Below are 56279 nucleotides of genomic sequence, written 5' to 3' on the forward strand. Positions count from 1 at the left end.
CCTGGTCAAGATCGGGGCGGTTGCGGTGCCGCTGAACTACCGGCTGTCGCCGGCCGAGATCGCGACGCTGCTGCGGGCCGCCGAGGCTTCGTGGATCTTCGTCGGCGACCGGTACGTGCCCGACGTGCTGCGCCTGCAGCCGGATCTGCCGTACCTGCAGCACCTGGTCGGCTTCGACGGCACCCCGGGCACCACCGGGTTCGCCGACGTGTTGGCGTCGGGCGAGGACGGCGACCTGCGCGAGGCGTACGTCGCCGACGAGGACATCCTGGTGCTCGCCTTCACCAGCGGGACGACCGGCCTGCCCAAGGGCGTGATGCAGTCCCACCGGATGTGGAAGAACATGTGCTCCAACGCGGTGCTGGAGTACAGCTTCCGCCCCGACGAGCTGCGCTACTCCGCCTCCCCGCTGTACCACGTCGCCGGGCTCGGGCTGGTGCTCGACGCGATCAGCCGGAACGCGACCTCGCTGCTCGTCCCGCAGTGGGACCCGGCCGTGCTGCTCCCCTGGTTCCGCAAGGGCCTGACCGGTGTCTTCCTGGTCCCCACGATGATCAGCGCACTGCTGCAGCAGCCCGGCGTGGCGCGCGAGGACTTCGCGACGCTGCGCTCGGTCTTCTACGGTGCCGCGCCGATGTCACCGGACCTGCTGCGCAGCGCGATGGACATGATGAACTGCGACTTCTACAACGGCTTCGGCGCCGGCACCGAGGCCGGGATGCAGACCGTGCTGCGCCCCGAGGACCACGTCCGGGCCCTGGCCGGGCACCCGCACCTGCTGGGCTCGGTCGGCCGTCCCGGCTTCAACATCGATCTGCAGATCTGGGACGACGACAACAAGGAAGTGCCGATCGGTACGGTCGGCGAGATCGTCACCCGCAGTGACATGGTGATGAGCGGCTACTTCGGGCAGCCCGAGAAGACCGCCGAGGTGATCGTCGACGGCTGGTTCAAGGGCGGCGACCTCGGCTACCTCGACGAGGAGGGCTACCTGTACCTGGCCGGGCGCAAGGACGACATGATCATCCGCGGGGGCGAGAACGTCTACCCGATCGAGATCGAGTCCGTGCTGGCCGCCTACCCGGGCGTCGCCGAGTGCGCCGTGGTCGGTGCCCCGGACCCGTTCTGGGGCGAGATCGTGCGCGCCCACGTCGCCCTGGCCGACGGGGCCCAGGCGACGCCGGACGACATCCAGCGGTTCTGCCGCGAGCGCCTGGCCAAGTACAAGGTGCCCGACCAGATCCGGATCCATGACGAGGCCCTGCCCAAGAACGCCACCGGCAAGGTCCTGCGCCGACTGCTGCGGGAGCACAAATGAGCACGAACACCCCCGGAACCGATCCCGCTGAGGAGGAGTTCCGCCGGTCCGTGGTGGCGTTCCTCGACGCGCACGCGAAGCCCTTCACCGAGCGCTCGGTGAGCTGGGGCACCGGCCCGGACGAGCTCAGCATGGGCGCCGAGCCGAGCCGCGACGAGGAGCTGCGCGCGGTCGAGGCGGCCCGGGCCTTCCGGCGGGACCTGTTCGACGCCGGCTTCGGGTGGCTCACCGGCCCGGCCGAGCTCGGCGGCGGCGGCAAGGACCCGCGCTACCAGGAACTGTTCGACGAGATCGCGCAGGCCTACGAGCTGCCGTCCGAGACCTGCTTCGTGGTCAGCCATCACATCGTCGCGCCGACGCTGCTCGCCTGGGGCAGCCCGGAGGTCCAGCAGCGCTACCTGCGCGGGCTGTACCGGGCCGACGTGATCGCCTGCCAGCTGTTCTCCGAGCCGGAGGCCGGCTCGGACCTGGCCGGCGTCAAGTCCCGGGGGGTCCGCGTGGACGGCGGCTGGCGGGTCTCCGGCCAGAAGGTGTGGACGTCGGGCGGTCACTACAGCGACATCGGCGAGATGCTGGTGCGCACCGACCCGGCCGCCGCCAAGCACGCCGGCCTGACCATGCTGGTCGTCGACATGCACGACCCGGGCGTCCAGGTGCGCCCGCTGCGCCAGATGACCGGCGGCGAGGCGTTCAACGAGGTGTTCGTCGACGACGTGTTCGTCCCCGACAGTCACGTGCTCGGCCGGCCCGGCGACGGCTGGCGGGTCGCCATGACGACGCTCGGCAACGAGCGGGTGTCCATGGGAGACCGTCCGGCGCCCGCCGCGGCCGACCCGATCGAGCGCCTGCTGGCCCTGATCCAGCACTTCGGCCTGAACGACGACCCGGCGATCCGGCTGGAGTTCGCGCGGATCGCGATCCGGCGCAGCGTCGTTCGCTGGACCGCCGCCCGCGCGGCGGCGGCGCTGGCGGCCGGCGGCGAGCCCGGGGCCGAGGCGTCGATCATCAAGCTGATGGAGTCGGAGAACCTGCGCGCCGCCGGCACGCTCGCCGGTCGGATCCTCGGCCCGCGGATGACCGCCGACACCGGCGAGTGGGGCACCTACGTGTGGGCCGAGCTCGTGCTCAGCACGCCGTCCCTGCGCCTGGCCGGCGGCACCGACGAGATCATGCGCAACATCATGGCCGAGCGCATCCTGGGCCTGCCCCGCGAGGCGGCCCCCAACCGCTGACCGAATCGAACCCGACTGTTCCCATCGTCGCGCAACCCTAGGAGAACCACAGCAATGGTTGACCGCACGCCCGTGATCGCCGGCATCGGCCTGAGCGACTATCCAAAGACGCCGCATCTGGACTCGGTCGGGCACCATGTGCTGGCCACCCAACGGGCCCTGGCCGACTGTGGCATGAAGAAGAGCGACATCGACGGGTTCATGTGTGCCCAGGGCGACTTCGCGCAGCCCGACAACGCCGGCACGATGGCCGAGTACCTGGGCATCAACCCGCGGTACTTCGACGGCACCGCGGTGGGTGGCTCCAGCTTCGAGCTGCACATCCAGCACGCGATGGCGGCGATCCAGGCCGGCCTGTGCACCAACGTCCTCATCGTCTACGGATCGGACCTGTACACGCAGTCAGGCACCAACCCCGGCTTCGGCGCCCGGGAAGCGGGGGCAAAGGTGCCGGGTGCGCTGCAGTTCGAGGCGCCCTGGGGCAACTCCCTCATCGGCGCCTACGCGATGGCGGCCCAGCGGCACATGTACGAGTACGGCACGACGTCCGAGCAGCTCGCCGCCATCGCCGTGGCCTGCCGGACGCACGCCGGCCTCAACCCCAACGCCCAGTACCGCAAGCCGTTGACGGTCGCCGACGTGGTGAACTCCCGGATGATCGCCGACCCGCTGCACATGCTCGACTGCTGCGTGGTGTCCGACGGCGGCGGCGCGATCATCGTCACCACCGCGGAGCGGGCCCGCGACCTCAAGCAGCCGGCCGTGCGCATCCTCGGCGCGGCGTCGGCCCAGACCCACTGGAACATCAGCCAGATGCCCGACTACACCCGGACCGCGGCCGAACGCAGCGGCCAGGAGGCCTTCGCCCAGGCCGGCCTCACGCCGGAGGACATCGACACCGTCCAGCTCTACGACAGCTTCACCATCACGGCGCTGCTGATGCTCGAGGACCTCGGGTTCTGCAAGAAGGGCGAGGGCGGGCCGTTCGCGGCCTCGGGCGCGCTGCAGCTCGGCGGCAGCCTGCCGATGAACACCGACGGTGGCGCGCTGAGCTCCTGCCACCCCGGCATGCGCGGCATCTTCCTGCTGATCGAGGCGGTCCGGCAGCTGCGCGGCCAGGCCGGCGAGGCGCAGGTGAAGGACGCCGAGTACGCGCTGGCCTGCGGCTCAGGCGGCTGGCTCTCGGCCATGGGCACCGTGATTCTTGGAAAGGACAAGGGATGAGCGACCTGAACACCCCGGCTGTTGAAGGCCGTCCGGTGCCGCTGCTGGACGCGGCCACCCGGCCGTACTGGGAGGCCACCCAGCGCGGCGAGCTGCTGGTGCAGGAGTGTGGCACCTGCGGTCACCGGCAGTTCTACCCCCGCTCGATCTGTGTCGAGTGCGGCGCGACACCCGGCTGGCTGACCACCGCCGGCCGGGGCACGGTCCACACCTTCTCGGTGGTGCGGCAGTCCGGCGCGTTCCCGTTCAACCAGTGGACGCCGTACGCGGTGGCCATCGTGGAACTCGATGAGGGCCCCCGCATCATGGGCAACGTGGTCGGCTGCGACGTCGACGACGTCCACATCGGACAGCGGGTCGAGGTGGAGTTCGTCGCGTTGAACGACGAGGCGTCGCTGCCCTTCTGGCGCCCGGCCGGCGAGTAGCCCCGAACAGACGAAGAGGCCGGGCCCATGCGGGCCCGGCCTCTTCGTGCGCCGGTGGTCAGCCGGCGCGCAGCGAGCCCTCCGGCACGCCGCTGGCCATCAGCAGCGCCAGCGCCAGCCAGTCGGCGATCAGGTCGAGCGCCGGGCCCGGCGCGTCGGTCTGGATGTGCTCCGCGCCGCCCTCGGCGGCGGTGAACACCCGCAGCTGCTTGTCGGTCGAGCCGGCGGCCGCGAACGCCCGGCGCGCGTCCTCGACCGGGATCTGCCGGTCGTTCTCGCCGTGCACGATCAGCAGCGGCTGGGTCACCTTCGGCCAGACGTCCACCAGGCTCCACTGCTTGACCCGGACCAGCGCCTCCTCCATCGAGGCGGTGCCCATCACCCAGGGCAGGATGAACCACGCCCCCGGGTCGCTGGTGGTCCGCTGGTCCCAGCGGCGCTGCCAGACCTCGCCACAGTCCCAGTTGCCGCCCCACGCGGCGCAGGCCGAGACCCGCGGCTCGAAGGCCGCGGCCCGCGCGGCGTAGTAGCCGCCCAGGCTGATCCCCAGCACGGCGACGCGGCGAGCGTCCACGTTGTGCCGGGTCTGCAGGTGGTCGATGATCGCCGCGGTCGGCACCTCGTAGTCCGGACGCGACGGGATCCCGCGAAGACGCAGCGGCTCCCCCACCCCGGGGGTGTCGATGACCAGACAGGTGATGCCCCGGCGGGCGAAGGTCGTGCCGACGATCGCGCAGACCAGTTCCTTGGTCAGGTCGAGACCGCCGTACACGATGACCACCGGCTGCGGCTTGGCCGCGTCCGGCGCGATGAGATAGCCGGGCAGCGTGCCGTCCGGGGAGTCGACGTGGATGCGCTCCAGCGAGAAGGGCGCGCAGTCCACCGCGTTGCCGAACGCCTGCAGCACCGCGGCGTACCCCTCCGACTTCGCCGGCCCCGGCGGGAGCTGGCGCTGGCCGGTGGCGTGGTACACCGACGCCCGCAGGTAACGCGCCCCTGCGCTCGCCAGGTACCCGGCCTTGACGTCCTCGGCGGCGAGCAGCTCCTGCTGGTGCGCCATCGCCGCCCAGGCCGAGGCCCAGGCGTCCAGGTCAGGTTCGTCCGCTGCACGCAACGGTTGCAGCCAACGGTGGATGTCGCCCAGTGAGCCACCGGCCATCAGTGCCAGGTTCACGGCCGATGACCAGGCGTAGTTGCCTGGGAAGTACTCGAACACGGTGGCTCCTCGCTCCACGGTGCAACCAGGGGGCGCGAACCCCGAGGCCCGCGCCCGTCATTCCTGGTCATGGTTCGTTACTGCCGGCGTTACTCGACCCCGCCGTCGTTACCCGACGCCAAGATCACTTCGTGGCCCACTGCGCCCGCGGACGCTCCTCGGGGCCGGACAGGCCGCCGATCTCCGGGTACACCTTGGTCGCCATCAGCTCCATCTCCCGGATGAGGTCGTCGGTGGGCTGCTGCGCCCAGTGCCAGATCAGCACGGAGTACTCGTAGGGGACCTGCTCCCACTCGGCCGCGAACTGGGCCTTCGCCTGGTCCACGGTGCCGCCCAGGAACAGGCCGGAGTCCTTGATGCCCTGGAGCACGTTCGAACCGACCGGCATCTTCTTCTTGAAGAACTTGGAATAGAAATTCTCGAATATGTCTGCATCGTAGTCCATCAGCGCCTTGTCGTAGGCCGCGGCCGAGTCGTTGATGTGCGGCCAGCGCACGGGCGCCTGGTTGGCACCGAGCGGGAGCGGGTGGCCGACCTTGGCCGCCTCGTCGGCGTAGATCCTCGCGAACTCCTCGGTGCGCGCGGCGGGCGAGAAGTTGCACACGACGAAGCCGTTACGGGCGCAGTAACGGATGGACTCCTCCGAGCTGGACGACGCCACGAACACCGGCGGGTGCGGCCGCTGGTAGGGGGCCGGCGTGACCGAGACCTTGCGGATGGCACCGTGCTCGTCGACCTCGTCCAGCGCGCCCATCAGCGCGGTGGTGTCGGCGGCCGGGTAGCCGGTCACGCCGGTCTCGTACGGGAACGGCACCTGCACCCGGGAGCCCTTGAAGTCGAACGAGTCCTCGGTCCAAGCCTTGAGCATCAGCTCGACCTGCTCCTCGAAGAGGGCCCGGTTGGCCAGGTCCGCGGCGCCACCGTCGGACAGCGTGGCCTGGGCGCCCAGGTGCTGACCGAGCACGTCGGTCCAGCGGGACTGGTAACCGCGGCTGACCCCGGCCCAGAACCGGCCTTCGAGCATGTGGTCGAGGACCGCGCACTCCTCCGCCACCCGGATCGCGTCCTGCGTGCCGATCACGTAGCCGTTGGTGCCGACGTTGATCCGGCTCGTGTGCGCGGCCAGCCACGCGTTGATCACACCGGGCGACGGGGAGACCTCGTAGCCCTCGGAGTGGAAGTGGTGCTCAATGCCGGCGATGCCCCAGTACCCGAGGTCCTCGGCCGCCTTGGCGATCTTCGCCCAGTCCCGCATGATCTTCTGAAACTCGCCCCGGTCACGCCCGAGCGGTCGTCGGGCAGCACGCCCCGCGGCTCCACCTTCGACCGGGAAGACTGGATACAACTGAACGATCGCCTTCACACTCACGCTTCACTCCTCAACCAGGTGCCTAGCCGGTCTTGCCTTACCATCTGCCCATCAAACGACCGCGCAGTTACCCGGCCGTTCCCGCCGGGCATTAACGACGAAGTAACGGCCCGCGCCATAGAACGCAGTGGTCCCCACCACGGAGGTTCTGATGAGGGTCTGCCGCTTCACGCCCCACGCCTGGCCGGAGGCCGAGGTGCGCGTCGGCGCCGCGACCGGGCCGCTCGACGCGCCGATCGTCGTCGACCTGGCCGCGCTGCTGGCCTCGGAGATCCTGGCGGACGGGGGCGAAGCGGACCGGGCCGCGGCGCTGGCCCGGGCCGTGTTCCCGGCGAGCACGGTGGCGCTGCTGGGATCCGGTGGCCGCGCCCTGGCCGAGGCGCGGCGGCTGCTCGACCGGCTGGGCCCGCCCGAGGCCGCCCTGGACACGGCCGGCCGGCTCGGCCGCCACGCCTACCGGCGCGACGAGGTGCGGCTGCTCGCGCCGATCGACCGGCCGCCGACGGTGCGCGACTTCTTCGCCTTCGAGGACCACATGGTCACGTCGCTGAAGAACCTGGGCCGGGAGGTGCCGGCCGAGTGGTACGAGGCGCCGTCGCACTACATCACGCGCAGCGCCTCGGTCTTCGGCCCGGACGAGGTGGGCCAGTGGCCCAGCTACACCGAGAAGCTCGACTACGAGCTGGAGTTCGGGATCGTCATCGGCAAACGGGGCCGTGACATCGCGCCCGAGGCGGCCTGGGACCACATCGCCGGCCTGACCATCTTCAACGACCTGTCCTGCCGGGACACCCAGCGCCGCGAGATGGGCACCCGGGTGGGGCCGGCCAAGACCAAGGGGTTCGATCACGCCTGCGCGACCGGGCCGTACCTGGTCACCACCGACGAGATCGTGCGGCCGTTCGCCGCCGGGATGCGGGCCTACGTCAACGGCGAGCTGTGGTCGCAGGGCTCGGCCGGGTCGATCTACTGGCCGATCGAGGCCCTGGTCGCGCACGCGTCGGCCGGCGAAACGCTGCTGCCGGGCGACCTGATCGGCTCCGGCACGGTCGGCACCGGCGCCGGCATCGAGATCGACCGCTGGATCCGGCCGGGTGACGTGATCCGGCTGGAGATCGACGGCCTGGGCGCGCTGGACACCCGGGTCGAGCGGCCGGTCGCGTCCTGATGCGGCCGCCCATCCTGCGCGAGCGCGACCTGGCGGTCCCGCTCGGCGACGGCGGCGACGTGCTGCGCGCTGACGTCTACCGTGACCCGGCGCCCGGGCGCCGGCCGACGCTGCTCCAGCTCACCGCGTACGACAAGGCCAACTGGGCCTCGGTCAACGGCGTGATCAATCCCGAACGCGCGGTGGACCAGGGATTCGCCGTCGTCGTCGTGGACGCCCGCGGCCGGTACCGCTCCGGCGGTGCCGAGCCGTTCCGGCCCTTCGCCGGCTCCGGCGTCGAGGCCGCCGCGTGCGTCGCATGGGCCGCGGCGCAGCCGTGGTCCAACGGCTCGGTCGGGATGTACGGCGCCTCGAACAACGGCGTCCCCCAGTGGCAGGCGCTGCGCTTCCGCCCGGCCGCGCTGCGCACGATCGTGCCCCACTTCACCGCGTCCGAGTTCGACCGGGGCTGGGTCTGGCGGGGCGGGGCGTTCCAGCTCGGCTTCAACCTCTGGTGGAGCCTGGCCAACCTCGCCCCCGACCAGCTGCGCCGGGCGCTCGCCCGCGACCGCGTTCCGGACTCCGCCGCCGCGCTGGCCCAGGCGCTGCGCGACCCGGACGCCGCCCTGCGCCGGCTGCCGCTGGCCGACGTGCCGGCCCTGGACGGCATCGCGCCGCACTACCAGGAGTGGCTGGACCACCCGGCCGGGGACCCCTACTGGCAGGAGCTGAACGCGGGTCCGGCGGTGGCCGGCACCGACCTGCCGGTGCTGCACGTGGCCGGCTGGTACAACGTGCACCTGGACGGAAACCTCGCCAACTACGCGGCGATCCGGGCCGCGGGCGGGCCGGCCGCGGCCCGGCAGCGCCTCATCATCGGCCCGTGGACGCAGTGGTCACCGGCGCTGTTCGGCGACACCTGCGGGCCGGAGCGGCGGTTCCCCTCCACCATCGACATGGAAGGGTTGCAGCTCGCCTGGTTCGACCAGCACCTGGCCGGCGGCCCGGGGCCGGACCTGCCCCCGGTGCGGCTCTTCGTGATGGGCATCGACGAGTGGCGTGACGAGCAGGAGTGGCCCCTCGCCCGCGCGGTCACCGTCCCGTGGTTCCTGCGCAGCGATGGCGCGGCCAACTCGCGGTACGGCGACGGCCGGCTCACCCCCGAGGAACCGCCCGGCGCCGAGCCGCCCGACACCTTCCGGTACGACCCGAGGGACCCGGTGCCGACCCGTGGCGGCGCGACCTACCTGCCTAACCCGGCCGGCAACTCCGGGCCGATGGATCAGCGGGTGGTCGAGGACCGCAACGACGTCCTCGTCTACACCAGCGAGCCGCTGGCCGAGCCGGTCGAGGTGACCGGCCCCGTCCACGCCGTGCTCTACCTGCGCACGAGCGCCCCGGCCACCGACCTGACCGCCAAGCTCGTGGACGTGCACCCCGACGGCCGGGCGGAGCTGCTCTGCGACGGCATCCGGCGGATCACCGCCGCCGAGCTGTCGGCCGTCACGGGCGCTCCGCTGCGGGTCGAGGTGGACCTGATCGCCACCAGCAACGTGTTCCGGCGCGGGCACCGGATCCGCCTCGAGGTCGCCAGCAGTTCGTTCCCCAAGTACGACCGGCACAGCAACCGGGCCCACCACCCGGTGTCCACTGAGGACGAGTTCCACGTCGCCCAGCAGACGATCATGCACGACGAGCAGTATCCGTCGGCGCTGATGTTGCCCGTCGTCCCCGCCTGAACCATCCACAGCAGACAGGAGCACCGCCATGCCGACCGGCGATCCGCAGGGTCTGATTCCGATGCTCTCGGTCGAGGCGAGCGCCGAGATCGCCGTCGCGGCCGGGCTGCGCGAGGAGATGTCGCGCATCCACTTCTACCGGTTGCTGATGAACTCACCGCAGTCGGCCCGGGTCGAGAACGAGATCAACGACCGCATCCTCTGGGAGGGACGGCTGACCGTCCGCCCGGAGGCGACCCGGCTGCGCGAGCTGGCCATCATGCGGGTGGCCTGGGTGACCGGGTCGGAGTACCTGTGGGCGCACCACTACGCGCCGACCGTGGACGTCGACCTGCCCGGCAAGCGACCGGCCGACGTGCTGGCGGTGCGCGAGGGCGCGGCGCACCAGTCGTTCGGCCCGGCCGAGCGAGCCGTGATGCGCGCGGTGGACGAGATGGTCCGCGACGACCGGATCTCCGAGCCGGTCGTGCACGAGCTGAGATCGTTGCTGGCCGACGACGGCGAGGTCGTCGAGCTCTGCTACGTGATCGCGATCTGGCGGGCGCTGACCACCTTGATGGCCACGTTCCAGGTGCCCCTCGAGCCGGGCTACCAACCGTGGGCACCGGACGGACTGGCGCCCGCAACCAGCCGGAGCGCCGCATGAGCGGCCCGCAGCGGAGCGGAGGGCTGCGAATCATGGGCGCAGGGTGGAGCTCAGGCCGGCGCCGGAGCGCAGCGGAGGTGACGGCATGAGCCACACTGCCCCGGACGGTGCGCTGGACCTCGACGGCCACACCTGCGTCGTCACCGGTGCCGCGCAGGGCATCGGCGCCGCCGAGGCCCGGCTGCTCGCGCGGCGCGGCGCGGCCGTGCTCTGTGTGGACCGCACCGACACCGGTGCGCTGGCCGACGCGATCCGCGCCGACGGCGGTGTCGCCGCGTCCTGCGCGGCGGACGTCACCGAACCGGGCGCGGCCGAACACATCCTCGCCGCGGCCGAAGGGCTCGGCCGCCCGGTCTCCATCCTGGTCAACAACGCCGGCATCATCCGGGACCGGATGGTCTTCAACCTCAGCGACGAGGACTGGGACGCGGTCATCGCGGTCAACCTGACCGCACCGTTCCGGCTGAGCCGCGCGTTCGCCCGGCACTGGCGGGCGCAACCACGGCAGCCCGGCCGACGGATCATCAACACCAGCAGCGAATCCGGCCTGTACGGCAACGCGGGACAGAGCAACTACGCGGCCGCCAAGGCCGGCCTGGCGGCGATGACCCTGACGCTGGCCGCCGAGTTGGCCCGGTACGACGTCTGCGTCAACGCGATCGCGCCGCGGGCGCGGACCCCGATGAGCGAGGCCGCGTTCGGCGCGGCGCCGGCCGCCGGCGGCGACCCGTTGCCGGCCGAGCGGGTCGCCGCGCTGGTCGCCTGGCTCGCCGCGCCCAGCGGCGAGGACATCACCGGGCAGGTCTTCGTGGTGTTCGGCCAGACCGTGCAGCGGATGCAGACCTGGGCCCCGCGGCACACGGCCCGCCAGCCCGACGACTGGTCGGCGGCCTCGGCCCTGCAGTTGCGCGCGGATCTCTTCCAGGGCGACGGTACCCGGCACGAGCCGGCCCCGATCGGAGACCTGTTCAGCGGGTGACCCGTGACGGCGGCCGGGGCCGGAGCGGATGCCAGGCGACTGCTGGTATCCGCTCCGGCCCCGGCGCCGTCCGTTCAGCTGGACAGCGACAGCGCCGCGAGCGCGGCGTTGACGATCGCGCCGGGCGCGAGGTCATGCACCCGGTACAGCTCCTGCACCGAGCCCGACTGGCCGAACGAGTCCACGCCCATCGGCACGCAGGCGACGCCGAGCGCGGAGCCCAGCCACGCCATCGCGTGCGAGGAGGCGTCGTGCACCGTCACGACCGGCACGCCGGCGGGGAACGCCGTGCGCAGGACGCCGGGCTGAGCGGGCGGCCGGGCCGAGCGCACTCCGTCCCGGATGGCCCCGCGCCACCCGTGATAGACGCGATCCAGCGAGGTCACGTCGACGACGTGCGCGGCGACGCCCTCCTCCGCCAGTTCCGCCGCGGCGGCGAGCGTCTCCGGCAGCACCGCGCCGGTCGCGGCGAGCGTCACCACGGGCGCTCCGGTCGCGGCCAGCTCGCTCGCGTCGACCAGCCGGTAGGCGCCGGCGAGCACCTGCTGGCGCAGCACCGCGTCGCCGAGCCGCTCCCGGGCCGCCTCGAACGGCGCCTGATCCAGCGGCCGGGTGCTCAGCCGCAGGTAGTAGGCGCCGGGCTCCTGCCGGGCGATGCGCCCCAGCGCGTCGCACAGCTGCCAGTCGAGCGCGGTCACGTAGGCCGGCTCGAGCAGCTCGACGCCGGGCAGCTCCAGCCCGATCGACGGGGTGATCGTGGACTGGTGCGCACCACCCTCGGGCGCGAGCGTGATGCCCGACGGGGTGCCCGCCACGACGAACCGGGAGCCCGAGTAGGTGGCGTAGATGAACGCGTCCAGCCCGCGGCAGACGAACGGATCGTAGACCGTGCCGATCGGCAGCAGTGGCTGGTCGGACAGGTCCCAGGCCAGGCCGAGCTGACCGAGCAGGAGGAACACGTTCATCTCGGCGATGCCGAGCTCGATGTGCTGGCCGGACGGGCTCTCGGTCCAGCGCAGCACCGCGTCGTCGGTCCAGGACTGCCGCGGTTGCGGCGAGAACACCCCGGCACGGTTCACGAAGCCGGCCAGGTTGGTCGACGTCGCCACGTCCGGCGCGGTGGTCACCAGCAGCGGCGCGACCTCCGGTACGCGGCTCAGGTTCACCAGCACCCGGCCGAACGCCTCCTGGGTGGACAGCGGGCGGCTCGACCGCAGCCCGGTGCCGGCCGGCACGGTGACCGGATCTGCCTGGCGACGGGCCGGGCGGGTCAGCTCCGCGCGCCGGCGCTCCACCAGCGCCCCGGCCGGCGTGGCCGGGTCGAGGCGGTCCCACTCGGTGGCCTCGGTCAGCCCGTTGGCGGCCCGCAGCGTGGCGATCTGTTCGGTCGTGAGCAGGGCGGAGTGGTTGCGCGCGTTGCCCGCGATCGGCAGGCCCCAGCCCTTCACGGTGTACAGGAAGATGACGCTCGGCCGGTCGGTGACCGCGTCGGCGGCCCGCAGCGCCTCCAGGATGCTCGCCGGGTCATGCCCGGCAAGGTCGGTGAGGAGCGGGAGCAGCTCCGCGTCCGGCACCGCACGCAGCAGTTCGACGACCTCGTCCGGCGCGCCCTCGCAGAACTGTGCCCGTGCCACGCTGGGGCTCATCCCGAACAGGGCCTGGTAGCGCTCGTTCGGCATCGCGTCCAGCCAGGCCCGCAGTGCGTCTCCGCCGGGCCGGGCGAAGGCGCTCTGCAGCCGGCGTCCGTACTTGACCTCGACGGTGTGCCAGCCGGCCGCCTGGAACAGCCCGTCCCACTGCCCGATCCGGACGCCGGGCACGATCCGGTCCAGCGACTGCCGGTTGAGGTCGACGATCCAGGTGACGTTGCCGAGGCCGGCGGTGGCGGTGTCGGCGACCGCCTCCCACACGTTGCCCTCGTCCAGTTCGGCGTCGCCGAGCAGGGCGATGAAGCGGCTGTGCGGCCGGGCCCCGAAGTGCGCGTCGACGTAACGGCGCACGGCGGCGGCGAACAGGGGCGCTGCGGCGCCCAGCCCGACCGAGCCGGTGGAGAAGTCGACCTGATCCGGGTCCTTGGTGCGGCTGGGGTAGGACTGGAGCCCGCCCAGGGCCCGCAGCCGGGTGAGGTACGACCGGTCCAGCCGGCCGAGCAGGTACTCGATGGCATGGAAGACCGGTGACGCGTGCGGCTTGACGCTGACCCGGTCGGCCGCGTCGAGGTGCGCGAAGTAGAGCGTGGTCAGCACCGACACCATCGACGCCGACGACGCCTGGTGCCCACCGACCTTCACCCCGTCCGCGGTGTCCCGGTCATGGTTGGCGCTGTCCACCATGCGGGTGGCGAGCCACAGCACCCGGCGCGAGATCTCCTCGAGCAGCGGGACCGCCCGATCCACCGGCGGCGTCTGATCGACGCCGGTGCCCTGTGCTGCCTCGATCACGACCGTACCTCCCGAATGCCTCGTTCTATGACGGTGTTGAACGCCAAAATCAACAGGTCCGGCACCGCCACGGCGGCGGTCAGCCGTCCGCTGACGGCGACGTAGGACAGCCCGTGCCGGCGGGCCGCCTCGACGACCGCGACGTGGGCCGCGGCGATCTGCGGATGCGCCAGCTCGCCCGGGATGCCCAGGGCGTAGCTCAGGTCCCGCTCACCCACGAGCAGTGCGTCGATGCCGGGGACGCCGGCGATCTGTTCCAGCTCTGCAAGGCCACGGCCGGTCTCGATCTGCGCGCACACCCACGGCGGGCCGAGCACCTCGGCCCGCCGGCCGTATCTGGTGGCCCGGGTCGCCCCGACGCCACGATGTCCCCGCGGCGGCGGCGAGACGGCCGCGACCCACGCCCTTGCCGTGTCCGTGTCGTCGACCCGCGCCGCGATCACGCCGTCGCCGCCGGCGTCGAGGAACCGCGCCGCCCGGGCCGGCTCCGAGACCGCGACGCGGATCGCGATGCGTGCCCCGTTCGCGTGCGCGACGACCGCCGCGGTCCCGGCATCGGCGTCGGCGATCGCGCCGTGCTCCAGGTCGAGGATGACGGCGTCGACGTCGCGCGCCAGCAGCTCCACCACGACCGGATCGGCCGTCGGGGTGAGCACCGCCGTGCCGAGGAAGCCCGCCCCGCGCCTTCGCTGATCGCCCCCTCCGCTACGCTCCGGCCCGCTCACGCAGTTACCTCCGTGCCGCCGCGCAGCGCCTCACGAACCTGCCGCTTGATGGTCAGGAAGGTCTCCTCCATCTCCACCTCCGAGGTACGCGGCCGGGGAAGGTCGACGATGAGGTCCAGCACCACGCGGCCGGGGCGCCTGCTGAGCACGACCACCCGGTCGCCCAGCAGGATCGCCTCGTCCACGTCGTGGGTCACGAACAGCACCGTGCCCCGGTACGACTCCCGTACCCGCAGCAGCAGGTCCTGCAACGTGAGCCGGGTCTGCGCGTCCAGTGCGCCGAACGGCTCGTCCATCAGCAGCAGGCGCGGCTCGTTCGCCAGTGACCGGGCGATCGCGACCCGCTGGCGCATGCCGCCGGAGAGCTGGCGCGGATAGTGGCTCTCGAATCCCGACAGGCCCACCGCGGCGAGCACCTCGCGGGCCTTGGCGGTGGCTTCCTTCTTGCCCATGCCACGCACGGTGGGGCCGTAGCAGACGTTCTCCAGCGCGGTCAGCCAGGGAAACACCGCGCCGTCCTGGAACACCATGCCGCGGCTGTGGTGCGGACCCGTCACGGCCTCGCCGTCGAACCACACCTTGCCGGTGGTCGGCGGCTCGATGCCCGCCGCGGCCGACAACAACGTGGACTTGCCGCAGCCGCTCGGACCGACCACGCAGACGAACTGCGACTCCGCGATGCCCAGGTCCAGCCGGTCCAACGCCTTGGTGACGTTCTTGGACCGGGCGTCGGTGAACTCCTTGCTGACCCCGTCGAAACGGACCAGATCACTCATCGCACGTCCGTCCTGAACACTCGACGCAGCAGCCACTGCACCGGCGCGTCACTGAGCACGCCCAGCAGGCCGATGAGGACCATCAGGGAGATGATGATGTCGGGGCGCAGGCTTTCCCGGGCCAGCAGCAACGACGCACCGAGCCCCTCGTTCACGCCGGTGAACTCCCCCAGGATCATGTAGATCCAGGAGTAGGCCAGACCGAGCCGGAGTCCGTTGAGCACGGAGGGGATCGAGGCCGGCAGCGCCACCGTCCGGACGGCCTGCAGCGTGCTGGCGCCCAGCGTACGGGCGGCGCGGATCAGGTTGGGCTCGATGAACCGCACGCCCTGGATGGTGGACAGCGCGATCGGGAAGAACGAGCCGAGCGAGATCAGGAACACCGCGGACGGCGTGCCGAACCCGAACCAGATCAGCGCCAGCGGCAACCAGCAGATGCCCGGGACGCTGCGCAGCAGGCCGATCATGGGCTCGAGGAGCGCCGCAGCCATCCGGGAGAAGCCGACCGCGAGGCCCACCGGCACGCCGACCAGGGCACCGACGAGGAACCCGCCGATCACGCGCTGCAGGCTGGCCCACAGGTCTGTGACGAACGTACCGGAGTACTGCACGCCGTTACGCGGCCCGAAGATGTAGGTGTTGGCGCCCTCCACCACCTTGGCCGGGCTGGGCAGCTGGAAGGAGGTGAAGACGTGCGGTGCCCAGAACTGCCACAGCAGCAGGATGATCAGCGGCAGCACCGCCCCCACGGCGATGCGGGTGAACCGGCTCCCGCCGATCCCCCACCGCACCGCCGCGGAGCGCGGCTGGCGCTGCGGCGGGTCAAGAGCCGCCACTGCCCACTGCCTTGCTGTACGTGTCGTTGACGATCGGTTTGACGTCCACGTCCTTGGTCACCAGGCCGATCGCCTTGAGCTGGACGGCCAGTTCCTGGTAGTTCTTGACGAAGGTGTCGTCGATCTTCCAGGCGAAGGCGAGATTCTCCAGCGACTTCTCGGTGGCGGCGCGGTCCGCGCCCCACGCCTCGGCGACCGTGGGCACCAGGCCGGGGTTGGCGACGATCTCGTCAACCGCCTTGGCCTGCGCCGCCACCACGTTCTGGACCAGGTTCGACTTCTTGTCGATGACGTCCTGGCTGGTCAGAATGCCGGCGTTGATGGTGCCGATCGGGGTGTCGTACGGCGCGACCAGGGATCGCCCGCAACCCTTGATGATGGCGACCGAGGCGTTCGGCTCGTTGCCGACGAAGGCGTCGACCTGCTTGTCGCACAGTGCGGTCGGCATGTCGGCGAGGCCGACCTTGACCAGCTTCACGTCCGTGCCGGGGTTCATACCCGCGCCCACGAGCAGCTGGCGGGCGACCACGTCGTGGATCGAGTTCGGCGCGTAGCCGATGGTCTTGCCGCGCAGGTCGGCGACGGAGTTGATGCCACTGTTGGTGCCGACGATGACGCCGGTGCCCTTGGTGGCGGTCTGGGCGATGACCCTGATCGGCTGGGTCTGCGCGTTGGCCACGATCGCGATGGTCAGGCCGGTGCAGGCCACGTCGATGCTGCCGGCGAGCAGCGCGGTGACCTGGTCGGCCGGTGCGGTGTAGTAGGTCGTGGTGACCTTGGAACCCTTGGGAAGGTGCTTCTCCCAGAGGGTGGTCGGGGCGCATGCCGACGCCTTGATGATGCCCACACGGATGTTGACGGGATCGGTGGCGGCGGCGGAGGAACCAGAGCCGGATTCGGAGCCGGAATCGCTGCTACAGCCGGCGACGGCGAGGACGGTGGCCGCACCTAAAGCGGTGGCCAGCTGGACGATGCGTGATCTCATGTGCCGTAACTCCCAACTGAGGGGGCTGATGCTGGTTTCGGGGCAATCAGTCGGCGTCGGCCGGCTTCGGCGAGAGCGCGAGCTCCCAGATGTTGGTGCGGTAACGCCGCTCGTCCGCGACGAGCTGTGCCGACTCGTACAGCTCGCCACCCTTGATGACCTGGCGGACCCGCTCCAGCGCGTAGGGGTCGGCCAGCGGGTCGCCGTCGACGATGGCGATGTCGGCGCGCAGGCCCGGCGCGATCGTCCCGTGCCGGTCGGCCATGCGGAACGCCTCGGCCGGCCACCTGGTGCAGGCCAGCAACGAGTCGTGCGGGTCCACGCCCGCCTCGCGCAACAGCGCGACCTCCTCGGCGTAGCAGCCGACCGTGTCCGTGCCCACCAGCATCTTCACCCCGGCGTCGACGGCGGCCCGGACGGCGGACTTGTGCGGCGGGATCAGCGGCGCGTGCCGGTCGGCCCAGTCCTTGCCGCGGTCGAACCTGGGGTGCGCGGTCTGCACGTCGTACGAACTGATGGTCGGCGTCAGGTACACCCCGTCGGCGGCCATCCGGCGCGCCAACTCGTCCGTGAGATAGTGGCCGTGATCGATGATGTCGGCGCCGTTGTCGAGGACCGTACGGATCGCCTCCTCGCCCATCACGTGGCAGCAGGCGAGCGCGCCGTGCCGGCGTACCTCGGCGTAGGCGGCGGCGACCTCCTCGGGCGAGAAGCCGGGCAGGGTGTGCGTGCCGTCCGGCGCGACCACCGGGTCGTCGCTCGCCATGAGCTTGATGAAGTCGGCACCGGCCTTGAACTGGTGCCGCACCGCGGCGATCATCTCGTCCGGGCCGTCCGCCTCCGCGCACACCGACCAGGCGTGCCGGCCGGAGGCCACCAGCGGGCTGCCGCAGGCGATGACCGTCGGGCCGAGAAGCCGGCCGTCCTTGATGATGTCGCGCACGGCGAGGTGGATGCCGCGCGGGCCGGCCATGTCCCGGGCCAGTGTGATGCCCTGGGCCAGCAGGACCTTGGCGACACGGAACGCGTGGGCGTAGAGGTCGGCGTCGGCGCGGGTGAGCACCTTGCTGACGTCACCGGTCATGTACATGAACGACAGGTGCACGTGCGCATTGGTCAGTCCCGGCAGCACCGTGGCGCCGGACGCGTCGATCGTGACGTCCCCGGCCGGGACGGGCCCGTCGTCGAGAACCTCGGCGATGAGACCGTCCTCGAGCACCACCGTCGCCGGGCGCGAACCACGGGCGATGCCGTCGAAGACGGCTCCGCCGTGAATCACTGTGCGTGTCATGAGTTGTCGCCCAGCAGCCAGTTCGAGCCGCCGAGGTTCTCGGCCTGCCCGGTCTGGAAGCCCGCCCGCTCGACGCCGGTCTGGAAGTAGATCACGCGAGCGTCGTTGAAGCCCGAGTTGCGCAGCCCGTGGTTGGTGCCGCGAGGAATCCACACCCAGTCCATCTCGCCGAGGTGCTGGTCCTTGCCGTCCGGGCCGATCGCCGCGACGCGACCGGAGACCACGACGTAGATCTCGTCGAAGTCGTTGTGGACGTGCAGGCCGGGCGAGGAGACGCCCGACGGCAGGACGATGAGCCCTCCGGTGCACGACTCGGTGGTGACCGCGCCGGGATCGTCGCGGTTCATGTGCAGGTAGCCCTCGGGTCCGCCGACCGGCGTGACGATCCAACGTCCGTGGCCGGGGACGCCGGCGTTGGTGCTGCCCCAGAAGGGCTTCAGGTCAGCCTGTCGTATCACCTGGATGCCCATGCATCTACTCCTTGTCTCGCAGTCCGACCAGATCTGGTCGTAACGGGCTGTGCATCTCGACCACCCACGCCTCTTCCGGCGCGTGAGTGGAGTGGTAGACCCCGACCGGGTGGTGCCAGACGTCGCCAGGGCCGAGCTCGATGTCGTCGTCGTCGCCGATCCGCATGCGCACCCGGCCCCGCACCACGACACCCATCGACTCGTGCTCCGGATGGTTGTGCCAGGGGTGGTCGAAGCCTGCGGGCAGCACCAGCTTCACGGCCATCAGCTGTGTTCCCACGATCAGGTTCAGCCGCGGGGGCGTGGCGATCTGCACGCCGCCGGCGGTATTGAGGCAGATTGCCGGTTCGGTGAGAAACGGACGTGGCTCAGCCATCGCTCTCCTTCGGTTGGCGCTGTGCGGCCGCTGCCTTCCGCGGTCGCGCGGTGCTGTTGCCGGCGCTGCGCCGGCGTGGTGCGACGGTGTCCATGGGGATCGCGAGGCCGACGCTGCGGGCGAACGAGCCGATGTGCTCCCGCATCGCCGAGCCGGCCGCCGCCGAGTCGCGGGCGTGGATCGCGTCGAGGATCGTGCGGTGCTCATCGAGCACCATGGGGCGCCGGGACTGCTCGACCAGGCTCTCCTGCCGGGTCTCGCTGAGCGTGACCAGCAGCGGCGTGACCGCGAGCACGAAGTATCCGTTGCCGGTGCACCGGGCCAGCTGCTCGTGGAAGGCGATGTCGTAACGGAGGAACTCCGCGTCGGTCTCCGCCTCGCTCATGAAGAGGTACAGCCGCTGGAGCTCGGCCAGATCCTCGACGCTGCGCCGCTGCGCGGCGAGCGACGCCACCGGCGGCTCGATCACGAGGCGGCTCTCCAGCAGTTGGTCGTGCGTCAGCTCGCCGAACTGCAGCTGCAGGCCGAGCGCCTGGACGAGCTGTTTCGTGCCGGTCTGCACCACCCAGGCGGAGCCGTGGTTGGCGACGATGCCCCCCTGGTCGGCGAGGCCGCGCAGCGCTTCACGCACGGTGGAGCGGCTCACGGAGAACCGGGTGGCCAGGGCCCGCTCGCTGGGCAGTTTCACCTCACCCGCGGCATGCGTCTCGGCGAGAAGGGCCAGGATCTGGTCCCGCACAGCCTCTACGGCAGACACAAGCAACTCCTCGATCCGGTCCGACCTGTTGGAAATTGGTCCGTCCAATATCGCAGGAGCCCCTAGCATCATGTCAAGAGCCGAAATCCAGTATTTACGCAGTTCAGGACCCATACAGGTGGGTCGATGCGCCAGCGGGGGGGGCCGCCGCGGGCGAGGAGAGCAGCGCGCATCGATGGCGCGCTCGACCTGCAGGACCACCCTGAGCGCGCACCAGTCAGCCACCCGATGGATGCCTTCTGGGACCGGCGATGCCGTCGCCAAACGCCACACCGGCGGCGAGGGCGAGGCCACTCGTTGCGGCAAGCGTCAAGGTGAGCATGCCGTCGACCATGTGCTGGGTGGCCAACTGGTAGAAGCCGCGGTAGATGGCGAAACCCGGCAGCAGCGGGATGATGCCGGACAGGAGCATGACCTGCGGGTGCATCTTCGGGCTGCGGCGGGCGATGCCAGCCGCGACGCCGACCACCGCGCCCGCAGTGCCCGTCGCCAGGACCGGCCCGAAGTGCGCGAACGCGGTGAGCGCTGCGAAGACCGCCCAGCCGACCCCGCCGACGGCTCCGGCCGTCACGATGACGGCGGTCAGCCCGATCAGCGGGGATCCGCCGAGCATGAGCGCCCCGGGCGGCGGCCAGTCCGGCCCATCCGGCGGTGGCCACCCAGCGCGATACGGGTGGCCGGCGGTGATCGCGGCGGTCAGCGTGGCGGCAGCGTCCGCCACAGACAATCTGCCGCCCGCCACCTGGTCGACGATGCGGGTGACGACGGTGAGCCGGGTGAGATCTGTCGTCCTGTACTGCGCGACCCGCATCGTGGTGACCGGCGTGGCATCCGGCCCACGCCGGCAGCACACGGTGATCGCGTCGAAGGTGACGTCCACGTCCACTGTGGACAGCCGTAGGCCGCGGCGAGCCGGGTCATCGCCGAGGAGACCTCCGCCACGGGCTCGCCGCTGGACAGCAACACCTCGCCGACCCCCATGCCCGGGTCGAGCACCTGCACCACATGAGCATCCGATGGCACCGCTGCCTGGCTCGCAGGCAGTCGCTCATCGGCGGGCAGTTCGGCGCGAACCACGGCACGCGCTTCGCGGCGCAGTCTGCCCCGCACCCGGCGCAGGATGTGTGTCATAAGAGATCCTTGTGGATGCGGCGGTACCGGGATCTGGTCCTCGGACCCCCGGCGTCGAGGGCCCATCGGCGCGGCAGCGAAGCACGCAGATCGCGGGGAGCGAATAGGTCGTTCGATCGATGCCGAACCGTCGGAGCGGAGTCGTTCTTGACACCACCCCGAGGAACTGTGCAATATATTGCATGCCGATTCCTGCGCGCTCTGGCATCGTTGCCCGCTCGCTGCTGCGCGACGACGCCTTCCGGATGATCCGGGACGCGATCGTCGACGGCACCCTGGGCCCCGGCGAGCGGCTCAACGATCTGGAACTCGCGCAGTGGCTCGGCGTCAGCCGCACCCCGGTGCGCGAGGCGCTGGCCCGGCTCGAAGAGGCCGGCCTGGTGCGCACCAAACCCGGCCGCTACACCATGGTCAGTCCGCTGGACCTGCGGGCGCTGCGCGGCGCCCAGTCGGTGACCACCGCGATGCACGAGCTGGCCGTGCGCGAGGCGCTGCCCAACCTGTCCGCCGCCGAGCTGGATGCGATGCGCCAGGCCAACGCCCGGTTCGCCGAGGCGCTGCGGGCCAACGACGTCACCGCGGCCCTCGCCGCCGACGACGAATTCCACGGGATCACGGTCGCCGCCTCGGCCAACGCGGCGCTGCAGTCGGTGCTGGAGCAGTTCACGCCCGCGCTGCGACGGCTGGAGCGGCTGCGGTTCTCGTCGCTGACCGGCCGCGGCTCGATCGCCCAGCACGAGCGCATCATCGCGCTGTGCGAGGCCGGCGACGTCGAGGGCGCGGTCGCCGCGACCCGCATCAACTGGCAGACCCTGGCGCCTCTGCTGGAAGCAGAGTTCGACGAGGACGAGCACGGATCCGGCGAGCGCTGACAGGCCTGACAGCGCGAGGTCACGCCCGCTGCGCCGGCGCCGAGACGCTCAGGCCGCGCTCGGTGCGGTAGGCCCGGATCCGCCGCCCGCCGCCAGCCTCGCGCCGGCCTCGCGCCGGTCGGCCCGTCGCGCGGCTACCCGGCGAGGTCCAGGGCGGCGCCCACCACGGCGTCGGTGTCGATGCCGTGATGGCGGTACACCTCCTCCAGCGCCCCGGACTGTCCGAAGCGGCTGACGCCGAGCGTGATGACCGGGACGTTGTTGACGGTGGCCAGGAACGCCAGGGTGTGCGGGCGAGCAGCGTGACCAGCGGGGCGGCCCGCTCGGCGGGGAAGACCTGGCCGAGAATCCAGGCGGGGCATCCGCTCGCCCGCGGCGGCTCTGCAGCGCCCGGAAGAGCAGGTCCGGGCTGGTCACGCAGATCACGTCGGCATCGAGGTCGAGCTCGGCCAGCCGGTCGGCCGCGGCGAGGGCCTGCGGGACCGTGGCGCCCATGGCGGCGATGGTGACGGCCGGTCGCCGCGCGCCGCAGGGCGTAGGCGCCGGCGACGACCTGTCGCCGCCGCCGCTCGCGGGCGGCGGTGCCGGACGGCACCGCGGCCAGCGACTGGTTGACGGGCCGCGGCTGGGTCACCGGAACACGCCGCTGTACGCGTTGAGCGCGGGCTGGCCGCCGAGGTGCACGTACAGCACGTTGGAGCCCTTCGGCAGGTCTCCGCGCCGGACGAGGTCGATGAGCCCGGCCATGGACTTGCCCTCGTAGACCGGGTCGATGACCATGCCCTCGAGCCGCCCGGTGAGCCGGATCGCGTCGATCGTGGACTGCACGGGCACGCCGTACAGGTCGCCGGCCCAGCCTTCCAGGATCGTGATCTCATCGTCGCGCAGGTCCCGGCCGAGGCCGATGCGTTCGGCGGTGTCGCGGGCGATCTTCTCGACCTGCGCGCGGGTCTCGGCGATCTTCGCGGAGGCGTCGATGCCCAGCACGCGACGGGGCAGGTCCTGGCCCGCGAACCCGGCGATCATGCCGGCCTGGGTGCTGCCGGTGACGCTGCAGACGATGATCGTGTCGAAGAAGACGCCGAGCTCGCGCTCCTGCTGCTGGACCTCGTAGGCCCAGTTGGCGAAGCCGAGGCCGCCGAGCGGGTGGTCGGAGGCGCCGGCCGGGATCGCGTACGGCGTGCCGCCGCCCGCACGGACGTCTTCCAGGGCCTGGTGCCAGCTGTCCTTGAAGCCGATGCCGAAGCCGGCCTGGACCAGCCGGACGTCGGCGCCCATGATGCGCGACAGCAGGATGTTGCCGACCTTGTCGTTGACCGCGTCCGGCCAGTCGACCCAGCTCTCCTGGACCAGGACGGCCTTCAGGCCCGCCCGGGCGGCCACCGCGGCCACCTGGCGGGTGTGGTTGGACTGGACGCCGCCGATGCTGACCAGGGTGTCGGCTCCCTGCGCGAGCGCGTCGGGGATCAGGTACTCCAGCTTGCGGGTCTTGTTGCCGCCGAAGGCGAGCCCGCTGTTGCAGTCCTCCCGTTTGGCCCAGATGCGGGGTCCGCCGAGGTGTTCGCTGAGCCGGTCCAGCGGGTGGACCGGGCTCGGACCGAACAGCAGCGGGTAGCGCTCGAATGATTCGAGGGGCATGTGGGCCTCCTTGGAAGCCGCAGCAGTGTGCTGCGTGCAATATATTGCACGCAGCACACGTTGAATCTGTCAAGCAAACCGGCCGGCGGTGTCAGCTCGAGCCGGTACGCCGGCTGTGGTGATCCAGCAGCCTGGCCAGCAGCTCGGTGAACCGCTGCCGCTCCTCGGGTGACAGCGGAGCCAGCAGCTCGTCCTGGGTCTCGGCCAGCCGCTTCTCCAGCCGCCGCAGTTGCCGCCGGCCCGCGGCTGACCGCCACCGCGGCCTCCTCGGCACGGCTGTCCCGCGAGACGCCCCGGCGGACCGAGCCGTGCCCGGTGCCCGTGGGCGTGGCGGTGCTCCCGCACGACATCACGCAGCCGGTGCGGCAGCTGGCCGAGCGGTTGTACGACATCACGCACTGGTCGGACTTCGACCGCGGCGGCCACTTCGCCGCGATGGGGTGCCGGAACTGCTCGCCCAGGACATCCGTGACTTCTTCCTCCACCTCACCTGACCCGGACGCCGACCGGTCAACGGGTCGTTGCGGGTGACCCGCAGGGCCGGGATGCGCATGGAGAGGCGGTCGAAGGCGATGGCGCCACCGAGCTGGACCCGGTCGTCGAACGAGGCGGTGCTCGACTCACCGGCTTTGACCTTCGCGTGGAAGTCCAGCAGCCGGTCTCCCGCGTTGATCCAGAATCCGGCCGCGCCGCAGACGCCGGCGGCGTCGATCATGCAGACCACGGTGGCGATCCGAGCATCGGGTCGTACTCGCGGGCGCCGGGGACGAGTCCGGCCCGTGCTGTCGACGGAAGCCGAACCGCGTTGGTTGTGGCACGAGCGCGACCGGTCAGCACAACCCGGTGGATCCCTGTTCGCCGGCGAACAGGGATCCACCGGGTTCCAGCGATCCACCGGGTTGTACCCGTGATCCAGACTGCGTGCACGCGCTGATGCGGAAGCGGCATTGACCAAGGACGAAATAGCGAGGAAGTTCCAGCAGCCGGAACAGCTCAGCAGCCCTCCGATACGCCTAATCGTCGCTCTCCTGACCGGCAATCAAGCGATCGAGCAGAGTTGGTAGCCCACGCTCCAGACGTCCTTCGGGATCTGCCGGATACAGCGCCGCACCGCACTCAACGACAGACCCAGGATTGTCATGTCATGTCGTACTCGTCGACGTCCAGGACCGCTCTGGTGGCCTGGAGGAACCGGCACCGCCGTTGCGGCGCGGGGCGGGCCCGCGCCGCTGCCCGTGCGACGGTCAGGTCTGGTTCCAGTGGGGTCGGCAGCTGTTGTCGTACTCGTCCCACTCGTCGATGACGTGCCGCGGGTCGACGGTCGTCGACCAGCCCTCGGCCTGGACGTGCCCAGCGTGATCCAGTAGCGGTGCATCTGCGACTGGCCCGGGTTCAGTGACGGTTGCAGGTAGGTGTACTGGGCGGAGTTTCCCACCCCAGGGACGTAGACGCCGCGGGCGTACACCTCGAAGTCTGCCTCGACGTCCTCGAGCGCCTCGACCGTCGCCGACCTCGGCTGCCCGTCGAGGGCCGACACGTCGCCGATGAGGGCCCCTGGCCCGCAGACGCCGAGCACGACGTCCGCCCTGTCCGGCGTGGACGCGGACACCTTCACGTGCCCGGCGTGCAGCGCCGCTACCCAGTCCGGTGGGTCGCCCTGGCAGCACAGCGGTGCACCGCGGCGCCACCGCCGCCGGAAGCTGCCGCCGGTGAACGCCTGCCGCTCGGTCGCGGTCAGCTCGGCCCAGAAGTTCGTCACGCGCAGCCTCCTGATATGGCTGTACAGCGGTGTTCAGCGAATCATCGGACCGCGGGCGCCGGGCGTCAACCCATTTGAATGAACGCTGCCGTTCTTCCAATAGCCAGCCGTGAGGGTCTGCGGATCAGTGCGGCTGCGGGCTGGTCGCGTGGTCGAGGACCCGGGCGACGGTGTGCAGGAGCTGGTGGGCGCTGACCGGTTTGGTGAGCAGGGTCGCGCCCGCCGGGATGGTGCTGCGGGTGGCCAGGATCGTCTCGGTGTACCCGGACAGGTAGACAACCGGGAGCCCGGGGTGGGCGGCGGCGAGCGCGGGACCGTGCGTGTCGGGCAGGATCACGTCGGTGAGCAGCAGCGCGATCCCGGGGTGGGCCGCCGCGAGGTCCCGGGCGGCGGCGACCGTGGCGGCGGACAGGACGGTGTAGCCGGCCTGCTGCAGGATGCGCCCGGTGACGGCGCGCAGGCTGTCGTCGTCCTCGACGAGCAGGATCGTCTCGCCGGCGCCCGGCCGGCGCTCCGCCGCGGGTGTGGTGTCCGGTTCGGCGTGGTCGTCGGTGGCGGGCAGCAGTGCGGTGACGGTAGTGCCGTGGCCGAGCTCGGAGTAGATCTGGGCGTGGCCGCCGGCCTGGGTGATGATGCCGTAGATGGTGGCCAGGCCGAGGCCGGTACCGTGGCCTTTGGGTTTGGTGGTGAAGAACGGTTCGAAGGCCCGCTCCAGGGTCGCCTTGCTCATGCCGGTGCCGGTGTCGCTGACCCGTAGCCGCATGTAGCGGCCGGTGCGGACGCCGGGGTGCTGGGCGGTGTAGTGCTCGTCGACGGTGACCGGTGCGGTCTCGATGGTGAGGGTGCCGCCGCCGGGCATGGCGTCACGGGCGTTGACCGCCAGGTTGACCAGGACCTGCTCGAGGCGGCCGGGGTCAGCGCGGATCGGCCATGGCCGTTTCGCGAGGTCCGCGACGAGGGTGATGTCTTCGCCGAGGGCGCGGCGCAGCAGCGTGTCGAGGTCGGCGATGACGGTGTTGAGGTCCAGGGTACGGGTTTCGGGTGCCGGGTCGGCACGGGCGAAGGACAGCAGTTGCCGGGTGAGGGCGGTCGCGCGGTCTCCGGCGGCGACGACCTCGGTGAGGTCGGCGTGCAGGGTCCGCAGGGCCGGGTTCGCCGCGGCGACCGGCGCGAGGTCGGCGGCGGCCATGGCGGCGTAGCCGTTGATGATGCCAAGAAGGTTGTTGAAGTCGTGCGCAATGCCGGCCGCGAGCTGGCCGAGGCTTTCCAGCCGGTCCGACTGGCGCAGCCGTCGTTGCAGGTGTTCGCGTTCGGTGACGTCGGTGATGACGGCGCAGCGGACCTTCCGGCCGGCGAAGGACGTCAGGTACATGGTGACGCTCACCTCGGTGATCGTGCCGTCGGCCTTGATGTGGCGCTGCGGCCGGTCGCGTTCGACGGGCCCGGCCGGCGCTTCCCAGGCGGCCGCCCCGCCGTTCTCCTCCGGCGCGAGCAGCTCGGTGTAGGCCATGGTGAGCAGCGTGTCGCCGGGCCGGTCGTAGTACGCCGCGGCGGCGGGGTTGGCGGCGACGATGTCCAGGGTGTCGGCGTCGAACAGCACGACCGGGTTCGGGCTGGCGTCGAACATCTGCCGGTAGTTGCGCTCGTGCTCCCGGGCGGCGTCCTCCGCGCGGCGACGTTCCTGCAGCTCCCGGCCGACGGTGGCGAGCAGCCCGGTGAACTCCTCACCGAGCTCGGCGACCTCCCGCGGCCCGGCGACCGCGACGGTCGTGTCCAGGTTGCCGGATGCGGTGGCGGTGTGGACCGCGGCGCGCAGCCGGCCGATCGGGGCGGTGACGCGACGCTGCACGACCATCGTGGCCAGCAGCCCCGCGAGCAGGCCGAGCGCCACGATCAGGGCCTGGCGGCGGGCGAGCCGGTCGGCGGCGGCCAGCGCGGCCGAGCGGTCCGCGCCGGCGAGGACCTGCCAGCCTGCGCCCTCGACGGCCGCGCGCCCGTAGAGGCGGGGCAGCCCGGTCACGTCGGTGCCGGCACCGGCCACCCGGAGGCGGGTGTCGCGGACCGGGGTACCCGCCCATCGCAGCCCGTCGGGCCACCGCGTCAGCACGGTCGCGGAGTCCGCGGTGGTGATCAGGAACTCGAGGTGGCGGGCCCCGCCGAAGAGCTTGCCCGCCGCCGCGCCGAGGGCGGTCAGGTCGACGAACGCGGCCACCAGCCCCAGCCCCGGGATCACGGCGGTGACCAGGAACGCGGGCCGTCCTGTGCGCTCGTCGCGGACCGGCGCCAGGGCCTGCGACGCGCGCACCGCGCCGGGTAGCCAGGCAGCCGCGGCGTAGACGTCCGCGCGCTCGCCGCCGGCCAGCGGTCTGGACGAGCAGGCGACGGTACCGTCGGGACGCAGCACGTCCAGGTGCCCGTCGTCGGCGCCGCCGAGGGAGAACGCCAGCCGGCAGGCGGCCGGGTCGGCGAACACCTGGGCCGCGCCCGGGCTGGACGCGACGGACTCGACCGTGCCGCGCATGACCGCCAGGCTTTCGCCGATCTGCCGGGCGGCCAGGTTCGCGCCCACCGCCGCGTCGGCCCGCGCGGCGGACACGGCGTCGCGGCGCGCCTGCACCCAGCCCGCATAGATGCCGGCCCCGGCGGTTGCCACGAACAGCACCAGCAGCCCGATCAGGTACGACCGCAACGGCCACCGCCGCCGCTCGCGCCCCAGCGGTCCGCCGGGCGCCGCTGCCGTGCCGGGCTTTCGCATGCTCATGTGCAGGCCACCTTCCCGGCACGCCACGCCGACCGCCGCTGACCGGTGGGACCACGGCAGACGCACAGCAGGCGCCTGTCCGCACCGCGGACGAGTGACCCTCTCTGACGGTACGCCGACGACCCGCCCGGCACGCCCAAATCAGCCGCGTCCCGGGCATACGGCCGCCGGCTACGGTTTCGGCGGTTGGCCGAAGTCGACCCGTACCGTTTCGAAGCCTTTGAACCGCTGCCCGGCTGCGAACGCCGTGTAGATCCGCCGGTCGGCCTCGGTCAGGTCGGCGGCGTCGGTGAACGGGGCGAGCAGCGCCCGTGGCCACAGCCGGTAGGTCGCGATCATGTTGAGCTCGGCGCACAGCATCAGTACGAGCGCCTGCAGGTAGATCCAGGCGAGCGCGGCGAGCACGAGCCCGAACGTGCCGTAGAGCGCGCTCGCGTGGCTGAGCCGGGTGCCGACGTACCGGGCGCCGGCCGTCTGCAGGACCATCCAGAAGGCCGCGGCGATCAACCCGCCGGCGATGACCTGGCGCAGCCGCAGCGTCCGGGCGGTCAGCAGCTGCATCGCCGCGGTGAACAGGGCGGCATTGATGACGAACGTGAGCAGGTACCCGAGCAGTTGCAGGCCGGGGCCGGACCGGCCGGTGAGGTCGTGGGTGAAAGCCACGAACGCCGTCGCCGCGGCCGACAGCAGCACCGCGCTGCCGAGCATCAGCAAGAGCCCGAGGCTGCGCAGCCTGGACCGGATCGGATTGGGCTGTTCGTTGCGCGGGATGCCGTAGATGTGGTTGAACCCGGCCTGCGCGGCCTGCATGGCGCCGAGCCCGCCGTACAACGCGCCGATGATGCTGAGCACCAGCCGCGTACCGCTGCCGCGCAACCCACTGACGTTGCGCTCCAACTCCGGTCCGATGGCCGGCACATCCCCCACCGCCGACTGCACCAGTTGCTCGTGCAGGCCGGGGTTGGCCTCCAGGACGAAGCCCAGCGCGGTGAGGAACAGCAGGGTCAGCGGGAACAGCGAGATGAAGCCGTAGTAGGTCACCATCGAGGCGAGATACGGACCGCGGTCGTCGACGAACTTGTAGACCACCGCGAGCGGGAATCCCAGCCAGGCGTGCCGGCGCTGGTAACGGTCCAACCACGCGACCACCGCGGCCCCCTACCCCGTCGCCCCGGCATCACGCGCCGCCGCCGCGGGGGTCCGCGAGCGGTCTCAGGGTCGGGTCCGGGACGGCACCGGATGTGCCTCGGTGCCGCCGAGGGCGAGGCTGGGGCGATGCACAGCTTCGCCCTCGGCGGCTCACGACCAGGATGGTGGCGAGATGGCGGTAAGGACGCCGGCCAGGTCCGGCAGCTCCCGGGCCGACCTGTGGGTCATGGCCGGGTCGGGGATCGCCACCGTCCTGCTGACCCGGTGGTTCCTGGCCACGGCAGGCTACCCGAAGCTCGGCGGCGGCGGGCTGCACATCGCCCACGTGCTGTGGGGCGGGCTGCTGCTCGCCGTCGCGCTCGGCACCACGCTGGCGTTCCACGGCCGGCCGGCGCGGGTGACCGCGGCGGCGCTCGGCGGCGCCGGGTTCGGGCTGTTCATCGACGAGGTCGGCAAGTTCGTCACCGAACGCACCGACTACTTCTACCCTCCCGCCGCGGGCATCATCTACCTGACGTTCGCGGTGCTGGTCGTCATCGTCGTGCGGCTGCGCGCGCCGGGGCACCGCACCCAGGACGAACGCACCGCGGAGGCGTTGCGGATCGCCATTGACGGCGTCGGTACGGGCCTGACCGCCGAACAACGCGCCGCGGCGCTCCGCCTGGCGAACGGGCCGCCGGCAGACCCGGGGACCGCGGACCCGGCAGCGGACCCGGGGACGGGTCGGCGGGCGGTGGACGACGCGGTCGTGGCGCTGGTCGAGGCCCTGCCGCACCGCGACAGCCCGTGGGCGGCCCGCCGCCGGGCGCTCGCCGCACTGGCCCGCCGCCTGGTGACCCGCCCGGTCGCCGCGGTCGCGGTCGCCGGCGTGTACGTGCTGCAGGTGCCGCCGCTGGTCGGCGCTCCGATCGAGGCGCTCGCCGGCGACCTGCGGGCGACCCGGGAGCTCGGCGCCAGCCTCGCCATGGTGGCCGCCGCGGCCGTCGCCGCCGCCCTGGCCGTGCGCGCCGGGTTCCTGTTGCGCGCCGACCGGCACCGGGCGCTACGGCTGCTGCGCGCCTCGGTGCTGGTCGACCTGCTCGCCGGTCAGGTGTTCAAGTTCACCGCCCTGCAGTTCGACGCGACCGTCGGGCTCGGCCTGTCCGTGCTGCTGCTCGCCGTGCTGACGGTCGAGCTGCACCGCACACCCGGCGCCGCGCGGTGAAGCCCGGCGGGGACCGGCGCAAGCCGTGCAGCCAGATGAGGCCCGGCGCAAGCTGTGCAGCCCGGCGAGACCCGGCGCCGCGCGGTAGAGCCCGGCGCCGGGTCAGCAGCGCCGGTCAGGCGGCCGGCGCCCCGCGCAGCATGTCGCCCCAGCCGGCCTGGATCATGCTGGTGAAGCGCCACTCGCCGCCCGTCTTCGCCATCACGTCGACATACCGCATGTGCTGCACCTGCTCGCCGGTGGTGACCGTGCTGTCGGTGACGACGACGGCCAGGTCGGCGTTGAGGAACACCGGCCGGCGGTGGTTGTCCAGCCGTGGCCGCGGCTCGCTGACCGCCATGCCCATCGCCTGCACGAACGTGTCGCGGTCCCACTGCTGGGCCACGCACTCGCCGGCCGAGTCGTTCGTCGTCACCGTCAGCGGGAACAGCGCCACGTCGGCCATGCCCTCGACGTCACCGCGCTCGGCGAGCGCGTCGTAGGCGGCGAACCAGTCCAGCAGCCGCGTGACGTCCTGGTCGGCGGGCGTGTAGGCGGCGCTGGTGATCGGGCTCTGCTCGGACAACGTCACTCCCTCGGGTCATTTACTCTTTACGGCGTAGAGAGTAACCGGAGATCAGCCGTGCGGCAACTGCCACGCACGAGCGCCACCCGGGCCCGGATCAGGCCGGTCGATGCTGGTGCTGAGCGAGGGCGGCTCAGCAACGACGACGCTCACGGTCCGCACCCGGAACCGGGCCTGAGCCGGCGGGCCCGGACGCCGGCTGCTCTCCCGGCTCCCGCGCCGCGGGGATCTCGACGGCCAGCCGCGTGCCCTCGCCGTGCGGGCTGTCCAGGGTGATGCAGCCGCCGAGCGCCTCGACGCGGTCCTTGAGGCCGAGCAGGCCGGTGCCGCGGGTGAAGTCGGCTCCGCCGGCGCCGTCGTCGCGGACCGTGACGCGCAGGACGCTGCCGGCGATGTCCACGGTGACCGCGACGCTCGAGGCGCGCGCGTGTTTCGCGGCGTTGGTCAGTGCCTCGGCGACGATGTAGTACGTGCTGACCTCGATCTGCTCCGGCAGCCGCCCCACGTTGCGGATGCCGAGCTCGACCGGGATCGGTGAGCGGCGGGCGAGCCCGCGCAGGGCCGGACCGAGTCCGCCCTCGGTGAGGATCCCCGGGTGGATGCCGTGGGCGATCTCGCGGATCTCGTCCACGGCGCAGGTGGCCAGGGCGACGGCCTGGTCGAGCTGCTGGCCGAGCGCGTCGAGCTCCGGTGGCACGTCGGCCTGCGCGGCGCGCAGTTGCAGCGCCAGCGCGACCAGCCGTTGCTGGGCACCGTCGTGCAGGTCCCGTTCGATGCGCCGGCGCGTCTGGTCGGCGGTGGCGACGATCCGCGCCCTGGAGGTCGTGACCTCGGCCCGGCTCTCGGCGTTGGCGATGGCGGTGGCGGCGAGTTCGGTGAAGCCGGCCAGTCGCTGCTCGGCGTCCTCACCCAGCTGATCGCGGCGGGCGGTGGCGGCGACGGCACCCCAGAGGCGGCCCTCGACCAGGATCGGGCTGGCGATCACCGACTGGTGTTCGGTCGGGGCCGGGCCGGACGCCGGGTGGCAGCGCGCGGCGCGGCCGGTGGCCTGGACCGTCGCCATGGCCGAGCGGGGGTCGAGGACGGTCCGCGCGCCGACTTCGGCGGCGCCACGCCGTGGGCCGGTCGTCGAGGCCGATGTGTGCCCGGCGCCGAATCCTCCCATCACCGTCGCGGCACCGTCCGGCTCGAACCGTACGATGGCCGTGCTTTCGGCGTCGAAGAGCGCGCCGACCTCGTCCGCCACCGCGGCGAAGACAGGGTCAGGACCGGCGCCGCGGGCGACCAGCGTCGCCACCCGCCGCAGCGCCGCCTGCTCGTTGGCGATCCGCCGGAAGTCGGCGTAGAGGCGGGCGTTGTCGAGAGAGACGGCGAGCTGGCCGGCGATGAGCTTGACGGCGTCGAGTCGCTCGGGGCTGAAGGCGCCGCGGATGAGGCGGTTCTCCAGCAGCAGCACCGCCTTCAGCGTGCCGCGGTTGACGATCGGCACGGCCAGCAGCGAGCAGCAGCCGAGGTCGGCGAGGTACGGGTCGCGGGCGAACCGGTCGTCGCGGGTGGCGTCGCCCACGACCAGCGGCTCGCGCGACCGCTGGACGTACCGCAGCACGGACAGCGGCGCCGCGCGTTCGTGGCCGGTGACGCGGACCGTGTCGGTGCCGCTGCCGCCCGGTGCCAGCAGCAGCCAGTGCTGCCGGTCGTCGCTCCACAGCACCAGCTGTACCTGGGTGGCGCCGGTGATCGCACCGAGCACCCGGACCAGCTCGGCGTGCAGCCCCTCGACGCTGGTCTGCGAGCTCAGCGCCTGCGACGCGGACAGGATGCCGAGCAGGTCGATCGTCCCCGTCGTGACTGAGGACTGCCCGATGTGCGAGCCGCTGGGCTGGTCGGGTGGCGGCCGCAGGGTCGGGTAGGCCCAGTCGAGTTGGTGGACCTTCGCGGTCGCGCCCCACGCGAGGTACCGCTGGCGCGCGTCGAGCAGCAGGCGCCGGCCGGCATGCTCGACGCCGCGGGCCAGGCAGAAGCGCGCCGCATGCTCGGCGATCAGCGCCTCGTGCCACGGGCGGGCGCGCTGCATCGCCTCGTACCGGGCGGCGTCGAAGGCGAGGACGGCGGCGTGGAAGTCGCCGACCGCCCACGCCCGCTCGGCCTCGACCAGCCGCAGCAGATGCAGGAAGTTCGCCGGCGCATCCGCGGCACGGTCGGCCAGCCACCGGGTCACCTCGTCCAGTTCCGACAGCAGCCCGCCGCGGTCCTCACCGCGGCTGTTCCGGACCTGGTCGGCGAGGGTCAGCCCGCGCAGCAGATGGGCCAGCGCGGTCGGGTAGAGGCCCGGGGCGGCCGGCAGCAGCGGCATCGCCGCCGCGGTGTGCTGCGCGAGGCCGACCGGATCGCCGAGGACGGCGGCGGCGAGCGCCCGGTTGACGTGCGCGTGGAACAGCGCCAGCGGGTCGTCGGCGTACCGCTGCGGCGCTCCCTCGGGGGACGCCGGGGAGCACTCGCCGCGCAGCACGTCGGCCAGCCACCGGTACGTGTCCAGCCATCGGCCGGACTGCTCGCTGCCGGTGCGCCGCATGAAGGCCAGCCCGGCCTCCACCTCGGCGGCGCAGCTGTCCAGCAACGGCGCGCTGTCCAGCAGCCCCACGACGGTCGCGTAGTAGGTGAATGCGCCGTGGGTCAGGTCGCCGCCCGCGACGAGCCCCTCCCGGGCCTGCCGGCCGGCCTCGACGGTGTTCTCGAGCGGCTCGAACCAGCAGGACCGGAGTGCGGACAGGAAGCGCACTTGTGAGGTGCCGGGCTCGTAGCCGTGGAACTCGCCCAGCGCCAGCACCCGCCGCAGCACCCGGTATGCGGTGGCGTAGTCCCCGCGCAGCACTGCCACGGTGGCGGCGGCGCCGACCGGGCCGACGAGGGTGGGGGCGGGGCCGTGCTCGAGCCACATCCGCAGCGCCTCCAGGCTCAGCCGGCTGTACGTGTCGTAGTGCGCGGCGAGGTAGGCCGCCGTCAGCACCGCGGTCAGCAGGTGGGCCGCGGCGAGCAGCGCCGGGTCGGTGAACTCCGGTCGGGCCAGCTCGTCAGCGTCGCCGGTGCGATCCAGCCACCGGTACAGATCGTCGAGGCCGGCCGCGAGCGGGTCCGCCGCCGGGACGGTGACGCCGAGCTCGCGCAGCGAGCCGAGGCCGAGGTCGATCGCCTCCGCGAGCCGGCTGCGGTGGGTCAGGCTGCGGACCTGCACGCAGGTCGCGCCGGCACGGTCCATGACGCCCGTGGTCAGGTCCACGATCGCGCGGTACTCCTCGTCCGCCTCCTCCAGGCGCCCCAGGCCGTACAGCGCGGCGTGGCGGCCGATCCGCACCTCGACGAGCGTGGCGGTGTCACCCGGGTCGACCAGCCGCAGCGCCCCGCTCAGCAGCGCGTTCGCCAGCGCATGGTCCCCGATCGCCACCGCCTGGCCGGCGGACCGGCGCAGCAGGTCCACCACCCGGCGCCGCTCCGCGGGGTCGCCGACCGCGTCGACCACCGGCAGGTACTGCTCCGCCGCGACCGCGAACAGCTCCGCGACGGCCGCCAGCCGCCGCGCCATCGCCAGTTGCACCGAGCGTCGCCGCCGCGGACCCAGCCCGGCCAGCACCACCTCGTGGATCCGGTCGTGGCGGAACCGCACCGTCGGCTGTGCCCCGGGCTCCAGTACCAGCGGGCCGTCGTCGAGGGCGGGCGCCAGCCGCTGCTCCATCATGTCCTCCGGCACGCCGGTCGCCGTCCGCAGCACCCAGAGCTCGGCCCGGCCGCCCAGGCACGCCATCGCCTCCACCAGCCGCCGGGACGCCGGCGGCAGCGCGTCCACCCGCGCTGCGAGCAGCCCGCCGACCTCGGACCGGCCCAGGTGCGCGCGCACGGCCGCCGCGTCCCACTGCCACCCGGCGGCCGTGACGGTCAGCACCCCGTCGCGGCGCAGCGCGTTGAGCAGCTCCACCGTCTCGTACGGGTTGCCGGACGTGTACGGGTGGATCAGCTGGCCCAGGCCCGCCGCCCTGGCCGGGTCCACGTGCAGCATCTCGGCGACCATCGTGACCGTGCCGGACAGCGGCAGGTTGACCAGTCGCAGGTGCCGCACTCCCGGCAGCCCTCGCCACTGGGCCAGCGGCTCCGCGAGCGAACGGGCCGCGTCCATGTCGGCGTCGCGGTACGCGCACACCAGCAACAGGCCGTCGATCGGCTCCTCGTTCAGCAGCATGTCGACGGCGCCCAGCGGCGACGGTCCCGCCCATTGCAGGTCATCGATGAACACCACGACGGGCCGTTTCCGCGAGGCGACCGCGCGCAACGCATCCACCGTCACCCGCTGCGCCCGTACGTGCGCACTCAGCGGATCCCCCGGATCGGGCGGCACCCCCAGCAACGCCGCGAACTCAGGTGCCACCGCGGCCAGCAGGCCCGCGTTCGGCTGGACCGCCGCCAGCACCCGTTCACGGACCTGCGCGAGCTCGTCCTCCGGCTCGGCCAGCAACAACCGGCCCAACGCGCGGAACACCTGGCGGACCGCGTCGCACTCCAGATCCCGCCGGTACTGGTCGAACTTGCCCGTCACGAACCAGCCGTCGCCGCCGGTCACCACCGGCCGCAGCTCATTGACCAGCGCCGTCTTGCCCACCCCGGACGCCCCGCCGACCAGCACGCCGCGGCACCGGCCGGCCAGCGCCTCCTCGAACGCCTCGGCCAGCACGGCCACCTCCGCGTCGCGTCCCACCAACCGCGACGGTGGCAGCAGCCGCAGCGGGACGTCGTGCTCGCCGACCCGCAGCCCGGTCGCGGCCCTCGGGCCGCTGTCACGCAACCGCTGCAGGTCGTTGAGCAAGCCCTCGGCGGTCTGGTACCGGTTGTCCGGCTCCTTCTCCAGCAGGTGCATGATGATCCCGGACAGGGGCCCCGGCGGCGGCGCCGGCACCCGGGCCAGATGGTCGTGCGTGAGGCGCAACGGATCGCCGGCACCGAACGGTGGCGCACCCGTGGCCAGCTCGTACAGGGTCGCGCCGAGCGAGTACAGGTCGGCCCGGTGGTCGACCGACCGGCCGGTGCGCCCGGTCTGCTCCGGCGCCACGTACGGCAGCGTCCCCACGATCTCGGTGTGGTGCGTGAACCGCGGTCGCAGCTCGGCCAGGAACGAGGCCAGGTCGAAGTCCACCAGGCACGGCGCGCCGGTGCAGTCGACCACGATGTTCGTCGGCGCGATGTCCCGGTGCAGCACGCCCCGCCGGTGCATCCCCGCCACCGCCCGGGTCAACGCCACCGCCAGCTCGATCAGGTCGTCGACCGCCAGCGGCTTCGCCGCCCCGGCCAGGCTCTCGCCGCCCACGTCCGCCATCACGATCGACCCCGGCAGCTTCGGTGCATCCACCAGCTGCGCGACCCCTTCGACACCGCGCAGCCGCTCGAGGATCGCCACCTCGTGCTGCACCCGCCGCTGCGCATCCGGGCCCAGCGGCTCCTTGCGGATGACCGTGCCGCCCCCGGCCACGGGCACCCGGCTCACCCGCGCGCGTTCGCTCTCGTGCAGGGTGCCGACCTGCGCCGGCAGGCCCCACCACGCCAGCTTCCGCTCCGCCAGGCCGCCGCCCGGTCCCATCCGGCACCTCCGGTTCCGGTAGGTCTATGCCCCTGCTTACACCCATTTGCCCGCAGCGGCGAGCACCCCCGCGGGTGGGCCAGACCACCGTTGCCGGTGTTGCCGGCGTTGCCGGTGGCCATCCGTACGTCGGCGTCGTGGAGACCGGCGGATCGACTCGGGTAAGGCGTTCCGCCTGGCCACGCCGCTCGAACGGGCCGCTCGAACGGGCCGCTCGAACGGGCCTCCGGTGGGTACAGGGCCTCGGACGAACGCCGCCCGATAGAGGAGCCGAAACGATGATCACTCGTAGTGGCGCACAGCCGTCCACTCCGGGCCCTGCCGAGTCCTTCACCGGCGACGTGACGATCCAGCCGCTGTTCGGCGCCGAGGACGCCGCACCGTACACGGGCGCCGCCGTCACCTTCGCGCCCTGCGCCCGGACCGCCTGGCACACCCACCCCGGCGGGCAGCGGCTCGTGGTCACCGACGGCGCCGGCCGCACCCAGCAGTGGGGCGGCCCGGTCGAGGAGTTCCACGCCGGCGACGTGGTGTGGTGCCCGCCCGGCGTCAAGCACTGGCACGGCGCCGGGCCCGACGGCCCGATGACCCACCTCGCCCTCACCGGCGTGCGGGACGGGCAGGTCGTCGAGTGGCTCGAGCACGTCACCGACGAGGAGTACCGCGCGCTGTGAGCCGCGGTCACGGGTGAGGACAGGTCAGGCCGGCACGCCGGCAGCGGCGAGCACCCCGAGCGCCGGGGCGGCCGCGATCGCACGTTCGGTGACCGGACGGTCGACGCTGGGACACTGCGGCGCTTGCAAGCCGGCTTGCGGTGGTGCTTGAGGGGGGCGGCAAGCCGACCGCAAGTGCTCACCAAGTGCGTACCGGCAGAGTGCTCACCATGACGAACATGACCACGTTCTGGGCCGGCCCGACGTTCACCGCCGCCACCACCGACGCCTGACGTACCAAGGGTGGGTTCAGCCGGCGGAGAAGTCCAGCCGCAGGCGGGTGCCGCCGCTCGAGGTCCACTCCGCCGGGGTGCCCGAGCGCAGGGACGCGCCCATCGCGTGCCAGTCGCGCTCCGGCAGGCCGACGACGTAGCCGTCCTCCATCGCGTCGACGGTGACCGTGGCGCCGCCGCGGATGAACAGCAGGAAGTGCACCCCCGCCTGGTTCTGTGAGCGGGGACGTCCGGCGGTGACCTCGCACGGCGCCGGCTGGTCGGGCCACCACACCCGGACCCGGCCGGTCATCGTGGTGTACCAGGGCACCAGCGCGAACCTCGGCGGCATCTGCCGCCACAGCCCGGCCATCGTGGCGCGCCGCTCCCGGTCGACGATGACGGTCACGTCGCCGGGGCCCTCCACGACGAGGACGCTCTCGTTGATGAGGGTGTGGACGTCGTCGAGGACCGTGGCGCCGGCGTACGCGGCGGGATCCGCTCCAGCTCGCGCAGCGACGGCTCCCCCGCCAGTCGCCGCCAGTCGCGCAGCTGCGCGGCGAAGGCCGCCAGGGCGGTCGGTGTGGATACCGGAAAATCGTATGCCGCCGATGCGTGACCAGGCGTCCGGCAACTGTCCGGAGATCTGACGCCCACCCGCGGGCGGCGAACCGGCGGGCGGTCAGGACGGTGGGCAGACGGCGTGGGCGGCGGCCAGGATCTGCTCGGTGACCGGGGCCGGGTGGGAGACGAGGGTGAGGTGCGAGCCGCCCGGCACCTGCAGGACCTTCGCGTTGGCGCGGCGGGCCATCGCCTGCTGCGACTCCGGAGTGATGATCTTGTCGGCGGTACCGATGACGTACCAGGACGGGATCGTCTGCCATGCCGCGGCCTTCGAGGGGGTGGTGAACGCGCGCATCGTCGCCGGCCGTTGCCCCGCCCACAGGGTCGTCGCGACCGGCTTGGGCAGGTCCTGGCCGAACGACTGCAGGAACACCGGCTGCTTCAGGTACAGCTCGGCGTCGCCGGACGGCGCGCCCGGGTACAGGACCTGGTCGTACAGGGCGGCGGGCTGCGCGCCGAGGGCGGAGGTCGCGCCGCTGAGCTGGGCGGTGGTCTCGCCGATCGCGGGCGCGGCGGCGTCGACGTAGACCAGTTGCTTCACCGCCGGGTTGTTCGCGGCGGCGTTGGTGATGACCGAGCCGCCGTAGGAGTGCCCGACGAGCACGATCGGACCGTCGATCGTCTTGAGGAACGCGGCCAGGTCCGCGGCGTCGCCGGTGACCCCGCGCAGCGGGTTGGCGAAGGCGCGCACCACGTACCCCTCGCGCTGCAGCCGCTCGGTCACGCCGTTCCAGCTGGAGGTGCCCGCCCACGCGCCGTGGACCAGAACGACCGTCGGTTTCGCGGCGCAGGCCGCGGGTGCGGTGGCGGCCGTGGGCGCCGGTGCCGCCGCGGTCCGCGGTGGGGGGCCGCTCGCGCCGATGACACCGAGGCTGGCCACGGCCATGACCGTGGCGATCGAGGCCACTGCCGGGGTGCTGCGCAACGCCTTCATGTCGTGCCTCCCGCTTCAGGCGGCGATCCCCGCGTGGTGCAGCCGGTGCACGACGGCGGGGATGCCGAGGTCGTCGATCGCGAGGTCGGTGGTGGTGTGCGGGTGTACCGCGGCGGCGAGTGCGGTCAGGACGTGGCCGGGCGGCACCTGCACGGTGGCGGTGATGCCGAGCTCCGGCATGAGGCGGGCGATGTCGTGCCAGCGGACCGGCTGCCGCACCGAGCCGGCAAGGTCGTCCAGGACCGCGCCGGTGTCGTGCGTGAGGCGGGCGGCCGGTGGTGTCGGCGAAGTAGGCGCGCCGCTGCTCGCCGTGGGACTCGCGGGCGAGGGCCGCGGCGACGGCGCGGGCGGTGCCGGCCTGCAGCGGGCCGTGCGAGGCGACGGTGACGCCGAGGTCGGCGAGGTCACGGGCGCCCGCCGCCGGGGCGAGCCGGCGCAGCGCGTCCAGGGCGGCCCGGGCGCCGGCGACCACGATCTGGTCGGCGGCGTTGACGTTCACGATCCACAGTGGACTCTCCTCAGTGGACACCTCGATGGCGAGCCGCTGCACGGCGTTCGGGGCCCCGCCGAACCCGGACAACCGCCCTTGGTGACCGTGGACGAGTTCGCCCGCGCGTCCATCTGCAGCGTCGAGCCGATGAACATGTCGATCGCGTACTGCCCGGCGAGCTGGCACAGGACCAGGTTGCCGTGCCGGTCCGCGGCGGACGCGCACAGCAGCGCCACGTCCGGCCGCAGGTCGACCAGCATCCGCGCGTACAGCTCGACGTAGGTGTGGATCGCGTCGACCGTCACCGTGCCGTCGGCGGCCAGCTGCGCCATCCGCACGCTCTGCGGCCCCGCGTACGCCAGATCCAGCCTCGAAGCGATGCCCTGCTCGAACAGGTCGAGGTGCTCGGCGCGGGACACCGACCCGATCAGCATGTGCAGGTCGTGCAGCCGGCCCGGGTCGCACCCGGCCAGCGTCCTGGACAGGAAGTCCGCCTGCTTCTGGTTGTCACCCTCGAGGGCGACCGTGTCACCCGGGTGGATGACGGCCTCCAGCACCTGCCGCAGCTCTGCGGGCCGGATCAGCTTGCCGTCGGCGTGCCCCGCGGCCGCCGCAACCCGTCGCTGCTTGGCGGTGCGCCGGCTGTCCCACACGCGCTCGCGCGTCACCGTCTCGTTCATCGGCTTACCACCCATCAGGGGGTTCCGGTGCGTCGGTCTCCCACCGTACTGCGCGAATCCCGTTGCGCCACAAGGCTTCCACCACGTTTGTCCGCGGGCTGAGCGGGAACAGGTGGGCGCCGCCCAGCCGGCCGGCGTGAGAGTGGGCAGCGGCAGCGGCGGGTTTGCTCTAATCTGCCGGGCATGTCGACAGGGGCCAAGGTCATGCAGATCCTCTTCATCATCGCCGGGACGCTGTGTCTCGGGCTCGGTCTGCTGGGATCGATGGCCGAGGAGGACGGCAAGACCACCGCCGAGTGGACGTGCTACCCGCCGAACCAGACGACGCCGCAGCGGTGCGCCGGCTCCACCCGCGACAACGGCCGGCAGCTCCCGACCCAGTTCATCCTCGCCGGCATCGGCCTGCAGATCGCGGCGGCGGCGTGCGCCATCGGCGGCCGCCGGGACCACGGCGCGCCGCCGCCGGTGCCGTACGCGGTGCCGGGCCAGGCCGCGTTCCCGCCCCGGCCGGTCGTGCCGGGCAGCCCGGTGCCGCCGGCGACGGGGCAGCTGCCGCAGCCCGGCTGGCCGTCCTGAGGCGCACTGCGGCCACGCCGACCTCAAGCCGGACTGGGCCGAGCCACGCCGCCGGGGCCCAGCCTTGCCGAGCGACGCGGCCCGTGGTGCGGATGCGGGGTAGCGCTCCCCGGTGACGAGGAGATGACCGCGTGCCGGGCGGGCGGTGCTGATCACTGGCTATGCTTCCACGATGGGATTCGCATGGTGATCGCCGTCGCGGCGGCGAAGCACCGCTGCTGGTCGTTCGAGGACCAGCAGCAGTTCGAGGCGGCCGCCCAGGAGTTCCTCGCCGAGGGTCTGGCCGCCGGCGAGCGGATCTGGTTCTGCCGGGCCGGCGGCCCGGGCGGGATGGCCGCCTGGCTCGAGCAGGCCGCGCGGGCGCACCCCGGCGCCGTCGAGTACGTCCCGCTCGACACGGCCTACCCGACCGGCGGGTGGCTCGACCCGGCCGCCCAGGTCGCCAGGTACACGGCGGCGACCGACGCCGCGGTGACCGAGGGCTACACCGGGCTGCGGGTCGTCGCCGACGACACGCCGCTCGTGCGCACCCCTGACCAGCTGGCCGCCTTCGCCCGCTACGAGACGCTCGTCGACCGGTACATCGCGACCGCGCCGTTGCGTGCGGTGTGCGGATTCGACCGCGGGCGCGTCGGTGACCGCGCGATCGCCGAGCTGGCCTGCCTTCACCCGCACAGCGACCCGGCGAACGTGCACTTCGCGCTGCGGGCCGGGCCGCCCGGCGGGCCGGCGGCGATCCTGTCCGGGGAGCTGGACCCGGCCGCGGACGAGCTCCTGCCTGCCGCGCTGGCCCACGTGCGGCCCCAGCCGACCGGCGGCAGCATCGTGTTCGACGCGGCCGGCCTGCGGTTCGTCGACCATCGCGCGCTGCTGCACCTGCACCGCTACGCCGAGCAGGCGCAGGCCGAGGTGGTCCTGCGTACCTCGCTGGGCACGGTCGACAGGATCGTCGACCTCGTCGGCATCACCCGCGTCCGGACGGAGCCGGTCCGATGAGGACGGGAGCGGCGGCCGGGCACACCGGCTACTTCCACGAGGCAATCCGTTACGACTCCGACGAGCACCTCCTCGCGGTCGTGGTGCCGTTCCTGCTCGGCGGGGTCGCCGCCGGGGAGCCGGCCATGGTCGCGTTCGGCGCGCGCAACGCGGCGCTGGTGCGTGACGCGCTGCCGGCCGGCTGCCCGGTGACGTTCCTTCCCGGCGGCGACGTGTACGCCCGCCCCGCCGCGGCGATCCGCTCCTACCGCAAGCTGCTCGCCGAGCACGTCACCGCGGGCGCCGGGCAGATCCGCATCGTCGGGGAGCTGTTCCCGGAGCACTTCGGCGCCGTCTGGGACACATGGGCACGGTACGAGTCGGCGATCAACCACGCGTACGACGAGTTCCCGCTGTGGAGCATGTGCGCCTACGACGAGCGCACCACCCCGCCCGCCGTCCTCGCCGACGTCGACCGCACCCACCCCCGCACCGCCCGGCCTGGGGACCGGCACGAGCCGAACCCCGCGTACACGCCCCCGGAGGAGTTCCTGCTCGAGAACCGGCCGGTCGTCACGGACCCGATCCAGCACGGCGCGCCCGCCGCCGAGCTGCTCGACCCGTCACCCGCGCAGGCCCGCGACGCGGTCCGGGCCGCCGACGACGGCGGTACGCCCGCCGGGCAGGTCAAAGAGCTCATGCTGGCCGTCAGCGAGGCCGTCAGCAACGCCCACGTGCACGGGCAGCCGCCGGTGCGGATGCGCGTCTGGACGGGCGACGGCCGCATGGTCGTCACCGTCGAGGACCGCGGGCCGGGTCCGAAGGACCCGTTCGCCGGGATGCAGCCGGTCGCCAGCGCCACCTCCGCCGGGCTCGGGCTGTGGATCGCGCACCAGACCTGCAACCACGTCAGCCTGCACCGCGGCCCCGAGGGCTTCACGATCCGGCTGACGGCCGGTCCGCTGCCCGCCGGTCCACCGCTGCCCGCCGGTCCGCCGCCCGCCGGTCCGTTGCCCGACGGCTGAGCACGCCGGCGACGTTCAGAGCGGCGGGCCAGAGCAGCACGACGGTGAGCACCCGCAGCCACGCCTGCGCGTCCAGGTCACCCGACAGCAGGTGCCGGGCCGTCGCGTACGGGGTGAGCCACTCCCGCAGCCCGCCGGCGGCGCCGAGGGCGAGCCACAGCACCAGCGGCAGGAACGTGGCCACGAACGCCACCGGCACCGGCCGCAGCAGCAGGCCCAGCCCGGTGCCGACGAGCTGGGCGATCACCTGTACCAGCAGACCTCCCACGACGGCGGGCGCCGCATGCCGCCACGGGTGCGGCCCCGCGACCGCGACCGCGCAGGCCGCGGCCCCGAACAGGCCGACGGCGGCGGCCACCAGCACCGCCGCCAGCAGGGTCGGCCCGAGCGGTGCCCCGGCCGGCTCCCGGCGCACGTCGCGGACCAGCAGGATGCCCAGCAGCGGCAGCAGCGCCGACATCAGGCTCTGCACCGGGTCGCTGAGCGCGGCGAACGTCCGGTCCTGTGCTCCGTCACCGGCACCGGACGCGGCGGCCGCCGCCACACCCAGCAGCAGGGTCCCCGCGATCAGCCACCGCCGGGCGCGCGTCCCGGCGCACCGGCGCAGCGCGTCGTGCCATGTCGTTTCGTTGCCCACCAGGTCCACGGTGCGCGCCGGCCGCCGGCCGCGCATCGGCCGATGTGCGCGCCCCGGCCACGACTTTGGTAGGTCCCGCCCGCGGGCCGTACCTCGTAGGCTTCGGCGCATGTCGGCGCTGCTGTTCGAACTACTGGTGCCGCAGCCGGGCAGCCCCCGGTCGGCGCGGCGCGACCGGGTCGCCGATGCCGTCGCGGTCGCCGTGGCCGCCGCCTACGGCGCGGTGATGGTGCCGCTGGGCGACGCGACGCAGCCCGGCGCGGCGATCCCGTGGCAGGTCGACGTGGCGATCGGCGCGCTGTGCGTCCTCGGCCTGCTCGCCCGCCGGCGCCGGCCGCTCGGGGTCGCGCTGGCGCTGCTGCCGTTCGGGGCGGTGTCGGTCATGGCGACCGGCGCCGTCACCGTCGCGTTGTTCACCGTCGCCATCCGGTACGGGGGTGCGACCGTCGCCTGGCTCGGCGCCGCCAACGTGGCCACGGCCGCCGGGTACTTCCTGCTGCAGCACGACCCGCCGTTCCCGCTGTGGGTGGATCTGCTGCTGCGCTCCGTGGTCACCGTCGCGGCCGTCGGATGGGGACTGTTCGTGCAGGCGTACCGCCGGCTGACCCAGTCACTGCGCGATCATGCGGCACGGCTGGAGGCGGAGCAGCACCTGCGGGTCGAGCAGGCACGGCTCACCGAACGCACCCGCATCGCCCGGGAGATGCACGACGTCCTCGCCCACCGCCTGTCGCTGATCAGCCTGCACGCCGGCGCGCTGGAGGTCCGCACCGACGCCGGCCCGCAGGAGACCGCGGCGGCCGCCGGCGCGATCCGGTCCAGCGCGCACGCGGCGCTGCAGGAGCTGCGGGCCGTCGTCGGCGCCCTGCGGCAGGGCACGGCGAGCCGCCCCGAGCCGCCGCAGCCGGGCCTCGGCGACCTGCCGGAGCTGCTCGGCACCGCCCGCGCCGCCGGCATGACGGTCGGCTACACCTGCCACGTGCCGGTCGACGGCCCGGCCGTGCTGCTCGGGCGCACCGTGTACCGGTTCGTCCAGGAAGGCCTCACCAACGCCCGCAAGCACGCGCAGGGCGCCCCGGTCCAGGTGCTCATCGACGGCGGGCCCGGCGACGGCCTGCGGGTCACCGTCACCAACCCGTGCACGGGGGCCGGCCGGCCCGCCGTTGCGGGCGCGGGCCTCGGCCTGGTCGGGCTGCGCGAGCGGGTCGCCCTGGCCGGCGGCCGGGTCGAGCACGGCACCGACGGCGGCACCTTCCGGCTCCAGGCGTGGCTGCCGTGGCCGGCGTGACCCCGGACCGGCCGATCCGGCTGGCGATCGTCGACGACGACCCGCTGGTGCGCGCCGGGCTGCGGTTCCTCCTGGGCGGCTCGCCCGACATCGAGGTCGTCGCCGAGGCCGGCGACGGCGCGGAGGCCCTCACCGCCGCCGACGCCCACTGGCCCGACGTGATCCTCATGGACATCCGCATGCCGCGGCTGGACGGCCTGATCGCCACCCGGCGCATCCGCAGCCGCCCATCGGCACCGCAGGTGATCGTGCTGACCACGTTCGACACCGACGAGTACGTCCTGGAGGCGCTGCGCGGCGGCGCCAGCGGCTTCCTGCTCAAGGACACCCCGCCGCGCGACATCATCGCGGCGGTCCGCACCGTCGCCGCCGGCGCCGCCATCCTCTCCCCGACCGTCATCCGCCGCCTCATCGACCACGTCGCCGACCCGCACGCCGGCCCGCGGCGGGCCAGCGCCCGCGCCCGCCTGGCCACGCTCACCGAGCGGGAGCACGACGTGGCGCTCGCCCTCGGCCGCGGCCTGTCCAACGCGGAGATCGGCGCCGAGCTCGGCATGAGCGTGCCCACCGCGAAGGGTCACGTGTCGCGGCTGCTGGCCAAGCTGGAGCTGAACAACCGGGTGCAGGTGGCCCTGCTCGTCCACGACGCGGAGCTGTCCCGCTGACCGGAGGGTCGCCGTGTGCCGCAATCGCCAGCCGGTCGTGCGCATTCCCGAAAAATCGTGACGGAGTCGTGATGCGGTGCGCCACGGGGATGAGTGGTTGAAGCATCAAACGATGCTCACCTATACAAGCTGGGTGAGGACATCACTGCAACTTGCCGCCAAACCGATGATTAGCTACCAAACTGTAGCTGCGAGACGACCAATCGGGGCGGCGATTGATCGCCTCCACACCAGACACCAGCACGGACGTAGGTCCTACATAGACATTTGTCCATATTTTAAGTTCGAATTCCGTGCGGGCTGGACGACGGAACGCGGTTCGTTATAGTGACGCTTCATCAGCTTGGTCGCGCTCATACCTTCTTGCCCGGAGTGACGAGCGGGGCCACCTCAAGACACTTGGGAGTGTCATGCCATCAAACGGCTGCGATGGATCCGTCGCGCCCGAAGAAGACCGGCCTGCAGACGACTATCGCAAAGTGTTCGCACTGTTCAAGCACTACCACAGGGCGGCAGTCACACTGACCGTTCTCGGCCTCGCCCGGGCCGCCCTGACGGCCTTCGGACCCGACACCGTCACGGACGCATGGATCGACCGGGCCCACTTCGTCCTCGCCATCGCCGGCGGCTGCTACGTCGCGACCCCGTACACCCGGCGATTCCTCGAAATCCTCACGCTGGTTCGAGACCGTCACTGATCGGTGCGCGCCGGGCGCCCTGCCGGCGTCCGGCGCGCATCTGCGATGGATAACAACCGGAGTGGAGTCATTCATGGAGCACGACCCGAACGGCAGCGGTCCTTCACCGACCCAACCTTTAGCAGAGTTCTACCGGGAACAGTTCCCACTGGTTGTCTCGTACCTGCTCAAGCTCGGCGCGGACCGCGCCGAGGCGGAGGACGCAGTACAGAACGCGATGGAAATGCTGGTGCGGCACCCCGAAGGCATCCGATCCCGCGCGGCATGGGTCCGCGTCGTCGCCCGGAACAACTGGATCCGTGCGATGCGCCGGCACATGAAGGCGATGCCGGCCGGAGTCGCCTGCAACGACGTTGAACGGGAAGGGGGGCGCAGCCCGTCCAACACCGACCCCGCCGACGTCATTCGACAGATCACGGAGCAGGAGGACGCCGTCCGCATGATCCGGTCCCTGCCGCCGACCCAGCGCGAGATCCTCGCATTGGCGTTCGACGGATACCGGCCTGCCGAGATCGCTGAGATCACCGGCAGCAACTCGTCGGCGGTACGGGCCAACCTCGCCCACGCCCGGCGCCGGCTCGGCCGGCTGCTGACGGACCGGCAGGCCCTCCGGACCTTGGGAACCGCCGCATAGGAGCTGGGCCCGCCAACCCGACCTTCTCTTTGCCCGGAGCGCGGGAAGGCGGGCCCCCTCAAGACACGGCAACGCCATGCCTCGCTTCGACGTCACGCAACCTTCGGCGATGACGCATCACCAATGAGAAGGCTCCCCCCAACCCTAACGTTAAATTCTGTGAGGCAGGTCACATGCATTGCATCTGCACTCCGAGCCACTCCCAGCACGTGTCCGGATGGTGCCCGCGGTGAACGTGCCACCCATGAGCGACGACGAGTTCGCGGTGGTGAACCGGAGGAAACGTGACAATCCCAGTTGGCTCGCCGAGTCACCCGAGTACGACGAGTTCGTCATGGCGTGCCTTGAGCACTCGGTGCAGCTGTTGCGCGAGGTCGGCGCCGAAGCCAACGACGCCAATGGGACGGTCGACGACGCCCTGGTGGCCGTCTTGACGGCCAGCAAGGACGATCCGTCGCTCCCGTTCCCGGATGTCTTGTCGCGGGAGTTCCTCGAGGCGTTGTCGCTGACGTTCCTGCTGCTTCCCCGACTGCAGGTAGCCTCGTTTCAGCGGCAATGGCACGCCGCGGTGCCGACGGACGCCGCCCCTGCGCTGCTCGACACGGCCGACGCGCTTCGCGCGCTCGTCGCCGGCATGACCGACGAGCAGCAGGCCCGCGTGGTACTCACCTACCAGCGCCTGCCGCACGACCAGGTCGTGGCATTGTTCGAAGTCCCGAAACTGCAGATGTGCAGCAAACTGGCGCAGTGTTGGCGGCTCCCGCCCGTGCCCAGCGGTACACGACACGGTGTGAACGGCCATGACGCCGGCTGAGCCCTTCGGCCACTCGCCGGAGGTGGCGCGGATCGTCGAGCGGCTGCAGGCGGAGCGGGATCGTCATCCCCCCCGCCCGCACACCCCGACGCCGGAACTCCAGGCCAGGCTGGCCGCCATCAAGCGCGCCGCCCAACATGCCAGCTGGGAGAGTGCCACGTTGGGTGTCGCCGCGGACATCCTGCGCCGCGCCCGCCACGTCGCGGATCTCGAAGCGGCAGCGGCGTTGGAACGCGTTCGTCAACAGGCGGGTGAGAGCGCCCACACCTTCAACAGCCGGCACGTCCACCCGCCGGCGGGATCCGGCAATCGTTCCTCGGCCGGACACGGCACATGGAGGCCTGCGCACTCCTCCCGGCACAATGCCGACGGCCGGACCCCTCGCCACAACTTCGACCGCACCGTGCAACGGGCCGCGGCCGAGCAACGGCGCATCGTTGAGGAAGCGCAGCGCCAGGTCCAGCTGGTCGCCGAGCGCCTGCGACTGGAGACGAACGCATACCTGCAGCTGCAGTGGCTGCGCTCCCTGCACCACCGGATGGCCGTCCTGGAACGCTCGGCAACAGCCACCGGCGTCGGCGATTTCGCTACGTTGCCCCACACGCCATCGTCGGCCGGTGGTATGGCGACGCTGCTGGCTCCCCTGCCGCTGACCCACGGCCTGCCCGCTGGCGGCGCGCTCGAAGACCCGGGAGCAGCGCAGGAGCAGCTCAGCCGGCGTCAGCCGGCGAACGACTCCAGCGCGAGGTACTGGGTGGAGATGGTGCAATGCATCGTGCTGGCCACCGGGAAATGCCAGAGTGCCGCCGAAATGACCGGCCGCACGTTCGAGGAGGTTCTTGCCGCGACCGACGGCCTCGGCAACTTCAACTCCCATCTGCGTGGCTGGCTGCACCACCGGTGGTACCGGCGACCCGGACGATGACGGAAGCCGAGCCGGGCAGCGTCGCCCGGAAATGTCGGTGCTCTGCCTATGCCGCGCGGCGGCGGGGTTGTAGCGCAGAGGTCGTCGCGCCTTGACTGCTCCGAGGAGGACGCCGGTTCGAATCCGACCGGCCCGCCGTGTCGGCACTGCCCCGAGGGGGCATCGATGCTTGCTGATCTGGACGCCTGGCGGCTGGTCCGCTGGTATGCGGTGCCCGGCTGGATGATCGCCGCGTGCGCCGAGGCGCGGGAGTGCGGCGACTGGCGGGCGGCGTGCGAGGCGGACCGGGTGACGGTCGCGTTCGACCTGCTGCGCTGGCACCGGCCGCGGGCCATGGCCGGCAGCGCTGCCCTCGCGACCGGGAAGCGCTACGTGCCGGCGCCCGCCGGGCCGGTCACCGCCGGCACGATGGGCTCGGCGTGCGGTCCCCGGCGTGGGTGTCCGGCTCGCAGCGGCTCACCCTGCACGCGGTGCGGGCCGGCGACATCGCCGAGGGGCCGGTGTTCCCGGTGCCCTGAGCGGGCCGCTCAGCCTACGGGCTCCCGCTCGAAGGTCAGGTCGAAGTCCTTGCGCCAGGTGACCCCGGCGTCCTCCGAGGCGTCCCAGTGCCCGTCGATACGGTCCGCGGTGACGGTGGCGACGTACCGCTGGTGGAAGTCGGGGTCCTCGCGCAGCATCACCCACTCCCCGCCGGCGAACGTCGTGCGGAACACCCGCGACGTCGGCCGCGGGTCGTGGTAGAGCGCGACGAGCTGCCCGTTGGCATCGCTGCGGCCGAACACGAAGTGCCACATGTGCTCCCCGTTCAGCTCCGCCCGCAGCTCGACGAACGCGTCCCCGATCCACCGCGCCGAGGCGTGCCCGTGCTGCCTCGTGCCGGGCGGCTCGAGGAACCAGGCGTCGGAGAGCGTCAGCCTCCACTCGCCGACGAGGACGTCCAGCACCTCGACATCGGGGTTGCGCATCGCAGACTCCTTCCCGTCACGCCACCTTACGGTCAGAGCCTGCGGCGGCGCCCGTTGCCGGCCGTGACGAGGACCGTGCCGCTGGTCGCCAGACCGAGCCCGGTCAGCAGCATCATCGCGATAGCCGGGCCGGTGACCGGCAGGCCTCCGGTGCCGCCCGGGGCGCCGGTGTCCGGTGCCGGCCGCCGCCGCTTCCGAATGCACCAAACACGTCAACCCCCGTGGCCGCAGCGACATAGAGCCGTCCGATTTGCCACGAATCTATTCGCGCCCTGGCGACGTCGTGAGAGTTATGCGACATTTGAACCTTTTCCGGCGCGAGCAGATCGCGCCACCGGGCCCGTGGACGTTACAGCGCCGCCCGGCCTGTGCCATGCTCCATCACACCCGCCGACGTGGCCGGAAAGGGGGCCGTCATGCCCACGCTCGACCGCCGGGACGACGTGTTCGTGCTCGACCTCGGTGCCGGCGAGAACCGCTTCCACCCCGACTGGATCGCCGCCGTCGGCGCAGCCCTCGACGAGGTTGACGCGGCCGGCGGCCCGCGGGCGCTGGTCACCACCGCCACCGGCAAGATCTGGTCCAACGGGCTGGACCTCGACTGGATGTCCGGCAACCCGCAGCGGCGGCTGGACTACATCGTGTCCGTGCAGCAGCTGTACGCGCGACTGCTGGCACTGCCTGTCATCACCGTCGCGGCGGTGCAGGGGCACGCGTTCGCCGCCGGGGCGATGCTCGCGCTCGCCCACGACTTCAGGGTGATGCGCGCCGACCGCGGATACTGGTGCCTGCCCGAGGTCGACCTCGGCATCCCGTTCACGCCGGCGATGAGCGCGTTGATCCAGGCGCGGCTCGCGCCGCAGACCGCCCACGAGGCCATGGTCACCGGGCGGCGCTACGGCGGCACCGACGCGCGGGAGCGCGGCATCGTCGACCACGCCGTCGCCGAGGACGCCGTCCTGACCACGGCGGTGGAGCTCGCCCGGTCCGGGGCGGCGAAGGCCGGCGGGACGTTGGGCGCCATCAAGGCCCGCATGTACGCCCCCGTCCTGGCCGCGCTCCGCGACGCCACGCACCCGCTCGGGTGAGCGTTCGGAATACCAATCAGCATTGCACTGGAAAAGTGTTATGCGCCCGAACGACAAATAGTCGGAATTGAAAGTTTCATCCATCATGACGCCTAAAACCGGCTCTTGCTGATGGGCATTGAGGAACGGCCACATTTCCTGCGAGGCTCCTTCACATATCAGCGGGACCGCTGATGTGAGCGCTCACGTACGTGGCGCCCACGGCGTCGGAGCCGGCCGCCGACCGGCTCCGGCGGCCGTCCCGCCAGACATCGTGGAAGGAACGCCATGCCCCACAGACCGACACCCCACCGGGTCAGGCTGCGCACCGTCCTCGCCCTCGCCACCGCCGGCGTCATCGGCGCGGGCGCCGCGGTCTTCTTCAACGGCTCCGCCAGCGCCGGCACGACCCTCGGCGCGTCCGCCGCGGAGAAGGGCCGCTACTTCGGGGCGGCGGTCGCCGCTGGGAAGCTCAGCAACAGCACGTACACCGGCATCCTCGACCGCGAGTTCAACATGATCACGCCTGAGAACGAGATGAAGTGGGACGCGACCGAGCCGTCACAGGGCCAGTTCCGCTACACCTCGGCCGACCAGATCGTCGCCCACGCCCAGGCCCACGGTCAACGGATGCGCGGCCACGCGCTGACCTGGCACCAGCAGCAGCCCGGCTGGGCGCAGAGCATGTCCGGCACCGCACTGCGCAATGCGATGATCAACCACATCACGAACGTCGCCGGGCACTACAAGGGCAAGATCTACGCCTGGGACGTGGTGAACGAGGCGTTCGCCGACGGCGGCTCCGGCGGCCGGCGCGACTCGAACCTGCAGCGCACCGGCAACGACTGGATCGAGGTCGCGTTCCGCACCGCGCGGGCCGCGGACCCGGGCGCGAAGCTGTGCTACAACGACTACAACACCGACGGCATCAACGCCAAGAGCACCGGCATCTACAACATGGTCCGGGACTTCAAGTCCCGCGGCGTGCCGATCGACTGCGTCGGTTTCCAGTCCCACCTGGGCGGGCTGCCGCCGTCGGACTACCAGGCCAACCTGCAGCGCTTCGCCGACCTCGGCGTGGACGTGCAGATCACCGAGCTGGACATCTCCGGCAGCAACCAGGCCAACGCCTACGCCGCCGTCGTCAAGGCGTGCCTGGCCGTGTCGCGCTGCACCGGCATCACGGTGTGGGGCATCCGGGACAGCGACTCGTGGCGTACCGGCGAGAACCCGCTGCTGTTCGACGGCAACGGCAACAAGAAGGCCGCCTACACCTCCACGCTCAACGCCCTCAACGGCCCCGGCAGCACCGTGTCGACGCCGCCGGTCAGCAGCCCGCCCGTGAGCTCGTCGCCCTCGAACCCAGGCGGGAGCGGCTGCACCGCGGTGGTGACGCTCAACCAGTGGGACGGCGGGTTCGTGGCGAACATCAGGGTCACCGCCGGCAGTGCCGCGCTCAACGGCTGGACGGTGACGGTCACCCTGGCCTCCGGCGCGACGATCACCAACGCGTGGAGCGCCGACCGCAGCGGCGGCAGCGGGACCGTGCGGTTCACCAACGTCGCCTACAACGGGCAGGTCGGGGCGGGGCAGTCGACCGAGTTCGGCTTCCAGGCCACCGGCAGCGGCGCCGGCCTGTCGCCCACCTGCGCGGGCCGGTAGTGACCGTGACACGGTTCAGACGGCGCCTGTAATGGCTCGAATCGCCGGCGGTCGTGGCGGCACGGACGCGGCCGCCGGGTTCGCGGGCACCGTCACCTGAGACGGGCGACGGCCCGGCCCGTCCGCGGGCCGGGCCGTCGCGGCGGGCTCAGAGCGTGGTGACGGTCCAGAGGTTGTTGGTGTTGGTGTTGGGCGCCCACATGGCGACGGTGGAGCCCGCGGTGGCGTTGCCCATGCCGTCCAGGGCGGTGCCGGTGCCGCGGTTGATGATCTGCGTCCGGCCGCTGCCGGTGTCGTTGAGCCGCCACTGCTGGTTGTTGCCGCCGTTCCACGCCGCCTGCCGGCAGGCCGACCCGTTGGCGGTCGCGCCCCAGCTGTCCAGGACCATGCCGTTGGTGCGGTTGACGATGCGGTACCAGCCGCTGCCGAGGTCGACCAGCTGCCACTGCAGGTTGGTGCTGCCGTCCCAGTTCCACTGCTTCAGGTTGGCGCCGGAGGCGACGTTGCCGCCGCTGTCGAGGACCAGGCCGGTGGTGACGTTGCCGATCCGCACGTACCGTGGCTGCTGCGGCTGCGCCTGACCGACGATGCGGTAGGTGCGCCCGGACAGGCCCGGCAGCGCGATGGCGTCGCTCTCGGGCTTCGTGACGGTGACGGCGGCGCCGCTGGTGGTGTCGGTGACCGTGAACGTCCCGGTGAGGAACCGGCCGCGGACCTTGACGGTGCCGTCGCGGTCGAAGCGGACCGTGGCCTCGTCGGGCTGCCCGCCGCCCCACTTCGCGCCGACGGTGTAGCCGCCGCGCCCGCGCAGGCCCTGCACCTGACCGCTCGGCCAGGCCGACGGCAGCGCGGGCAGCACGTGCAACTCGCCGTTGTGGCTCTGCAGCAGCATCTCGGCGATGCCGGAGGTGGCGCCGAAGTTGCCGTCGATCTGGAACGGCGGGTGCAGGTCGAACATGTTCGGCGCGAGCCGGGCGGTCGTGACGAGCAGGCGGATGAGGTCGTGCGCGCGGGTGCCCTCCTCCATCCGCGCCCAGTAGTTGATCTTCCAGGCGAGTGACCAGCCGGTGCCGTCGTCGCCGCGCAGCTCGAGGGTGCGGCGGGCGGCGGTGTACAGGGTGGGCGTGCCGCGCTTGGTGATCTGGTTGCTCGGGTGCAGTCCGTACAGGTGCGAGATGTGCCGGTGACCCTGCTCCGTCTCGATCCAGTCGTACAGCCACTCCTGGATGTTGCCGCGCGAGCCGACCTTCATCGGGGGAAGCCGGTCACGGGCGGTGAGGACCCTGGTCCGGAAGTCGGCGTCGACGCCGAGCACTTGGGATGCCTGCGCGACGCCGTTGAAGAGGTCGCGCAGGATCTGGTTGTCCATCGTCGGCCCGGCGCACACGCTGACCCCGGAGTGGTGCGCCAGCTCCGGGGAGTTGGACGGGTTGGTGACCAGGTACCCCAGCGACGGCTCCTGCACGAGGGTGTCCAGGAAGAACTGGGCGGCGCCCTTCATCGCCGGGTAGTTGGCCTGCAGGAACGTGGTGTCGCCGGTGAACAGGTAGTGGTCCCAGATCATGGTCGCCAGCCAGGCGCCGCCGGTCTGCCACATGCCCCACAGCGCGCCGTCGACGACCGACGAGCCACGCCAGGCGTCGGTGTTGTGGTGCGTCACCCAGCCGCCGGCGCCGTACTGCACCTGGGCCGTGCGGGCCCCGGTGACCGCCAGCTCGCGGATCATGCCGAACACCGGCTCGTAGCACTCGGCGAGGTTCGTGGTGTCCGCGGGCCAGTAGTTCATCGGCAGGTTGGCGTTGAGCGTGTACTTGGAGTCCCACGACGGGCTCAGCGAGTCGTTCCAGATGCCCTGCAGGTTCGCCGGCTGGGTGCCGGGCCGCGAGGACGAGATCAGCAGGTACCGGCCGAACTGGAACAGCAGCACCGAGAACTGCGGGTCGCTGGTGCCGGCGTGCTGCGCGATCCGCACGTCGGTGGGCTGGTCCGCGGCGGCGGTGCGGCCGAGGTCCAGCGTCGTGCGGCCGAACAGCCGCTGGTGGTCCGCGACGTGCCGGGCGCGCAGGTCGTCCCAGGTGCGGGCGGCCGCGGCGGTGAGGTACCCGCGGGCCTTGCCCTGATAGTCGCCGCCGGTGTCGCGGTAGTTGACGTAGCTGGTGCCGATGGAGATCAGGAGCGTCACGCTGTTGGCCGAGCGGACCTGCAGCGTGCCGCCGGAGCTGCTGACGGTGCCGCCGTCGGCGACCACCCGGGCCAGGCCGTAGAACCTGACCTTGCCGGCCAGCCCCCGCTGGTCGCCGGAGATCCCGTCGATCGCGACCGTCGCGGCGTCCGGGCTGGACACCGTGGTGCGCTGCGGGCTGTCGAACCTGGCGGAGAACGTGAGCTGGCCGGCCCGGTCCGCGGTCAGCCGCACCGCGATCACCTGGTCCGGGGCGCTGGCGATCACCTCCCGCCGGAACCGGACCCCGTTCTGCAGGTAGCTGACCCCGGCCACGGCCGTGCTCAGGTCCAGCCACCGCGAGTAGTCCGAGACCCCGCCGCTGCCGGCCGCGAAGGTCAGCCGCAGATTGCCCATGGTCTGGTACGCCAGCTGCGCCGACGGGATGCCCAGCAGGTTCTGGTCGATGAGGCTCTGCGCCTGGCTCCACTGCCCGGCGAACACCTGCTGCCGGATCTGGGCGAGGGCACCGGCGCCGCGGGGGTTGCTCTGGTCGTAGGGGCCGCCGGCCCAGATGGTGTCCTCGTTGAGCTGCAACCGCTCCACGTCGACGGTGCCGAACACCATGGCGCCGAGGCGCCCGTTGCCGATCGGCAGCGCGCGCAGCCAGTCGGTGCCGGCGGACTGCGTGTACCAGAGCGCGAGCCCATTGGCCGCGCCCACTTCCGGCGGTGCGGCGGCCGAGGCCGGCGACGCCGACCACGCCAGGGGCAGCAGCGCAGCACCGGCTCCGGCGGCGCCGGCCTTCAGCACCCGCCTCCGGGTCAGGTCGGACGTCGGCTCTTGCGATACAGGGGTGTCGTTGCCGGATTGCACGGGGGCTCCTTCGCCGTGGCGGGGTCTCGGATGCCGCCGCCCTGTGAGCGCTCACAATTCGCGGCGCATGCGAGGGGTGTCGAATTCAGCGGGGGTTGAGCGGGCGGCGGAAACGCTCGACGTCTATGTTCGCCGAACATTTCACAACATTCAACGCGCCATTTTCGGTTATTCCGTTCCCCGCCCCGAAGTCGGGCCTGTCCACCTGCACCGAGGTTTGTTAGGATTCCTTCCGAACCCCTTGGAGGGACCATGGCAGCACGCCACCCCGGCCTGCTCGGCGAGCTTGCCGCCGAGTTCGCCGGCACGATGGTCATCATGCTGTTCGGCCTGGCCGCGGTCGCGCAGGCCGCCGCCGGCGGCATCGGCGACCACGACTCCATCGTCTGGGCCTGGGGCCTCGCCGTGGTCCTCGGCATCCAGGTCGCCGGCCGCATCAGCGGCGCCCACCTCAACCCCGCCGTCACCATCGCACTCGCGGCCTTCAGGGGCTTCGCCTGGCGCAAGGTGGCGCCGTACTCGCTCGCCCAGCTCCTCGGCGCGTTCGTCGCCGCCCTGCTGGTGCGCTGGAACTACACCGAGATCCTGCACGCCGCGGACCCCGGCCTCACCATCAAGACCCAGGGCGTCTTCTCCACTCTGCCCGGCAACGGCACCCTGCCGGTCGGCGAGTGGGGCGCCCTGCGCGACCAGGTCATCGGCACCGCCATCCTGCTGTTCCTGATCCTCGCCATCACCGACGCGACGGGCACTCCCCCGGCCACCGGCCTCGCCCCGTTCGTCATCGGCCTGATCGTCGTGGCCATCGGCATGGCCTGGGGCACGAACGCCGGCTACGCCATCAACCCGGCCCGCGACTTCGGTCCCCGGCTGGCCAGCTTCCTCACCGGGTACACCGGCGCGTTCCGCGACCAGACGGGGTACCTGTACTTCTGGATCCCGATCGCCGGGCCCGTCATCGGCGGCCTGCTCGGCGCCGGGCTGTACGAGACGCTGATCGGCCGCTT

51 protein-coding genes (2 of these 51 cut by a window edge) are annotated in these 56279 nt (G+C 72.2%); 23 read left to right on the plus strand and 28 right to left on the minus strand.

The features are described from left to right. The 4 genes in view from AB0H83_RS08500 to AB0H83_RS08515 are tightly spaced (at most 54 nt apart) and all read left to right on the plus strand, a layout consistent with a single transcriptional unit that may run on beyond the window. Positions 1-1318, plus strand: partial view of an AMP-binding protein gene (locus AB0H83_RS08500; RefSeq protein ID WP_360089018.1) — the 3' portion only. It extends 266 nt beyond the left edge of the window; 1318 of the gene's 1584 nt are visible here — the last part of the coding sequence; the start codon falls outside the window, past its left edge; its stop codon occupies positions 1316-1318. Next, the gene (locus AB0H83_RS08505; RefSeq protein ID WP_360089021.1) at positions 1315-2550 is read left to right on the plus strand and encodes an acyl-CoA dehydrogenase family protein; all 1236 of its coding nucleotides are present in this window, start codon (positions 1315-1317) and stop codon (positions 2548-2550) included. Before AB0H83_RS08500 ends, AB0H83_RS08505 begins: the two co-directional genes overlap by 4 nt. Before the next feature lie 54 nt (positions 2551-2604). Beyond that, positions 2605-3774: an acetyl-CoA acetyltransferase gene (locus tag AB0H83_RS08510; protein WP_360089024.1), complete on the plus strand. Its 1170-nt coding sequence runs from the start codon at positions 2605-2607 to the stop codon at positions 3772-3774. After that, positions 3771-4199 carry a Zn-ribbon domain-containing OB-fold protein gene (locus AB0H83_RS08515; protein WP_360089027.1) on the plus strand — a complete coding sequence of 143 codons (429 nt, stop codon included), beginning with the start codon at positions 3771-3773 and terminating at the stop codon, positions 4197-4199. Before AB0H83_RS08510 ends, AB0H83_RS08515 begins: the two co-directional genes overlap by 4 nt. A gap of 58 nt (positions 4200-4257) precedes the next feature. Here AB0H83_RS08515 and AB0H83_RS08520 read toward each other — a convergent pair whose 3' ends face one another. Then, complete coding sequence (locus tag AB0H83_RS08520; protein ID WP_360089030.1) at positions 4258-5415, minus strand: alpha/beta fold hydrolase; 1158 nt, start codon at positions 5413-5415, stop codon at positions 4258-4260. A 124-nt stretch (positions 5416-5539) separates the two neighbouring features. After that, a complete protein-coding gene (locus tag AB0H83_RS08525) occupies positions 5540-6670 on the minus strand; it encodes an LLM class flavin-dependent oxidoreductase (protein ID WP_360089033.1) in 1131 nt (376 codons plus the stop codon). A gap of 265 nt (positions 6671-6935) precedes the next feature. On the opposite strand from AB0H83_RS08525, the gene AB0H83_RS08530 reads away from it, so the two are divergent. The 4 genes from AB0H83_RS08530 (at position 6936) to AB0H83_RS08545 (ending at position 11295) form a co-directional block, all read left to right on the plus strand. Then, positions 6936-7952 carry a fumarylacetoacetate hydrolase family protein gene (locus tag AB0H83_RS08530; protein ID WP_360089036.1) on the plus strand — a complete coding sequence of 339 codons (1017 nt, stop codon included), beginning with the start codon at positions 6936-6938 and terminating at the stop codon, positions 7950-7952. Further along, positions 7952-9670 carry a CocE/NonD family hydrolase gene (locus AB0H83_RS08535; protein ID WP_360089039.1) on the plus strand — a complete coding sequence of 573 codons (1719 nt, stop codon included), beginning with the start codon at positions 7952-7954 and terminating at the stop codon, positions 9668-9670. The genes AB0H83_RS08530 and AB0H83_RS08535 overlap by 1 nt, the downstream gene beginning before the upstream one ends. Before the next feature lie 28 nt (positions 9671-9698). Continuing rightward, positions 9699-10316: a carboxymuconolactone decarboxylase family protein gene (locus AB0H83_RS08540; protein WP_360089042.1), complete on the plus strand. Its 618-nt coding sequence runs from the start codon at positions 9699-9701 to the stop codon at positions 10314-10316. An 85-nt stretch (positions 10317-10401) separates the two neighbouring features. Beyond that, positions 10402-11295: an SDR family NAD(P)-dependent oxidoreductase gene (locus AB0H83_RS08545; RefSeq protein WP_360089045.1), complete on the plus strand. Its 894-nt coding sequence runs from the start codon at positions 10402-10404 to the stop codon at positions 11293-11295. A 74-nt stretch (positions 11296-11369) separates the two neighbouring features. Here the strand turns inward: AB0H83_RS08545 and AB0H83_RS08550 are convergent, their stop codons facing one another. The 10 genes from AB0H83_RS08550 to AB0H83_RS08595 all read right to left on the minus strand — a co-directional run bounded on the left by AB0H83_RS08550 (position 11370) and on the right by AB0H83_RS08595 (position 20970). Then, positions 11370-13628, minus strand: coding sequence for a pyruvate dehydrogenase (locus AB0H83_RS08550; protein ID WP_360089331.1), 2259 nt, complete (start codon positions 13626-13628; stop codon positions 11370-11372). Between the two features lie 104 nt (positions 13629-13732). Further along, entirely contained in the window at positions 13733-14461 is a 729-nt protein-coding gene (locus AB0H83_RS08555) for an aldolase/citrate lyase family protein (RefSeq protein WP_360089047.1), read from the minus strand. Then, the gene (locus AB0H83_RS08560; protein WP_360089051.1) at positions 14458-15237 is read right to left on the minus strand and encodes an ABC transporter ATP-binding protein; all 780 of its coding nucleotides are present in this window, start codon (positions 15235-15237) and stop codon (positions 14458-14460) included. Before AB0H83_RS08560 ends, AB0H83_RS08555 begins: the two co-directional genes overlap by 4 nt. Further along, positions 15234-16073, minus strand: coding sequence for an ABC transporter permease (locus AB0H83_RS08565; protein WP_360089054.1), 840 nt, complete (start codon positions 16071-16073; stop codon positions 15234-15236). The genes AB0H83_RS08560 and AB0H83_RS08565 overlap by 4 nt, the downstream gene beginning before the upstream one ends. Then, positions 16060-17058: an ABC transporter substrate-binding protein gene (locus tag AB0H83_RS08570; RefSeq protein WP_360089057.1), complete on the minus strand. Its 999-nt coding sequence runs from the start codon at positions 17056-17058 to the stop codon at positions 16060-16062. The genes AB0H83_RS08565 and AB0H83_RS08570 overlap by 14 nt, the downstream gene beginning before the upstream one ends. Positions 17059-17104: 46 nt before the next feature. After that, positions 17105-18349, minus strand: coding sequence for an amidohydrolase family protein (locus tag AB0H83_RS08575; RefSeq protein WP_360089060.1), 1245 nt, complete (start codon positions 18347-18349; stop codon positions 17105-17107). Next, positions 18346-18819, minus strand: coding sequence for a cupin domain-containing protein (locus AB0H83_RS08580; RefSeq protein ID WP_360089063.1), 474 nt, complete (start codon positions 18817-18819; stop codon positions 18346-18348). The genes AB0H83_RS08575 and AB0H83_RS08580 overlap by 4 nt, the downstream gene beginning before the upstream one ends. Positions 18820-18823: 4 nt before the next feature. Then, positions 18824-19195, minus strand: coding sequence for a cupin domain-containing protein (locus tag AB0H83_RS08585; RefSeq protein WP_360089066.1), 372 nt, complete (start codon positions 19193-19195; stop codon positions 18824-18826). Continuing rightward, a complete protein-coding gene (locus AB0H83_RS08590) occupies positions 19188-19952 on the minus strand; it encodes an FCD domain-containing protein (RefSeq protein WP_360089069.1) in 765 nt (254 codons plus the stop codon). Before AB0H83_RS08590 ends, AB0H83_RS08585 begins: the two co-directional genes overlap by 8 nt. A gap of 217 nt (positions 19953-20169) precedes the next feature. Next, a complete protein-coding gene (locus AB0H83_RS08595; RefSeq protein WP_360089334.1) occupies positions 20170-20970 on the minus strand; it encodes a threonine/serine exporter family protein in 801 nt (266 codons plus the stop codon). Positions 20971-21265: 295 nt separating this feature from the next. On the opposite strand from AB0H83_RS08595, the gene AB0H83_RS08600 reads away from it, so the two are divergent. After that, positions 21266-21955 carry a GntR family transcriptional regulator gene (locus AB0H83_RS08600; protein WP_360089072.1) on the plus strand — a complete coding sequence of 230 codons (690 nt, stop codon included), beginning with the start codon at positions 21266-21268 and terminating at the stop codon, positions 21953-21955. A 134-nt stretch (positions 21956-22089) separates the two neighbouring features. Here AB0H83_RS08600 and AB0H83_RS08605 read toward each other — a convergent pair whose 3' ends face one another. From AB0H83_RS08605 to AB0H83_RS08635, 7 genes are all read right to left on the minus strand, one after another. Beyond that, entirely contained in the window at positions 22090-22317 is a 228-nt protein-coding gene (locus AB0H83_RS08605) for a hypothetical protein (protein WP_360089075.1), read from the minus strand. Positions 22318-22585: 268 nt separating this feature from the next. Next, positions 22586-23593 carry a 1-aminocyclopropane-1-carboxylate deaminase gene (locus AB0H83_RS08610; RefSeq protein WP_360089078.1) on the minus strand — a complete coding sequence of 336 codons (1008 nt, stop codon included), beginning with the start codon at positions 23591-23593 and terminating at the stop codon, positions 22586-22588. A 91-nt stretch (positions 23594-23684) separates the two neighbouring features. Next, the gene (locus AB0H83_RS08615) at positions 23685-23867 is read right to left on the minus strand and encodes a hypothetical protein (RefSeq protein WP_360089081.1); all 183 of its coding nucleotides are present in this window, start codon (positions 23865-23867) and stop codon (positions 23685-23687) included. A gap of 117 nt (positions 23868-23984) precedes the next feature. Beyond that, positions 23985-24308 (minus strand): hypothetical protein, encoded by a 324-nt coding sequence (locus AB0H83_RS08620; RefSeq protein ID WP_360089084.1) that lies wholly within the window; start codon positions 24306-24308, stop codon positions 23985-23987. A gap of 324 nt (positions 24309-24632) precedes the next feature. Then, entirely contained in the window at positions 24633-25352 is a 720-nt protein-coding gene (locus AB0H83_RS08625; RefSeq protein ID WP_360089087.1) for a cyclic nucleotide-binding domain-containing protein, read from the minus strand. Positions 25353-25476: 124 nt separating this feature from the next. Continuing rightward, a complete protein-coding gene (locus AB0H83_RS08630; RefSeq protein ID WP_360089090.1) occupies positions 25477-28113 on the minus strand; it encodes an ATP-binding protein in 2637 nt (878 codons plus the stop codon). Positions 28114-28284: 171 nt separating this feature from the next. After that, on the minus strand, positions 28285-29262 hold the full coding sequence (locus tag AB0H83_RS08635) for a YihY/virulence factor BrkB family protein (protein ID WP_360089093.1): 978 nt from the start codon (positions 29260-29262) through the stop codon (positions 28285-28287). A 172-nt stretch (positions 29263-29434) separates the two neighbouring features. On the opposite strand from AB0H83_RS08635, the gene AB0H83_RS08640 reads away from it, so the two are divergent. Continuing rightward, complete coding sequence (locus AB0H83_RS08640) at positions 29435-30466, plus strand: hypothetical protein (RefSeq protein WP_360089096.1); 1032 nt, start codon at positions 29435-29437, stop codon at positions 30464-30466. 115 nt (positions 30467-30581) lie between these two features. Here the strand turns inward: AB0H83_RS08640 and AB0H83_RS08645 are convergent, their stop codons facing one another. Continuing rightward, entirely contained in the window at positions 30582-31031 is a 450-nt protein-coding gene (locus AB0H83_RS08645; RefSeq protein WP_360089099.1) for a hypothetical protein, read from the minus strand. Positions 31032-31164: 133 nt separating this feature from the next. Further along, on the minus strand, positions 31165-36651 hold the full coding sequence (locus AB0H83_RS08650; RefSeq protein ID WP_360089102.1) for an AAA family ATPase: 5487 nt from the start codon (positions 36649-36651) through the stop codon (positions 31165-31167). Between the two features lie 278 nt (positions 36652-36929). Here AB0H83_RS08650 and AB0H83_RS08655 point away from each other — a divergent pair, with 278 nt between their 5' ends. Continuing rightward, a complete protein-coding gene (locus tag AB0H83_RS08655; protein ID WP_360089105.1) occupies positions 36930-37325 on the plus strand; it encodes a cupin domain-containing protein in 396 nt (131 codons plus the stop codon). A gap of 288 nt (positions 37326-37613) precedes the next feature. Here AB0H83_RS08655 and AB0H83_RS08660 read toward each other — a convergent pair whose 3' ends face one another. The 4 genes from AB0H83_RS08660 to AB0H83_RS08675 form a co-directional block, all read right to left on the minus strand. Further along, a complete protein-coding gene (locus tag AB0H83_RS08660; protein ID WP_360089108.1) occupies positions 37614-38003 on the minus strand; it encodes a hypothetical protein in 390 nt (129 codons plus the stop codon). Positions 38004-38258: 255 nt separating this feature from the next. Beyond that, the gene (locus tag AB0H83_RS08665; RefSeq protein ID WP_360089111.1) at positions 38259-39134 is read right to left on the minus strand and encodes an alpha/beta hydrolase; all 876 of its coding nucleotides are present in this window, start codon (positions 39132-39134) and stop codon (positions 38259-38261) included. Between the two features lie 15 nt (positions 39135-39149). After that, positions 39150-39353 carry a hypothetical protein gene (locus AB0H83_RS08670; RefSeq protein WP_360089114.1) on the minus strand — a complete coding sequence of 68 codons (204 nt, stop codon included), beginning with the start codon at positions 39351-39353 and terminating at the stop codon, positions 39150-39152. Positions 39354-39629: 276 nt separating this feature from the next. Then, the gene (locus tag AB0H83_RS08675) at positions 39630-40304 is read right to left on the minus strand and encodes a malonate decarboxylase subunit alpha (protein ID WP_360089117.1); all 675 of its coding nucleotides are present in this window, start codon (positions 40302-40304) and stop codon (positions 39630-39632) included. A gap of 183 nt (positions 40305-40487) precedes the next feature. On the opposite strand from AB0H83_RS08675, the gene AB0H83_RS08680 reads away from it, so the two are divergent. From AB0H83_RS08680 to AB0H83_RS08690, 3 genes are all read left to right on the plus strand, one after another. After that, positions 40488-40880: a hypothetical protein gene (locus tag AB0H83_RS08680; protein ID WP_360089120.1), complete on the plus strand. Its 393-nt coding sequence runs from the start codon at positions 40488-40490 to the stop codon at positions 40878-40880. A 183-nt stretch (positions 40881-41063) separates the two neighbouring features. Next, positions 41064-41876, plus strand: coding sequence for an MEDS domain-containing protein (locus tag AB0H83_RS08685; protein WP_360089123.1), 813 nt, complete (start codon positions 41064-41066; stop codon positions 41874-41876). Next, a complete protein-coding gene (locus AB0H83_RS08690; RefSeq protein WP_360089126.1) occupies positions 41873-42880 on the plus strand; it encodes an anti-sigma factor RsbA family regulatory protein in 1008 nt (335 codons plus the stop codon). Before AB0H83_RS08685 ends, AB0H83_RS08690 begins: the two co-directional genes overlap by 4 nt. On the opposite strand, the gene AB0H83_RS08695 is transcribed toward AB0H83_RS08690, so the two are convergent. Next, positions 42792-43517, minus strand: coding sequence for a hypothetical protein (locus tag AB0H83_RS08695; RefSeq protein WP_360089129.1), 726 nt, complete (start codon positions 43515-43517; stop codon positions 42792-42794). The two genes, AB0H83_RS08690 and AB0H83_RS08695, sit on opposite strands and share 89 nt — an antisense overlap. Positions 43518-43626: 109 nt before the next feature. Between AB0H83_RS08695 and AB0H83_RS08700 the strand changes: the two genes are divergently transcribed. The 6 genes from AB0H83_RS08700 to AB0H83_RS08725 all read left to right on the plus strand — a co-directional run bounded on the left by AB0H83_RS08700 (position 43627) and on the right by AB0H83_RS08725 (position 48541). After that, positions 43627-44805, plus strand: a complete 1179-nt coding sequence (locus AB0H83_RS08700; RefSeq protein WP_360089132.1) for a histidine kinase — start codon at positions 43627-43629, stop codon at positions 44803-44805. Next, positions 44793-45470, plus strand: a complete 678-nt coding sequence (locus AB0H83_RS08705; RefSeq protein WP_360089337.1) for a response regulator transcription factor — start codon at positions 44793-44795, stop codon at positions 45468-45470. Before AB0H83_RS08700 ends, AB0H83_RS08705 begins: the two co-directional genes overlap by 13 nt. A 410-nt stretch (positions 45471-45880) precedes the next feature. Then, complete coding sequence (locus tag AB0H83_RS08710; protein ID WP_360089135.1) at positions 45881-46168, plus strand: hypothetical protein; 288 nt, start codon at positions 45881-45883, stop codon at positions 46166-46168. Between the two features lie 73 nt (positions 46169-46241). Continuing rightward, complete coding sequence (locus tag AB0H83_RS08715; RefSeq protein ID WP_360089138.1) at positions 46242-46802, plus strand: sigma-70 family RNA polymerase sigma factor; 561 nt, start codon at positions 46242-46244, stop codon at positions 46800-46802. A gap of 244 nt (positions 46803-47046) precedes the next feature. Beyond that, positions 47047-47616, plus strand: a complete 570-nt coding sequence (locus tag AB0H83_RS08720; protein WP_360089141.1) for a hypothetical protein — start codon at positions 47047-47049, stop codon at positions 47614-47616. After that, positions 47603-48541, plus strand: a complete 939-nt coding sequence (locus AB0H83_RS08725; RefSeq protein ID WP_360089144.1) for a hypothetical protein — start codon at positions 47603-47605, stop codon at positions 48539-48541. Before AB0H83_RS08720 ends, AB0H83_RS08725 begins: the two co-directional genes overlap by 14 nt. A 527-nt stretch (positions 48542-49068) precedes the next feature. Here AB0H83_RS08725 and AB0H83_RS08730 read toward each other — a convergent pair. Beyond that, positions 49069-49506: a hypothetical protein gene (locus tag AB0H83_RS08730; RefSeq protein ID WP_360089147.1), complete on the minus strand. Its 438-nt coding sequence runs from the start codon at positions 49504-49506 to the stop codon at positions 49069-49071. Positions 49507-49922: 416 nt separating this feature from the next. On the opposite strand from AB0H83_RS08730, the gene AB0H83_RS08735 reads away from it, so the two are divergent. After that, entirely contained in the window at positions 49923-50594 is a 672-nt protein-coding gene (locus tag AB0H83_RS08735) for an enoyl-CoA hydratase-related protein (RefSeq protein WP_360089150.1), read from the plus strand. A 267-nt stretch (positions 50595-50861) separates the two neighbouring features. Further along, positions 50862-52235 carry an endo-1,4-beta-xylanase gene (locus AB0H83_RS08740; protein ID WP_360089153.1) on the plus strand — a complete coding sequence of 458 codons (1374 nt, stop codon included), beginning with the start codon at positions 50862-50864 and terminating at the stop codon, positions 52233-52235. A gap of 148 nt (positions 52236-52383) precedes the next feature. Here the strand turns inward: AB0H83_RS08740 and AB0H83_RS08745 are convergent, their stop codons facing one another. After that, the gene (locus AB0H83_RS08745; RefSeq protein ID WP_360089156.1) at positions 52384-55272 is read right to left on the minus strand and encodes a glycoside hydrolase N-terminal domain-containing protein; all 2889 of its coding nucleotides are present in this window, start codon (positions 55270-55272) and stop codon (positions 52384-52386) included. 252 nt (positions 55273-55524) lie between these two features. Between AB0H83_RS08745 and AB0H83_RS08750 the strand changes: the two genes are divergently transcribed. Next, positions 55525-56279 carry the 5' portion of an MIP/aquaporin family protein gene (locus tag AB0H83_RS08750; protein WP_360089159.1) on the plus strand. Its footprint extends 100 nt past the window's final position, so 755 of the gene's 855 nt are visible here — the first part of the coding sequence; it begins with the start codon at positions 55525-55527; its stop codon lies off the right edge, out of view.

The organism is Dactylosporangium sp. NPDC050688 (genome assembly GCF_040654515.1).
Lineage (GTDB): Bacteria > Actinomycetota > Actinomycetes > Mycobacteriales > Micromonosporaceae > Dactylosporangium.

What these genes read in the sequence shown, in the direction of transcription:
- AB0H83_RS08710 (WP_360089135.1), top strand. Translation starts at nt 45,881, where the DNA reads ATGCCATCAAACGGCTGCGATGGATCCGTCGCGCCCGAAGAAGACCGG.
- AB0H83_RS08610 (WP_360089078.1), bottom strand. Translation starts at nt 23,593, where the DNA reads ATGCCCCTCGAATCATTCGAGCGCTACCCGCTGCTGTTCGGTCCGAGC.
- AB0H83_RS08650 (WP_360089102.1), bottom strand. Translation starts at nt 36,651, where the DNA reads ATGGGACCGGGCGGCGGCCTGGCGGAGCGGAAGCTGGCGTGGTGGGGC.
- AB0H83_RS08545 (WP_360089045.1), top strand. Translation starts at nt 10,402, where the DNA reads ATGAGCCACACTGCCCCGGACGGTGCGCTGGACCTCGACGGCCACACC.
- AB0H83_RS08550 (WP_360089331.1), bottom strand. Translation starts at nt 13,628, where the DNA reads ATGGTGGACAGCGCCAACCATGACCGGGACACCGCGGACGGGGTGAAG.
- AB0H83_RS08665 (WP_360089111.1), bottom strand. Translation starts at nt 39,134, where the DNA reads ATGAAGGCGTTGCGCAGCACCCCGGCAGTGGCCTCGATCGCCACGGTC.
- AB0H83_RS08505 (WP_360089021.1), top strand. Translation starts at nt 1,315, where the DNA reads ATGAGCACGAACACCCCCGGAACCGATCCCGCTGAGGAGGAGTTCCGC.
- AB0H83_RS08530 (WP_360089036.1), top strand. Translation starts at nt 6,936, where the DNA reads ATGAGGGTCTGCCGCTTCACGCCCCACGCCTGGCCGGAGGCCGAGGTG.
- AB0H83_RS08725 (WP_360089144.1), top strand. Translation starts at nt 47,603, where the DNA reads ATGACGCCGGCTGAGCCCTTCGGCCACTCGCCGGAGGTGGCGCGGATC.
- AB0H83_RS08525 (WP_360089033.1), bottom strand. Translation starts at nt 6,670, where the DNA reads ATGCGGGACTGGGCGAAGATCGCCAAGGCGGCCGAGGACCTCGGGTAC.
- AB0H83_RS08585 (WP_360089066.1), bottom strand. Translation starts at nt 19,195, where the DNA reads ATGGCTGAGCCACGTCCGTTTCTCACCGAACCGGCAATCTGCCTCAAT.
- AB0H83_RS08575 (WP_360089060.1), bottom strand. Translation starts at nt 18,349, where the DNA reads ATGACACGCACAGTGATTCACGGCGGAGCCGTCTTCGACGGCATCGCC.
- AB0H83_RS08715 (WP_360089138.1), top strand. Translation starts at nt 46,242, where the DNA reads ATGGAGCACGACCCGAACGGCAGCGGTCCTTCACCGACCCAACCTTTA.
- AB0H83_RS08680 (WP_360089120.1), top strand. Translation starts at nt 40,488, where the DNA reads ATGTCGACAGGGGCCAAGGTCATGCAGATCCTCTTCATCATCGCCGGG.
- AB0H83_RS08675 (WP_360089117.1), bottom strand. Translation starts at nt 40,304, where the DNA reads ATGAACGAGACGGTGACGCGCGAGCGCGTGTGGGACAGCCGGCGCACC.
- AB0H83_RS08630 (WP_360089090.1), bottom strand. Translation starts at nt 28,113, where the DNA reads ATGAGCATGCGAAAGCCCGGCACGGCAGCGGCGCCCGGCGGACCGCTG.
- AB0H83_RS08620 (WP_360089084.1), bottom strand. Translation starts at nt 24,308, where the DNA reads ATGATCGACGCCGCCGGCGTCTGCGGCGCGGCCGGATTCTGGATCAAC.
- AB0H83_RS08510 (WP_360089024.1), top strand. Translation starts at nt 2,605, where the DNA reads ATGGTTGACCGCACGCCCGTGATCGCCGGCATCGGCCTGAGCGACTAT.
- AB0H83_RS08740 (WP_360089153.1), top strand. Translation starts at nt 50,862, where the DNA reads ATGCCCCACAGACCGACACCCCACCGGGTCAGGCTGCGCACCGTCCTC.
- AB0H83_RS08730 (WP_360089147.1), bottom strand. Translation starts at nt 49,506, where the DNA reads ATGCGCAACCCCGATGTCGAGGTGCTGGACGTCCTCGTCGGCGAGTGG.
- AB0H83_RS08560 (WP_360089051.1), bottom strand. Translation starts at nt 15,237, where the DNA reads ATGAGTGATCTGGTCCGTTTCGACGGGGTCAGCAAGGAGTTCACCGAC.
- AB0H83_RS08720 (WP_360089141.1), top strand. Translation starts at nt 47,047, where the DNA reads ATGAGCGACGACGAGTTCGCGGTGGTGAACCGGAGGAAACGTGACAAT.
- AB0H83_RS08690 (WP_360089126.1), top strand. Translation starts at nt 41,873, where the DNA reads ATGAGGACGGGAGCGGCGGCCGGGCACACCGGCTACTTCCACGAGGCA.
- AB0H83_RS08735 (WP_360089150.1), top strand. Translation starts at nt 49,923, where the DNA reads ATGCCCACGCTCGACCGCCGGGACGACGTGTTCGTGCTCGACCTCGGT.
- AB0H83_RS08535 (WP_360089039.1), top strand. Translation starts at nt 7,952, where the DNA reads ATGCGGCCGCCCATCCTGCGCGAGCGCGACCTGGCGGTCCCGCTCGGC.
- AB0H83_RS08685 (WP_360089123.1), top strand. Translation starts at nt 41,064, where the DNA reads ATGGTGATCGCCGTCGCGGCGGCGAAGCACCGCTGCTGGTCGTTCGAG.
- AB0H83_RS08570 (WP_360089057.1), bottom strand. Translation starts at nt 17,058, where the DNA reads ATGAGATCACGCATCGTCCAGCTGGCCACCGCTTTAGGTGCGGCCACC.
- AB0H83_RS08515 (WP_360089027.1), top strand. Translation starts at nt 3,771, where the DNA reads ATGAGCGACCTGAACACCCCGGCTGTTGAAGGCCGTCCGGTGCCGCTG.
- AB0H83_RS08655 (WP_360089105.1), top strand. Translation starts at nt 36,930, where the DNA reads ATGATCACTCGTAGTGGCGCACAGCCGTCCACTCCGGGCCCTGCCGAG.
- AB0H83_RS08605 (WP_360089075.1), bottom strand. Translation starts at nt 22,317, where the DNA reads ATGCCCCGCCTGGATTCTCGGCCAGGTCTTCCCCGCCGAGCGGGCCGC.
- AB0H83_RS08580 (WP_360089063.1), bottom strand. Translation starts at nt 18,819, where the DNA reads ATGGGCATCCAGGTGATACGACAGGCTGACCTGAAGCCCTTCTGGGGC.
- AB0H83_RS08540 (WP_360089042.1), top strand. Translation starts at nt 9,699, where the DNA reads ATGCCGACCGGCGATCCGCAGGGTCTGATTCCGATGCTCTCGGTCGAG.
- AB0H83_RS08600 (WP_360089072.1), top strand. Translation starts at nt 21,266, where the DNA reads ATGCCGATTCCTGCGCGCTCTGGCATCGTTGCCCGCTCGCTGCTGCGC.
- AB0H83_RS08700 (WP_360089132.1), top strand. Translation starts at nt 43,627, where the DNA reads ATGTCGGCGCTGCTGTTCGAACTACTGGTGCCGCAGCCGGGCAGCCCC.
- AB0H83_RS08640 (WP_360089096.1), top strand. Translation starts at nt 29,435, where the DNA reads ATGGCGGTAAGGACGCCGGCCAGGTCCGGCAGCTCCCGGGCCGACCTG.